Source organism: Novosphingobium sp. (genome assembly GCF_032093395.1).
In the GTDB taxonomy this organism is placed as follows: Bacteria; Pseudomonadota; Alphaproteobacteria; order Sphingomonadales; family Sphingomonadaceae; genus Novosphingobium.
The window spans coordinates 2,169-56,023 of the sequence record NZ_DAMDBA010000025.1 but is presented as its reverse complement, the minus strand read 5'-3'; the positions used below and the strand labels follow the sequence as shown (position 1 = coordinate 56,023).

Below are 53,855 nucleotides of genomic sequence, written 5' to 3'. Positions count from 1 at the left end.
GTCGATCCGATCCGCAACAAGGTGGTTCTCACCGCGGATGAGAAGATCCTCTGGAACGGCACTCAGGTTGATGGCCCGGGTCTCGCGAACCTGCTCAAGCAGTCGCTCAGCTACCCGGTCGAGCCGGAGCTGCAGTATCAGCCCGAGCCGAACGCCAGCTACGAACTCTCGGCCCAGGTGCTGCAGGTGATCAAGGCGGCGCAGGTCACGAAGTTCGGCTTCGTCGGCAACGAACAGTTCCGCGACTTCGGCAAGTAAGCCGAACACCGGAACCGGTCTCTCAAGGACCAATCAAGGGGCGGAGCGATCCGCCCCTTTTTTGTTGCCCCATCCGTTCGCTATTCGCCTTCCGGTTCGACCTGAGGGTCCACCCGCATCGCCATCGAGGCCAGGCTTTCCGCTTCCACCAGCAGGTCTTCGTCCGCGGAACCGGAGGGCAGAGACTCCCGACCGATCATCGAAATCGCCGGAACCGACAACGGGCTGATCCGATCGAGCAGGACATGGTCCACTTCGCGAGCGGCGCGGTCCAGCACGTCGGCCACGCGGGCAACATCGGTCATCCGCGCACGCGCATCGGCCCAGGCCGCCTCGATCAGCAAGTGGTCCGGCTCGTACTTGCGCAGCACATCATAGATGAGATCGGTGGAGAACGTGACCTGCCGTCCCGACTTGCGCTTGCCGGGCTGCTGCCTCTCCACCAGGCCGGAGATCACCGCGACCTCCCGGAAGGCGCGACGCAGAAGGTAGGACTGCTGCACCCAATCCACGAACTCGTGCGTCAGGATGTCGGGCGAAAGCAGCGCCGCCGGATCCTCCACCGCCTTCAGTCCCCAGACCACCAGCGAATAGTCGGTCGCCACGAAGCCGAGTGGCCCCAGGCCGCGATCTTCCATCCGGCGGGTGACCAGCATCCCCAGCGACTGGTTCGCCGGCCAGCCCTCGAACGTGTAGTACGTGGTATAGGCCCTGCCGTGATGCGGGAAGCTTTCCACCAGCAGCCGTCCGGGCGCGGGAAGGTGCGAACGCCAGTCCTGCACTTCCAGCCATTCGCGCACGTCGTCGGGGAACCGCGACCAGCCGGCGCGATCGAACAGCATGGATCGCACCCGATCGGCCAAATGGGTCGAGATCGGCATGCGCTGGCCCATGTAGCTCGGGATCGTCGCCGATCGCCTGGCGGCGCGCACGACCAGTTCCAGTTCGCGCATCGCCTCGACTTCCAGATCCATGCCGGCGAAGCGGAACGTGTCCCCCGGCTTCAGGCTGGCGCCGAAGCCTTCCTCGACTTTCCCCAGTGAGCGGCCATTGCGGAAGCGCACGTCGAGCATTTCGGCATCGAAGATGATCCCCGCATTCAGGCGGTGGCGAGCGGCATGTTCCGGGTGCGTCAGCCGCCAGGTGCCGTCCCGCTCGCGCACGATCCGCCGGAAGCGATCGTAGGAGCGCAAGGCGTAGCCCCCGGTTGCCACGAAATCAAGCACGCGGGCGAACACCGTTTCATCCACCCAGGCATAAGCCAGCGAGGACCGGACCTCCAAAAGCAGATCCTCCTCGCGGAACGGCTGCGAACAGGCCATCGCCATGACGTGCTGGGCCAGCACGTCCAGCCCGCCGGGGCGAAAGGGTTCGCCATCGCGCTGGCCTTCATGCACCGCCTCCTGCGCCGCGAAGGCTTCCAGGAACTCGAAGCGGTTCCCGGGCACCAGCAGGGCCTTGCTGGGCTGGTCGAGCCGATGGTTCGCCCGGCCGATCCTCTGGAGCAGGCGGGACGAGCCTTTCGGCGCCCCCATCTGCACGACCAGGTCGATGTCGCCCCAGTCCACGCCAAGATCGAGGCTGGCGGTACAGACGAGCGCGCGCAGCCGTCCCTCGGCCACGGCCCCTTCCACCTTGCGCCGTGCCTCCTTGGAAAGCGAGCCGTGGTGGATGCCGATCGGCAGGTTGTCCTCGTTGGCGTCCCAAAGCTCCTGGAAGATATATTCGGCAAGGAACCGCGTATTGGTGAAGATCAGCGTGGTGCGGTGGGCCCGCACTTGCTCGATCAGCTGGGGGATCGCCCAGGTCGCCGCATGGCCGCTCCAAGGGATGCGCTCTTCCTGCGGCAAAAGGATGGACACTTCCGGTTCCGCGCCCGCCTCGCCTTCCACGAGGGCGACCGAGTCGATCTCCCCCCAAGGCGCCAGCCAGCCGCGAAAGGCATCGGGATCGGCAAGCGTGGCGGACAAGCCGGCGCGCTGGAGCTGCGGCGAAAGAGCCTGGAGGCGCGACAATGCCAGGGCCAGCAGATCGCCGCGCTTGCCGGTGGCGAAGGCGTGAATCTCGTCGATCACGACGCGGCGCAGGCCGGCGAAAAGCTCCGGAGCCTCGGGATAACTGAGCAGGAGAGAAAGCGATTCCGGCGTCGTCAACAGCACATGCGGAGGCTTCGCGCGCTGGCGGGCCTTGCGGTCGGACGGTGTGTCGCCGCTGCGCGTTTCGATCCGGATCGGCAGGCCCATCTCCTCCACCGGCGTAAGGAGGTTGCGCTGAACATCGTGAGCCAGCGCCTTGAGCGGCGAGACGTAGAGCGTGTGCAAGCCCTCTGGAACAGGCCCGTCGCCAAGCCGCGAGGGGCAGAACCGGGCCAGTGTGGGCAGGAAACCCGCAAGGGTCTTCCCCGCGCCCGTATCCGCCACCAGCAGCGCATGGAGGCCGCGATCGGAGGCGGCCAGCATCTCGGCCTGGTGCCGTCGCACGCGCCAGTCGCGCCCGGCGAACCAGGCCTCGAGTTCCGGGGGGATGGCCGGGTCGGAATCTGGGCCGGCCATCGGGACGTCATTCATGAAGTCGATCTCGGCACCATATCGCTCGGGATGCTGCGACTGTTGAAGCACGGGTCCATCAAACAGGAAAGCCCGAGCAGGCAAACCGGTTGCGCCAATCTTCTTGCGTACTTGCCTGCCTTCGCGGATGTTCGTGCCGTTGCCTGGCACGCGAGGGACGATGCAGACCGATCTCGATCTCGGACATTTGGTCGCCCTCGGAGTCAGCCTGGCGCTGGGGTTGCTGGTCGGGCTGCAACGCGGCTGGGCCCGGCGCGAGCAGGCCGAGGGATCGCGCTTCGCAGGTATTCGCACATTTGCGCTGATGGGGCTTGCCGGCGGGCTCTCCGGCGTTCTCCTGGCCCCCGCGCCCGGTGCCGCAACCGTGCTGCTGGGGGCGGCCGGTGTGCTGGTGATCGTCGGCTACTGGCGCGATGCCCGGATCAACGACAGCGTCAGCGGCACCTCCGGAATGGTTGCGCTGGTGACCCTTGCCAGCGGCCTGCTGGTCGGGATGGGCGAGCGCCTGATCGGCACCGCCGTCGCCGTGGTCATGGTTCTGCTGCTGGCGATGCGCGAGCAGCTTCACGACTGGATCGACAGGCTGAGCCGCCGCGAGGTTCTCTCGATCGCGCGTTTCGCCTTGATCGCGCTGGTGATCCTGCCGCTGCTGCCCAATGAGGACTTCGGGCCGTTTGACGCGTGGAACCCCCGGAAACTCTGGCTGATCGTGGTGCTCGTCTCGGGCTTCTCCTTCGCCGGCTACTTCGCCACCCGGATCGTCGGCGCCGCGCGCGGAGTCATCGCCACCGCCGCGGCAGGCGCGCTGGTGTCCTCCACCGCCGTTACCGCCTCGCTCGCCAACCGCCTGAAGGAAAGCACGATCCCTGCGCCGGTGCTGGTCTCGGCCATCTCGGTTTCCTCAGTGGTCATGTTCCTGCGCGTCATGGTGCTTACGGGATTGCTGGCGCCGCCCGCGCTGCCGATGCTGGTGAAGCTGGTGGCGCCGGGCCTGGTCGTCAGCCTCGGCTTCGCGGCCTGGCATCTGCATCGCACGCGGCGAGTGGAAGTGGGGGACACCAGTCACGAAATGACGATTCGCAACCCCTTCGACATCGCACCGGCCTTGATGCTGACGGGCCTGGTCATGGTGCTTACGGTGGCCTCGCTCTGGGTGCTGGAGAATTTCGGCAATCGCGGCCTGGCGCTGGTGCTGGCGATTTCGGGAACGGTGGACGTCGATTCCGCGATCATCACCACGGGCGGCCTGGCGGGGCGGACGCTCGACCCCCGCACGGCCGGACTGGTGCTGGCAGTTCCGGTCGCCCTCAACACGCTGTTCAAGGCGGGAGTCGTCGCCAGCGTCGCGGGTCTGAAGAAGGGTCGCGATGGCGTGATACCGCTCGTCGCCAGCGCCCTGGCGGTCGGCCTCGCCTGGCTCGTGCTTCGTTAATGCCCCGCTTGCGGGCCGCGCCGCAGGCCTGAGGCCGCCAGTTGCTCGTCGATCTGCGCGATCAGGATCGCCAGCCCCTCGGCCGTCGCGCTCTCCGCCCGCGCCACCAGCACGTCCTGGGTATTGGATGCCCGGAGCAGCCACCATCCCTGCGGCGTGGTAACGCGAACCCCGTCGATGTCGATGAACTCGGCCCCGGCCGCCACCAATCGTTCGCGGACTTCCTCAACAGCGACGAACTTGCGGCTATCGCTCACCTGAAAGCGAAGTTCCGGGGTATTGAGCATCTCCGGCATCGCCTCGCGCAGCTGCGTGACCGACCGCCCCAGCCGCGCGCTCGCCGCGATGAGGCGGACGGCCGCATAGAGCCCGTCGTCGAAGCCGTAGAAATCATCCGCGAAGAAGACGTGGGCACTGGTTTCGCCGGCCAGGGGCGCTCCGGTTTCCAGCATCTTGGCTTTCATGTGCGAGTGCCCGCTCTTCCACATGAGCGGCTGCCCTCCATGCCGGGCGATCGTATCGAACAGCGCGCCCGATGCCTTGACGTCCCCGATCACGGTGGCGCCGGGCATGCGCGCCAGCAGGTCTTCGGCGAATATTCCCAGCAACTGATCGCCCCAGATCACCCGGCCAATGCCGTCGACCACGCCGATCCGATCTCCGTCGCCGTCGAAAGCCACGCCGAAGTCCAGATCCCTGTCGGCCACGAGAGCCTTGAGATGCGCCAGATTCGCTTCTTCGGTAGGATCCGGATGATGGTTGGGAAACGTGCCGTCGACTTGCGTGAACAGCAGATGGTGCTCGCCGGGCAATATTCCCGTCAGCCGCTCCACCGCGGGTCCGGCCGCGCCGTTGCCCGCATCCCAGCCCATGCGCAGGTCCGACAGCGCCTGAAAACCCAGGCCCGCAAGGCCTTGGGCGATCCTGGACACATAGGCATCGAGGACATCACGGCTCTCGACCCGGCCTCCGCCCCGGTCCCTATCACCTTGGTCCCAGTCACCTTCGGCCGCCATCTCGCCAAGCCGCACGATGTCCGGCCCGAAGAAGGGGCGGCCGCCCAGCACCATCTTGAAGCCGTTGTGATCGACGGGATTGTGGCTGCCGGTGATCTGGATAGCGCCGTCCACATCCCCGGCCGAAGCCTCGGCATAATAGAGCATCGGCGTCGGACCCAGCCCGATCCGCAGGACATCCGCGCCGCTGGCGGTCAGCCCTTCGACCAAGGCCGTCTCGAGCATGGGCGAACTGAGCCGCCCGTCATAGCCGACCGCGACCTTGCGCCCACCGGCACGACGCACGACGGTTGCGAAGCAGCGACCGAGCGCATGGGCGTCCTCCGGCCCGAGATCCCGCCCGACCACGCCGCGAATGTCGTATTCGCGCAGGATCGTGGGATCGAACCGATGGCCCATGATCAGCCCCGTGCGTCGCCCAGCCCGGAGAGAAGAAGATCGCGCGCGGCGTTCGCCTCGTGGACTTTCTCGTTCGTGCCGCCCCGGTCGGGATGGACCTTGGCGACGACGCGCCGATGGGCGTCGAGAATTTCGCGGCGATCCGCCTTCTCGTCCACGCCGAGCAAGGCCCGCGCCTGCGCGCTCGCGTGAAGCTCGGTAAAGGAAGGCCCCCGCAGCGGCTTGCCCTGCCCCGGACCTTGCCCCAGACTCTGCCAGGGCCAGCGTCCCTTGATCAGCCGCCAGGCGATGCAGGCGAGCGCGATGAGCCAGAGCAGCTTCATTCGTCGGCAGCGAGTTGCAAGTCGGGCTCGCGGTTGGCGGGTACCGGCAGGTTGAGCCCGGCCACGAGCTGGCGCAGTTCCTGCCGCGCCACGAGATGGCTGGTGCCCAGTTCGCCGAGATGCCCCTTGTCGAGCAGCGTCAGGCCCGAGGGGAACAGTTCGCGGAAGATGACGCGCTCGGACAATCCGTTGGAAATGCGGAAGCCCACGCGCTTGGACAGTTCGAGCAGCGCGCCTTCGAGGCGGCGCATGTTCTTCGCCTCGACGTGCTGGACGCGGTTGCGCACCACCACCCAGTCAAGCTCGCGGCGCCCTTCGTTGATGGTCTTGAGGCCGCGCTTCTTGCGGGTTTCCCACATGAGTTCGGCATAGAACGAAAGCTTCTTCACCTTGAAGGTCTCGCTCTCCACCTGACCGATCAGGTCGAAGTCGATGAAGCTGTCGTTCAGCGGGGTGACCAGCGTGTCGGCGGTCGCCGCGACGTGGCGGGCGAAAGCATCGTCACGGCCCGGCGTGTCGAAGATGAGGAAGTCGTAGCCCTCGGCGATGGCCTCGGCCAGCTCGTCCAGTTCGCCGATGTCCTCGCCGTCATAGACCGCGAAACGGGCGCCCGGCAGCGCAATCTCGCGGCGACGCTCGGTTTCGACGCGGTTTTCCAGATAACGGAACAGCGTGCGCTGGCGCGGATCGAGGTCGATCGCGGCCACCCTGGCGCCCTGATAGGCGAGTGCTATGGCCACATGGACGGCCGTCGTGGATTTGCCGGTGCCGCCTTTTTCGTTGGCGAAGACGATACGATGCGCTGTCACGGACCCTGTTCGCTTTCCCTGTTGCCCCCGGACACTAGTCCGGAAAGCGAAATCAAATCCTTAACCGCCGAAGCGGGTCAAACCCATTGCTCGCCCCATTGCTCAAACGGCCGCGGTGCGGCTAAGGGCAGGCGCGACCACCGGTCAAGTGCATCCTATCGGAGCAGTGACACCCAATGCAAATCCTTCACAGCCTTGATCCACTGCGCCGTGCCGTTGCCGACTTGCGGGCATCGGGAAAGATCGCCCTCGTACCGACCATGGGCGCGCTCCATGAAGGCCATCTGACACTCGTGCGCGAGGCTCGCAGGCAGGCCGATCATGTCGTCGTCTCGATCTTCGTGAACCCTCTCCAGTTCGGCGCCAACGAGGATCTCGACAAGTACCCGCGCCAGCTGGAACGCGACTGCGCGCTGCTGGAGGCCGAAGGCGTGGCGCTGGTCTGGGCGCCTACCGTGGAGGCGATGTACCCGCAGGGCTTCGCCACCAACATTTCCGTCTCGGGCGTCAGCGAAGGGCTTTGCGGCGCGTCGCGCCCCGGGCACTTCGACGGCGTCGCCACCGTGGTCTGCAAGCTGTTCCACCAGGTTCTGCCCGACGTCGCGCTGTTCGGGGAGAAGGACTGGCAGCAGCTCGCGGTGATCCGCCGCATGGCGCGCGACCTCGATCTCGTCCAGCCGCATGTCGATGCGGTGATCGGCGTGGCCACCGTGCGGGAGGAGGACGGGCTCGCGAAATCCTCGCGCAATGCCTACCTCTCGCAGGAACAGCGTGCCCAGGCGGTCGTCCTGCCAACGGCCATGAAGGACGCGATCTCCCGCATCGAGGCCGGCGAGCCCGTCTCCATCGCGCTTGCACGGCTGCAGGAAACATTGCTGGCCGGCGGATTTTCCGCCGTGGACTATGCGGAACTGCGCGACGCCCACAGCCTCGTCCAGCTGGAGGAACGCGGCGCGGTGCCCATGCGCCTGCTCGTCGCGGCCCGGATCGGCACCACCCGCCTGATCGACAACATGGCGGTCGCTGCCGACTGGTGATTTCTCGGAGGGGAAATCTCACAGCAATAGTCATTTGCACAGACAGGATTCCCGCTTAAGTTCGGCAGCGGGTTGGGAAGGCCGGGCATGGTCGTGCCATGCTGCCCGGTGCAACAGAGGGAAGTCGTCATGAAGAAGTTCGTATGTGCGCTCGCCGCGCTCGTAGCCGTGGCTGGAGCCCCCTCGGCATTCGCCGAAGACCGCTCGTCCGCCCGCAAGATCCAGGACAAGGGCGTCCAGCAGATCCCGGTCTGCCGCAAGAACCTGGGCACCGTTGCCATCGTCGAGCCGGAAACCCAGTGGTGGCGCGAATTGAGCCTGGGCAGCCCCGAGGCGATCCTGCGCGTCTTCGTGCAGAAGTCCGGCTGCTTCACCATGGTCAATCGCGGCCGCTCGCTCCAGAACAGCGCCATGGAACGCGCGCTGGCCGAACAGGGTGAGCTTCAGAAGGGCTCGAACATCGGCAAGGGCCAGATCAAGGCGGCCGACTACTTCATCCAGCCCGACATCGTTTCCACCAACAACAATTCGGGTGGCGGCGGCATCGGCGGCGTGCTTGGCGGTGTCGGCGGCCTGTTCGGCCGCGGCATCGGCGCGATCGCCGGCGGACTCAACATCAAGAAGGGCGAGGCGAACGTCACGCTCTCCATCGTCAATGCGCGCACCACGGTGGAAGAAGCGCTGACCGAGGGCTATGCCCGCAAGTCGGACGTCAGCTTCGGCGGCGCCGGCGGCGGCTTCTTCGGTGGCACCTTCGGCGGAGCCGGCGGCGGCGGATACCAGAACACGCAGATCGGCCAGATCATCGTGCTCGCCTATCTCGATGCCTATACCAAGCTGGTCACCCAGCTCGGCGGCATGCCCGAGAACGCTTCGGCGGCGGCTCCGCAGGCCACCAACGCCTCGGCCCGCTGATCGATCGCCAGTGCGGAAATCCGCTCGCCGGGCATAGTCCGGCGAGCGGTTTCGCAGTCACGAACTTTGCCATGAGCGGCCCCAAGACCCTCTATATCGAGGACGATGCCCGCGCCGCGTTCCAGGTCAGGGAACTGGCCGAACAGGCGGGCATCACGCTCGTCTGGGCGGGCAGCGGCCAGGATGGCCTGAGGCTGGCGGGGGTCGAGAATTTCGACGTCATCATCCTCGATCGCATGTTGCCCGACCTTGACGGGCTGACGATCCTGTCGCGCCTGCGCGAAAGCGGGATCGGCACGCCGGTGCTGATGCTCTCCGCGCTAGGACGTACCAGCGATCGCGCCGAAGGCCTCGATGCCGGGGCGGACGATTACCTCGCCAAGCCCTTCGAGGCGCCCGAACTGCTGGCCAGGTTGCGGGCCCTGCACCGTCGCGCGTCCGGGCGCGAGCACAGCGCGGTGATCCTCTATGGCGCCTTCGAGTGCCACGTGAAGGCGCGCACCGCCTTTCGCAACAACCGCCATCTTGCACTGAGCCCCAAGGAATTTGAGCTTTTCCGGTACTTCATGGAGAATGCCGGCGAAGTGCTCACCCGCGAAATGCTGCTGCGAGACGTCTGGAAGATGAACTTCGACCCGCAGACCAACGTGGTGGACGTCAATATCGGCCGATTGCGCCGCAAGCTGGAAGACGGCTTCGATGCCCCCGCGCTGGAAACGATCTGGGGATCGGGCTACCGCCTGCTGGACGGCCGCTAACCCGATGGCTCGCCTGGTCGATGTCCATAAGTCGATCTTCACCCAGATCGTGGCCTGGGCGATCCTGATCGCCGTGCTCATCACGTCCGGGCTCTGGCTGCTGACCGATACCACCATCCAGCGCACCAACCGCCTGGCGCTGGAACGCGCGGTGGACCTGGATCTCGCAGGGATGGTCGATATCTTCGCAAGCGGCGGCGCGGTAGAGCTGTCCAACCGCATCAACGACCGCCTCGCGCTCCAGCCGCGTGACGCCAACCCGGCGCACTACCTGCTCGCGGATGCCAAGGGCACGCCGCTCGCCGGTGATCTCCGCGTCTGGCCGGGCCTCCATGCCGGCGTTTCGGAAACGGGCGACGTCACTTTGCCCGACGGGCAACGCGCCCTTGCCCGCGCCACGCAACTCGGCCCCGACCTGCGGCTGATGGTCGCGCACGAATACCGCGATCTCGGCGTTTTACTGCGGCAGGTGGCGCTGGCCTTCCTGACGGGCGGCCTGCTTGCGGTGGGCGCGGTGGCGCTGGCAGGCTGGATTGCCGCCCGCCGCCTTGCCGGGCGCATCGAGCGCATCAATGCCGCATTCCGCCACCCGGACGACCGGGCTCTCGACCGCCTGGCAAAGGGCTCCAAGGACCGCGACGAGATCGACGAACTGATGCGCCATTCCGGCGATGCCCTTGCCCGCCTGCGCCGCCTTGCCAGTGCCCAGCGCGAGACCACCGACCAGGTGGCGCATGAGATGCGCACACCGCTCATGCACCTCGACAACCGGTTGCTCCGCGCGCTCGCGGCGCTGCCGAACAGCGGGCCGGAAGGCGAAACCGCCGCCCGCATCGCCGATGCCCGCCACGAGATCCGCGGCATCATCCGCATGCTGGAATCGCTGCTGGACATCGCCGCCAGCCAGGCGCGGCGCGGCGACCGCCACGGCCTCACCCCAGTAGACCTCAGCGCACTCGCCGAACGGCTCGGCGAACTCTACGCCGACAGCGCGGAGGAATCCGGCCACGCATTCGAACGCAGGATTGCGCCCGGCATAGTGCTGGAAGGCGAGGAAATGCAGCTTACCCGGCTGATCACCAACCTTCTGGACAACGCATTCAAATTCGTCCCCCCCGGCGGAACGGTCAGGCTGGAACTGCTCAAGGGACCTCGCCTCATCGTTCGCGACGATGGTCCCGGCGTGCCCGAGGAAGATCGCGAGCGGATTTTCGACAAGTTCAGCCGCGCCGGCAACCATGGCGGGCAAGGCGGCTCGGGGCTGGGTCTGGCCTTGTGCCGCGCGATCGCGGAACGCCATCACCTTGAAATCGTGCTGACACCCTCCGAAAAGGGAGCCTGTTTCACGATCGCCCCGGAGTCGAAATCATGATCGCGGCCAGAGCCGTTCTGACTGCTCAAAGCCTGATTGCCGTGGGAGCACTGTTTGTCGGTGCGATTCCGTCGGTGGCCACTGCAACCGGCGAAACCGGCCTCGACGAGCGGGTGGCGGCAGCACTCGCTACGGCACAGGAGGCCGAACAGGCTGCCGATCGGGCGGCCCTCGCGGCAGCGCTGCGCATCATCGAACGTGCCGGGGCGCATCCCCTGGACGGCTGGACCGGCGCCGATCCGGTTCCAGGCTGGCGCACGCTGGCTCCTCCGGCCGGTCCTCCTTTGCGCGGCAGCCCGCTCGGGCCGGGCTATCGATCGGGCCGGATCGGCGCGGGGCAAAGCGATTCGTTCCAGCAGGTGTTCCTGTCCGGACGCAAGGCCAGCATCGCGCTATCCAGTGTCGGGACCGAGCCGCTCAGTCTGCGGGTCGTGGATGCATCGCGCAAGCCGGTCTGCGTGGCCGACACCCAGCGACGCGCGTGCCGCTGGGTTCCGATCTTCACGCAGCGCTATCTGATCGAAGTCCGCAACGGCGGCCAGAGCCAGGCGAATTACTTCCTCGTCGTGGACTGATCGCGGCTGCTCGCTCAGGCCGAAGGAAGGGAATGCCACACTTCGCTCCGGCGAAAAATTGAACATGCGTTCAGTGCACGTCTTCTGATCATGCCTGATTCGGTCTAGCCCGGTGCGGAGACGCGCCACCGGATCGGATCAAGGCGCTAAAATCGGGAGAATGCGTGTGTCCTACAAGGTAGCCATCGTCACCGGCGCCGCCGCCGGCATCGGCGCGGCCTGTTCCAGGCGGTTGGCGAAGCAGGGCGTCGCGGTAGCCGTGCTCGACCTCGACGCCGAACGCTGCGCCGATACCGTGGCCGCCATCCGCGAGGCGGGCGGCACGGCCCTGGCCGTGGGTGCCGACGTTTCGGACCGCGCCTCCGTCAAGGCCGCCGTGGAACAGGTTCGCGAGACGCTGGGGCCGATCTCGATCCTGGTGAACAATGCCGGCGTCACCGACTTCACCCCGTTCGAGGAACTCACCGACGAACGCTGGGACTTCATCTATGCCGTCAACGTGCGCGGCCTGTTCGTCATGACGCAGGAATGCCTGCCGGACATGAAGGCGGCGGCCTGGGGCCGGATCGTCAACATCTCGTCGTCCAGCGCACAGACCGGCGCGGTAAACATGATCCCCTATTCGTCCTCGAAGGGCGCGGTGGTGACGATGACCCGCTCCATGGCACAGGAATTCGGGCCTTACGGCATCACCGTCAATAACATCCCACCCGGTTCCGTCATGGGCACGATCATGTCGGAGGCAAACCGCGATCGCTTCCAGATCCCCACCGAGGTGCTGCTTCAGTCCGTGCCCGTGCGGCGCCTGGGCGAGCCCGAAGACATCGCCAATGCCTGCGCCTGGCTATGCCATGAGGATTCGGGCTACGTCACCGGCCAGACCATCGGCGTGAATGGCGGGCGCGTGGTGACCTGACCTGACCGCCCGTCTTCGTTTCACAGCGCGGCCAAACATGAAGGGCCGGCGGTTCGCACCGCCGGCCCTTCGTTCCACATGGGGGGTGGTGGAACTTTATAGGCTAATTCAGGCCTCGACCTTCTTGCCTTCGGTCTCGTAGCGCTCGATCGCTTCCAGCACGATCTGGCGGGCTTCCTCGGCGCCGCCCCAGGTGCCGACGCGCACCCACTTTTCGGCTTCGAGATCCTTGTAGTGGGTGAAAAAGTGCTCGATCTGGCTGAACACGATCGGCGGCAGATCGCCCTTTTCCTGAACGTCGGAATAGTAGGGGAAGGTCTTGTCGTCCGGCACGCAGACAAGCTTCTCGTCGCCGCCGTGCTCGTCTTCCAGGTTCAGCACCGCGATCGGGCGAACGCGCACGACCGAGCCGGGCACGAACGGCGAGCGGGCGACGACCAGCGCGTCAAGCGGATCACCGTCAGGCGAAAGCGTGTGCGGCACGAAACCGTAATTCGCGGGGTAGCGCATCGGCGTGTGCAGAATGCGATCGACGAACAGCGCGCCGGAGTCCTTGTCGAACTCGTACTTCACGGGCTCGCCACCGACGGGAACCTCGATGATGACGTTCAGGCTCTCCGGCGGATTCTTGCCGACAGGAATCATGTCGATGCGCATGTTGGTCCTTCATTACTGGCACGGCTGAAGCGTGCCGGTTAGTCTTTGACCGCGGGGCTTAGCCTTGCGAGTTATGCATCGCAACTGCCTTATCGTGGTAGATACCTCCAGTTTGCGACACATACGCCGCTGCGATCGACGAAATTCCGCAATGCAAAGGAAAAAGCCCGGAAGCGGATCGAGATCCGGTTCCGGGCTATCCTTTTCCTCGGGGGCCTGTTGCCCCTACAGGAAAGGTTTGTCGGCCACTTACTTGGCGCGCGGCGCCAGCAGGCGATCCAGTCCGTTCACCTTGCCCGGCGTCGTGCTTTCCAGCCAGGGCCAGCGCAAACCACCGTGATAGTCGAGCGCCACCGTGCTGAAGGCATCGCCGCGCTTCACCAGCAGCGAAATCGGCGTCTTTGCCGTCTTTGCCGCCATGATGGCGTCCTTGATCGTTTCGCCGCTATAGGCCGTGCCGTTGACCGCCATCACCTTCACGCCGCTGACGAGCCCGGCATTGTAGCCGAGGCCATCGAACACGGCGCCCGTCACCATGCCTTCGTTGTCCAGCGTCACGCCCAGCGAATAGCTGAGGTCCAGCGACTTGCGCGATTCCGAAACGCCCTTTTCATAGCCGTTCTGCGTGTCCTTCCAGACCAGCTTGTACCCCGCCATCTCGACCCCCTTGGTGGGCGCGGGCTGATTGGTTTCGTAGATGCGGGTCTTGAGGAAATCGGCCCAGTCATAGGCATAGACGCCGTTCAGCGTCTTCACCACTTCGTCGAAATCGTAAGTCAGTTCGCCCCAGTCTCCATCGCGCACGCCGAAGAAGGCCTTGGCGAAATCGTCCAGGCCCTTCCTGCCGCCGGTGCCCTGACGGATGATCTGGTCCGCCTCAAGCCAGGTCAGCGCGCCTTCCACGTAATAGTCTTCGGTACGGGTGATCGAGGTATAAGGCAGCGGGCGGCGCATGTTGAGGATCGGCGCGTGGGTGGTGTCTTCCACCGAACGCCAGCCCCGTCCCGGCGTCGCTTCCGAATAACGCGCAACCGCGCCCGCCAGCGTGTCGAGGATGGTCTGCTTGGTCTGTACGCCCGAGCGGGCGGCCAGGATGTAGCCCCAGAACTGGGTCTGGCCCTCGTAGACCCAGAGCAGGGTGTTCTGCATCGGCTGCTGGTAGTCCGGCGTCCAGAGATCGGCCGGGCGGCGGTACTTGCCGTTCCAGCTATGGACGAATTCGTGCGGGATCACGTTGCGATCCCAGTCCATCTTGTCCCACTCGGTCCAGACCTTGGGCTCCATCTGGTTCTCGCTCGAGCGGTGGTGCTCCAGGCCGATGCCGCCCATGCGGTCGGTCAGCGCCAGCAGGAAGTCGTAATGGTCGAAGTGACGTGCGCCGAAGGTCAGCAGCGCTTCGGACACGAGGTTGCGGTAGACCTTCATGTTCTCGGGCTTGATGCCGAGCAGCTTGGCCTCGTCCGCCACCACGGCCATGCTCACGTCATGCCCGAGATCCCAGCGCTGGGCATACTTGCCCGCGAAGATCGGCTCGTCGACCAGGCGTTCGTAGTCGGTCGGCGTCCAGGTCACGGTGTCGCCCTGCTGCACCTTGCCGTCGAGCGAGGTATAGACGGTCCAGCCCGCCGGGAACTTGACGGTCGGCTTCACGGTCACGCCGCGCGTGTAGTAGCCGGAGGGATAGAGGCTCATCTTCTCCCACTGGAGGTTCAGCATTTCCTGCGTCATCGTGATGCGGCCTTCGCGGGCCTGCACCGGCGAGGTATGGATGAACTTCGCGGTGACGACCTGCGTTCCGGCCGGAAGGTCGAGATGGAAGGCGTTCACCGCCACGGTGTCGCGCTGCCACTTGATCTCCTTGCCGTCGGCAAAGAAGTGGATCTGCGCCAGTAGCGCCGCCGGGCCGGTGGGCGAGTGGTTGCCCGGCAGCCAGCTCGGCTGGACCAGGATCAGCTTGTCCGTACCGGCCGCGACCGGGAACTGCTGGGTGACGCGGTAGACGCCGTGGACGACATCGCTTGCGTCGATGTCGAGCGAGATGGTCCCAGGGTAAGCCTTGTCCTGCGCGGCCGGCAGCGGCGCGGGCAGCGCAGGCGCTGTCGGACGGCTTCGCTGCGCCGAATCCTGCGCAAGAGCAGGGGTGGAAACCGAAAGGAGGGCGAAGAGCGTGACGACCGCGTTACGATATTTCATGTCGCCAGTCTTTGCGACTGTTGCCCGATTTGGCAACCGTCCAATCCACTAAAGCGGTGCGGGCCACTTTCCCCGCCGCCGCAATCGGGCTAAGCGCGCGCGTCATGAGCACCACACCACAGGCTATTCGCGGAACCCAGGACATCTTCGGCACCGATGCCGAGGCTTTCGCCCATGTCGTCGAGACATTCGAGCGGGTCCGCAAGCTCTACCGTTTCCGCCGCGTGGAAATGCCGGTCTTCGAAAAGACCGAAGTGTTTTCGCGCTCCATCGGCGAGACCACCGATGTGGTCTCCAAGGAAATGTATTCCTTCGAGGATCGCGGCGGCGAATCGCTGACCCTGCGCCCCGAATTCACTGCCGGGCTCGCCCGCGCCTATCTCACCGATGGCTGGAAGCAGTTCGCCCCGCTCAAGGTGGCGACCCACGGCCCGCTGTTCCGCTATGAACGCCCCCAGAAGGGCCGCTACCGCCAGTTCCACCAGATCGACGCCGAGCTGATCGGCTCGCCCGAACCGCTGGCCGACGTGGAGCTGCTGGTCATGGCCGACCAACTGCTCAAGGAACTGGGCATTTCGGACGGCGTGACGCTCCAGCTCAACACGCTGGGCGATGTCGCCAGCCGCGATGCCTGGCGTGCGGCGCTGATCGAATATTTCCGGGGTCACAAGGCCGAGCTGTCCGAGGATTCGCAGGACCGCCTCGAACGCAACCCGCTGCGCATCCTCGATTCCAAGGACCTGCGCGACAAGGCCTTCGTGGCCGATGCGCCGATGATCGACACTTTCCTTTCGGCCGAAGCGCAAGATTTCTTCGCCGCCGTGACCGCAGGCCTCGATGCGGCAGGCGTCGCCTACGAACGCGCGCCCTCGCTGGTGCGCGGGCTCGACTATTATCGCCACACCGCCTTCGAATTCGTCACCACCCGACTCGGCGCGCAGGGCACGGTCCTGGGCGGCGGTCGCTATGACGGGTTGATGGAAAGCCTCGGCGGCCCTGCCACCCCGGCCGTGGGCTGGGCAGCGGGGATCGAGCGTCTGGCGATGCTGGTTGCCGATGCCGGGACACTTTCCGAAGCGCCGCTGACGGTGGTTCTGGCGGTCGAAGACGATGCTGCGCTGGGTTACGCTCAGAAAGTGATCACCGCGCTGCGTTTCCAGGGTCTCGACGCCGAAATGGTCGCCACCGGCAGCGCCCGCAAGCGCTTCGACAAGGCCGTGAAGATGGGCGCCAAGGTACTTGTGTCGTTCGGCGTCAAGGACGGTGAGCCTGCTGCAAACCTGCGCGCGGCCGAGCCGACCGCAGAATATCTCGCGGTCGAGCAGGTCCTCCAGTCGGTCAATCCGTGAGCATATCCGACACCCGTCTGGCGCAGATCGCCGCGCGTTTCTCGGAACTTGAGGCTCGCCTCGCTTCGGGCACACTGGAAGGGGACGCCTTCGTTACCGCCAGCCGCGACTATGCGGAGCTGGAGCCGGTGGCGCGCGTCGCCGCCGAGGTCGTATCGATGCGTGGCGAACTGGAATCGCTCCAGACGCTGGAAGACCCCGATCCCGACATGCGGGCCCTGGCCGAGGAGGAAGTGATCCGCCTCAAGGCAGAGCTGCCCGAGGCCGAGCGCCAGTTGGCCATCGCCATGCTGCCGCGCGACGCGGCGGACGTGCGTCCGGCCATGCTGGAAATTCGCGCCGGCACCGGCGGCGACGAAGCTGCCCTGTTCGCGGCCGACCTCTATCGCATGTACGAACGCTATGCCGCCGAACAGGGCTGGCGGGTCGAGATGATCAGCGTCAACGCCAACGATCTGGGCGGCTTCAAGGAAGTGGTGGCCAATGTCGCGGGCGCGGGCGTCTTCGCCAAGCTGAAGTTCGAAAGCGGCGTCCATCGCGTCCAGCGCGTGCCTGTGACCGAATCGGGCGGACGCATCCACACTTCGGCTGCGACCGTCGCGGTGCTGCCCGAACCCAGCGAAGTCGACGTGCAGATCGAGGACAAGGATCTCAAGATCGACATCTTCCGTGCATCGGGCGCGGGCGGCCAGCACGTCAACACCACCGATTCGGCGGTGCGCATCACCCACCTGCCCAGCAACCTGGTGGTGATCTGCCAGGACGAGCGCAGCCAGCACAAGAACAAGGCCAAGGCCATGCAGGTGCTGAGAGCGCGTCTCTATGAAAAGATGCGCGAAGAGGCCCACGGTGCCGAGGCCGAAGCGCGAAAGGCCATGGTCGGTTCGGGCGACCGCTCGGAACGCATCCGCACCTACAACTTCCCGCAAGGCCGCGTGACCGACCACCGCATCAACCTCACCCTGCACCGCCTCCCCGAAATTCTGGAAGGCCCGGGCCTTGCCGAAATGGTCGATGCCCTGCTTGCAGAGGACGAGGCCAAGCGCCTTGCCGCCATGGATGCCTGAGCCGACGGTCGGCGAAGCGATCCGCGCGGCAGCGGAACGCCTCGCCGCGAGCAGCGACACGGCCCGGCTCGATGCCGAAGTGTTGATGGCCCATGCCCTCGCCACGTCGCGGTCCACGATGCTGCTGGCCCGCATGCGCGATCCGGTACCGCAAGGGTTTTCAACACTTGTCGATCGTCGGGCCGGGCACGAACCGGTCGCCTATATCACCGGCTCCCAGGAATTCTTCGGCCTGCCTTTCACGGTCGGCCCCGATGTCCTCATCCCGCGCGGCGATTCCGAAGTTCTGGTAGAGGCTGCGCTTGCCGCCCGCCCCGATGCGCGAAAGGTGCTGGACTGCGGCACGGGTTCCGGCGCCCTGCTGCTGGCGGTTCTCGCCAACCTGCCCGAGGCGCGCGGCGTGGGAATAGACAGCTCACCCGGCGCCTTGGCCATCGCGACCGACAATGCCGCATCGCTGGGCCTGGCTGAACGCGCCCGCATGATCGCGGCCGACTGGCATCTCCCCGGCTGGACCGAATCGCTGGGCGGCCCCTTCGACTTGATACTCGCCAATCCGCCTTACGTGGAAACCACGGTGACGCTCGACCGGTCGGTGGCGGAATTCGAGCCTGCGAGCGCGCTCTATTCCGGACAACTGGGGCTGGACGATTACCGCGTGCTGGTGCCGCAATTGCCCGGCCTGCTTGCATCGAGGGGGATCGCGCTGGTCGAAATAGGACATGAACAGGCCGAGGCCGTCGCCGCGATCGGAGCTGAGTGTGGCCTTTTCAGCCGCCTGCACCGCGATCTGGGCAATCGTCCTCGCGTCCTGGAGTTTTCAACAGCTACATAAGTTTTCACTTGGAATTCTGGCCCGGAATGCCTAATGATCATGGCGAACCGGCACATGGATGGAATTTCCCATGTGGGCGGCTCGCCTCCAATCTTTGCAGATCGTCGCGGCTTGAAGCGCCTCGGCACGGCAAACGGTGGGGTTCACGGCACTCGGGGGCGATCCGTGATCATGTGACGTGTGGCAGATCGGCCCGACAGGAACAGGCCGATGCCCTGGGTTTTGAGGAATAATCCTTGAATAATAATCGTGGTAACAACCGTCGGCGTGGCCGCGGTAACAATCGCCAGCAGGGCGGTCAGCAGATCAACCGAATCGACAGCAGGGCTCGCGGCAATGCGCCGCAGTTGCTGGAGAAGTACAAGAAGCTGGCCCATGACGCGCACCTCAATGGTGATCGCGTTCAGGAGGAATACTACCTCCAGTTCGCGGACCATTATTTCCGCGTCCTTGCCGACCAGAAGCAGCGCCAGGACGAATCGCGCCAACCGCGCCGCGACGATCGCGGATCGGAATATGGCGACGATTTCGGATCGGACGATTACGGCGATTACGAATCTGCCCCCGTGCCGGAGCGCCAGGAGCGGCCGGAACGCCAGGAGCGGCCGGAACGCCAGGAGCGGACCGAACGCAGCCATGACCGTCAGGAACGCCAACCCCGTCGTGAAGATGGGCGACGTGAAGATTCGCGCCGTGAAGATGGCCGGCGCGAGGATAACCGCCGTGACGACAACCGACGTGACGACAGCCGCCGTGACGAAAGCCGGCGCGATGATCGCGCTCCCCGTGATCAGGCCGTCGAAGAAGAGGCGGTTGCCGCTCCCGGAAACGAGGCGGAAGCCACCGGCGCATCGACCGTCTACGAGCCGGCCGAAAATCCGTTCGTTCGTGACAATCGCGCCTCGCGCGGGCTGAAGCAGCGCAAGCCGCGTCGTCGCCAGGACGAGGAAGAAACGGCGGAAGCTGCCGGAAGCGATGCTCACGCTTCGGAGAGCGAGCCCAACGGCAATCTCGATCCGGCCACCCTTCCCCCTCCGATTTCGGCGGCACCCATCCGCAAGACCAGGGCTTCGACCGCGAAGACCGCAAAGGCGGTTGAACCGGCTGAAACCACGGCTCCCGAGCAGCCTGCGGACGACGCCGTGGCCGAAGAAAAGCCGCGCCGCCGCCGCACCACCCGCAAGGCAGCCCCTTCGGCTGACGAAGGCGGCGAAAGCCCCCTGGAAGCCGTCAACTCGTAAGAGCGGTCAGGCTCCCCCGGATTTTAGCGACCCGCGTCTCGCCGCAAGGCAAGGCGCGGGTCGTCTGCTGTCCGGAGCCCGCGACGCAACACCGCTGCCTCCGCTTTTTGCGAACTTCGCTTGCCTCCCACCACCTTACCCCTACATAGCGGCGCGACTGCATCCCTTTCGGCGCGAGGACCGGCCGTGAACCCCGTACTGGATATCCTCAAGCGCCGCCCGCGCCTTGCGACAGGCCTTGCCGCAATCCTGGCGGGTACGATCGCCGCCTGCGGCTTCCAGCCCCTCGCGCTCTGGCCGCTTACCCTGTTCGGCGTAGCGGTTCTGGTGGAGCTGGTCGCCCGTGCTCCCGGCGGGCGGTCCGCTTTCTTCGCAGGCTGGTGCTTCGGCCTTGGACACTTCACCCTTGGCGACAACTGGATCGCTACGGCATTCACCTACCAGGCCTCGATGCCGGGCTGGCTGGGCATGATCGCGGTGTTCCTGCTCTCGCTCTATCTCGCGATCTATCCCGGTCTTGCGGCCCTGGCTGCCTGGCTGGTCATGCGGCTTGACCCCAGGCATGAAGGACACCGCGAAGGATGGCCGGACGCCGGCGCCTTCCTGCTGCTGTCGCTCGCGTTCGCCGCAGCCTGGATCGTCAGCGAATGGCTGCGTTCCTGGGTCTTCACCGGCTTCGCCTGGAATCCGCTGGGCGTCACTCTGCTCGGCGGATACGAAAGCCGGGGGCTGGCTATGGCGGCGCCATGGGTCGGCACTTACGGACTCTCCGGGATCGCGACCTTGATCGCTTGTGTCCCCGCCCTGCTCTGGCGGCTTTCCCGCAACGCCGGGGGCGGCTTGCGCTGGGCATGGGCACTCCCGGGCATGGCACTGTTCGCCGGTCTGGTGGCACTCATGGCCCTGCCGGATCCCTGGGCGCAGCGCACCGAAGGCGCAGTCCGCTTCACCCTTGTCCAGCCAGACATCCGCCAGGAATTCATCGACGATCCGCGCCAGTACGAGGCCAACTTCGTCAAGCTCGCGCGCCTGTCGCTGCCCCGCTCGCCGGGAGAAACGCGCGTGGTGTTCTGGCCCGAATCGGGACTGGGCGACTACATCCGCGACGGCTACCCGCCATTCCTCTACCGCATGTACACTTATGCGGGCGATCCCGTGCTTGCGCGGGAGCGCATCGGCCGGGTCATCGGTCCCTATGCGGTGCTGATGACCGGCGCGGTCGATCTGGTCCTGAAGGATGGCGAAGGCATCGCCGCCCGCAATTCGGTGTCGATGATCGACGGCAACGGCAACCTGCTGTCCAGCTATTCGAAGGCGCACCTCGTGCCCTACGGCGAATATCTCGCCTTGCGCTGGCTGCTCGAACCGCTGGGCGCCACCCGACTGGTACCGGGCGCGATGGACTTCTGGCCCGGACCGGGACCGCGCACTTTCGACCTGGGCCGTTGGGGCAAGGTCGGCGTGCAGATCTGCTACGAGATCATCTTCAGCGGGCAGGTGACCGATCCGCGCGTCCGCCCGGACTATATCTTCAATCCGTCCAACGATGGCTGGTTCGGAAGCTGGGGGCCGCCGCAACACCTGGCGCAGGCGCGCCTGCGTGCGATCGAGGAAGGCCTGCCGGTCATGCGTTCCACCACCACCGGCATCAGCGCGGTGATCGATGCGGACGGGCTGGTGCGCGCCCATGTGCCCTGGCATCAGGCCGGAAGGCTCGACGGACGCATTCCGCCACCACATGAACCCACCCCTTTCGCAATCTTCGGAAACCTGCTGCCCCTTGCACTTGCCGGAGCTTTCTGGACGCTTGCACTTTCCGGTGTTGCGCTCCGCCGTCGTCGTCGTTAGACCATGACCCACATAAAGATTTCTTTATATGTGGTGTCACGATGCGAAATGACTACGTCTTCACCTCCGAGAGCGTCTCGGAAGGCCATCCCGACAAGGTTTCGGACCAGATTTCCGACGCCATCGTCGATCTCTTCCTCTCGAAGGATCCGGAAGCGCGCGTCGCCTGCGAGACCCTGACCACCACCCAGCGCGTCGTTCTTGCCGGCGAAGTGCGCGGCAAGGGCATGATCGACAAGGACGGTCACTGGGAAGACGGCGCGCAGGAGGAAATCCAGCACATCGTCCGTGAAACCGTGAAGCGCATCGGCTACGAACAGGCCGGCTTCCACTGGCAGGACCTGCTGTTCGAGAACCACCTGCACCCGCAGAGCGCGGACATCGCGCAGGGCGTGGACTCGGCGGGGAACAAGGACGAAGGCGCCGGCGACCAGGGCATTATGTTCGGTTTCGCCTGCGACGAAACGCCGGACCTCATGCCCGCCACGCTGGACTACAGCCACAAGATTCTCGAACGCCTCGCCGCCGACCGTCATTCCGGCGCGGCCCCGTTCCTGGAGCCCGACGCCAAGAGCCAGGTTACCCTGCGCTTCAAGGACGGCGTGCCCGTGGAAGCCACTGCCGTGGTCGTCTCCACCCAGCACAAACCCGGCTACCACGAAGGCGCGCAGGACGCGGAACTCAAGGCCTATGTGAAGAAGGCCGTGGGCGAGATCCTGCCCGCCGGCTTCGTCACCGAGAACACCAAGTTCCACATCAACCCCACCGGCAAGTTCGAAATCGGCGGCCCTGACGGCGATGCCGGCCTTACCGGCCGCAAGATCATCGTCGACACTTACGGCGGCGCAGCCCCGCACGGCGGCGGCGCGTTCTCGGGCAAGGATCCCACCAAGGTCGATCGGTCGGCGGCCTACGTCACGCGCTACCTCGCCAAGAACGTCGTCGCGGCGGGCCTCGCCAAGCGCTGCACGATCCAGATCGCCTATGCGATCGGCGTATCCGAGCCGCTTTCGCTCTACGTCGATACCCACGGCACCGGCACCGCCAGCGACGCGGATCTCGAAGTGGCGATCACCAAGGTCGCTGCCGACAAGCTCGGCGGCCTCACCCCGCGCGGCATCCGCACGGGTCTGGGCCTCAACAAGCCGATCTACGGCCCCAGCGCTGCCTACGGCCACTTTGGCCGCAAGCCCGAGGGCGATCTGTTCCCCTGGGAGCGCACCGATCTGGCCGATGCTCTGAAGGCCGCTCTGGCCTGATCCGGCGCACCGGAACATGCGAACGGGCCGGGTTTCCCTAGCGGAAGCCCGGCCCGATTTCGTTTGCACTCGACCGATCGGCCCTCTTTCACGACGGGGCGCGTCGACACGAGCGAAGCAGCCTCCTAAGGGCAGCCGGACATCATCGAGGCGGCATCATGGCTTACGACACGCTCATTTCGGTTTCGCAACTGCACGGCCTTCTCGCGGCCGGCACCGATGTCCTGATCCTCGATTGCGACTTCGAGCTTGGCGTTCCCGACAAGGGTCGGGAATCCTATCGCGCCGGGCACCTGCCCGGTGCCCGCTATGCCCATCTCGATGACGATCTTGCGGCGCCGTCCGACGGCACCAACGGGCGGCATCCGCTACCCGCCCGGGTGGCCTTCGCAGCCTGGCTGCGCACGCAGGGACTGAAGCGCGGACAGCAGGTGGTCGCCTGCGATTCCAGCGGGAGTGCCTGGGCGGCGCGGGCCTGGTGGATGTTGCGCTGGATGGGTCACGAAAATGCAGCCGTCCTCGATGGCGGCAAGCAGGCCTGGGTGGCGGCGGGGCTGCCGATGGAGACCGGCGATGCCGCCGTGGCCGTTCCGGGTGATTTCACGCCTGGCGAACCGCTGGTTCCCATTCCCGTTACGGCTCGGCAAGTGCTCGCCAACATCGGCACGGAAGAAATGCAGTTGCTCGACGCTCGTGATCCCTCGCGGTTCCGGGGCGAACCCAATCCGATCGACCCGGTCGCCGGTCATGTGCCCGGCGCCCGCAACCGCTTCTTCCGGGACAATCTTGCGGAGGACGGACGCTTCCGTTCGGCCCAGGAACTCGCGCGTGCATTCGCGCCGCTCCTGGCCGGAAAGCCAGCGCTGCTTTCCTGCGGTTCGGGCGTGACGGCCTGCCATAACGCCCTCGCCATGGCCGTCGCAGGACTGCCCCAGCCACGGCTCTATCCAGGTTCATGGAGCGAATGGATCGTCGATCCAGCCCGACCCGTCGCCACCGGGGGTTGAGCTGAACTGACTGGGCCGCGCAAGGCGCATTTCAGCCGGAAAACAATTGCCTGCTTGCCCCGCTCGACGAATTATGCGCTTGAAAGCGGAGCGCCGGAAGGCGGCCGGAGCAATCTGCCCGGTCCGTTGCCTTGCGGTTGGGGGCACCGATGAGGAAGCGGTTCTGGATCGGCCTGGCGGCCGGTCTTCTCTTGCAGAGCGCGGTCAGCGCTTCGCCCCGGCGCGCGGACGAGCCGGCGACCGGCGCGACCGGTCCATCGATCGCCGGCGAACTGCGCGCCCTCGCCGATTACGACACCTCGGGCGATCCGAATAAGGCGCTGCGCAGGATCGATGCCGCCCTCGCCTCCGCCGACAAGGCGGGAAATACCGACCCCATCGACATGCTGCTGGTCCGGGCGACACGCGGCGAGGCGCTGTTCTGGCTCGGTCGCTACGAGGAAGCGCTCGCCGTGTTTCGAGACTTCGACACGCGGATGACGGCCATGGGGCAACCTATGACGCCGCGCCATGCCGATATCGTCAACAACATCGGCTCCGCCCTCTCCAGCCTCGGCCGACTGGACGAAGCGCGGATCTACAAGCAGCGTGCGCTGTACCTGAGCGAGAGCCTGACCGGCAGGGACAGCGTCGAATATGCCGCGGCGCTCTATGGCCTTGCGCTGATCGATTACCGCCGGGGCCTTCCCCTGGAGGCTATCCCCAAAGTAGAGCAGGCCATTGCGATCGCCACGACGGCCAGCGGCCGTAGCGGACGGAACGCCGAGTACCCGACCCTGTTCGGCATCACGCTCAGCACCCTGCAGATCCAGGCAGGGGATGCCACCTCCGCCGCATCAGCGGCGCGGGCCGCGGCCGACTGGGCGGACGTTCATCTGGGCAAGACGCACCGCCTGACGCTGGCCGCGCTCAATGCCCTGGGTGCCGCGCTCAACGATGCCGGGCTCTACGGGCAGGCCACGCCGATCCTGCGCCGTGCGCTGGACATGCGGATGGCGAAAGCCGATCCCGATCCCCGCGACCTCGGCTATTCGCTCAACGCGCTGGCCTATTCCCTCGACCTCGCGGGCTTCTCGCAAGAGGCACTGGCCTTCTACGAGAGGTCGGCCGCCATCTTCGAGACGCTCCCCGCTTCGCAGCAACCCATGTCCGGGGCCAACGTGTTCGGCCAGATCGCCCGCATCGTCCGGGATGATGGGCAGACCGGGAAGGCGCTCGAACTGAACCGCAAGGCGCTGGCCATGGCGCGGCGCCTCGCATCCTCGTCCGAAGATCCCGAAGTGCTTCGCGCCGAGCTGAGCCTAGCCAAGATGCTGATTTCGCTGGAAGGATCGCCAGAGCACCTCGATGCCGCGCAGGCGCTGCTGGACCATGTCACCGCCGCATATTCCCGGCGCGCACTGGACACGAACCTCGATCGGGTGGCCGCCGAAACCCTGCGCGCGGCGATCGATACCCGCCGGGGCGACCCCGCCGGCGCCCTCGCCAGGGCCCGCCCCGGCATCGCCGCCTTGCGGGCCCGTCTCCTCGATCGCACCAGCGCCTCCACCGGCACCGTCCGCCTGCGCGACCAGGCTGCCGGCACCTTCGTGCTCGAAGCGAGGATCGCCATTGCCGCCGGGGACGGACAGGCGGCTTTCGACGCCTTGCAAATGGCCGGAATGGGCGACCTGCAAACGGCCTTCACCTCTCTTGCGGCGATCCATGACCGCTACGGACCGGAAGCGGATGCGGCGATCCGCGCCTACCTCTCCACCGCCGCAAGCCTGCGCGAGTTGCTCAAGCAGCGCGATCGGGAGATCGGCCAGGATGGCGACGACCGTGGCGATCGCGACACTGCCCAACGGATCGCCGACACCGAACGGGACTTGCAGGCGCTGGACGGACGGATCGGCGCGCTGGTGCCGGGCTATGCCGCGCTGACCGGCTTCGAGCCCGCGACGCTCGCGGCAGCGCAATCCCGGCTGGCGAAAGGCCAGGCCATGCTCCTTTACGGGCAGGATGCGCAAGGGCTGGTCGTCATGGCGATCACCCGCGACACCGTGACTTCCGCGACCACGCCGATCCCGGCGCTCCGCCTGGCCGCTCTCCAGCGCAAGCTGCGCGCCTCGATCGAGGAAGGCCTGCTGACGGACGGCACCTCGGCGTTCGACCGACAGTCGGCCTATCGGCTCTACACGCTCCTGTTTCCTGCCCCGATCGCAAAGGCGCTGCGCCACAGCCGTCAAGTGGCGATCCTTGCGCCCGGAATGCTTGCTTCCCTGCCCTTCGACGCGCTGGTAACCGCGCCGCCCACCGGTGACGACGCCGACCCGCTGGCGCTGCGGCGCACTGCCTGGCTGGTGCGCCGCCATGCCGTGAGCACGCTGGTGAGCGCCGCCTCGCCGTCGAGAGCCGGAAAGCGCGCAAGCCCGCCGAGGGGTTTCGTAGGCGTCGGCGCTCCGTTGCTGGCCGATGCCGCCGCGCTGGAGGGTGTGGAATTGCCCTTGCGGACGCTGCCGCAACTTCCGCAACTGCCGGGCGCCGAAGCCGAACTGCGCGCCATGGCCGATAGCTTCGCCGGCGATCGCCGCATCCTGGTCGGCGCGCAGGCAACCGAAGCGGCGGTGAAGGCTGCCCCGCTTGCAGACGCGGGCATCATCGCCTTCGCCACGCACGGCCTCGTCGGCGGCGCCTATCGAAACATCATGGAACCGGCCCTGGTGCTGACGCCGACGCCCGAGGGCAGCGGTGAGGACGGCCTGCTCACCGCCTCGGAGATCGCCCGGCTGAACCTCGACGCGGACTGGGTTATCCTGTCCGCCTGCAATACCGATGCCGGTGAGAGCGAAAACGCCCCGACTTATTCCGGCCTCGCCCGCGCCTTCGTCTCAGCGGGAGCGCGATCTTTGCTTCTGTCGCATTGGCCGGTGCGGGACGACGTCGCCGGCCGCCTCACCCTGCGCACCGTCGCCGGCGCGCAAGGGAGCACCAGCCGCGCGCAAGCCTTACGCCGCGCGCAGCTGGAGGTTCTGGCGGACGCGACACTGCCGGGAAGCGCCCATCCTGCGACATGGGCGCCCTTCGTCCTCGTCGGCGATTGAGAACGCCCCTCTCGAGAACGCCTGCTTACTTCGCCAGTTCGGCTTCGATGGCGTTCACCAGCAGCGGATCCTGCGGTGCCGTGCCGGGCGCGAAACGTCCCACCACTTCACCATCGCGCGACACCAGGAACTTCTCGAAGTTCCACAGCACCTCGGGATCGTCGTTCGGGGTCATGCCATAGCCCTTGAAGCGCTCTTTCATGCCATCGACATCGCCCTGCTTGGTGGGAATCGCTTCGGTCAGCGCGGCGTAGAGCGGCTGCTTGCCCTCGCCGGTGACATCGGCCTTGGTGAAGAGAGGAAAGGATACGCCATAGTTGACCTGGCAGAACTCGACGATCTCCTCGTCGGTGCCCGGTTCCTGCGCGCCGAAGTCGTTGGCGGGGAAGCCCAGCACTTCGAAACCCTGCGCCTTGTATTCGCCGTAGAGCTTCTCCAGTCCTTCGTACTGCGGGGTAAGGCCGCACTTGGACGCGACATTGACCACGAGCAGGACATTGCCGCCATGCGCGCCAAGGCTGTCTGCCTTGCCGTCGATGCGGTTCAGGGGAATTGCTGAGATGTCGGCCATGAAGAAAGTCTCCCGGGAAGTCTGAGGCCGGAACATGGCGCAAGGTCATGACCACCGCAAGACGACGCGGCATCCCGGCCGCAGGCTTCGCTCCGGCGAGCGATCAATCGGCGGCGCGGCGATAGTCCGCTATCACGTCGCCGCAGTCCGCCAGTTCCGCCTCGTGTCCTTCCTCGCGCCAGGTTTCCGCCAGGGCTTCCTCCTCCCACTGCCGCATTGCCGGATGCTCCAGCACCCGGTCCACCCAGGACTGGCATGTCCCGACATCAAGGCCATAGGTACGGATACGGAAGGCGACCGGCGCGAAGAACGCATCGATTGCCGTGAATCTATCGCCGGCGAGCCAGGGCCCGCCGAAACGCGAAAGGCCCTCCCCGAAGATTTCGCGCAGGCGGGCGATGTCACGCACCAGCGCCGGACGCATGCTGCGCGGGCGTACCCGCACGCCGACATTCATCGTGCAGTCCCCCCGCAGCGCGGAAAACCCGCCATGCATCTCGGCCACGGCACACTGGGCATAGGCACGCGCGGCTTCATCCTGCGGCCAGACGCCGGGATGGCGATCGGCCAGGTAAAGCGTGATGCCCAGCGAATCCCAGATCGTCCGCTCGCCATCGATCAAGGCCGGAACCTGCCCGGTGGGCGAAAAGTCGCGAAAGGCCTCGTAGTTCACGGGGGCCGCGAAAGGCTCGATCCGGTCGGTGAAATCGATACCAAGCGCCTTCATCAGCACCCAGGGCCTGAGCGACCAGCTGGAGTAGTTCCGGTTGGCGGTGATCAGCGTGTAAGCCACTCGGAACTCTCCGTTCAGTTGAAAACCCGCGTAAGGCGGAGTTCAAGTCACATAATGTGCCGTGGTCTTAGCGGCGACTTCCTCCGCCGTCACGCCCGGCGCCAGTTCGATCAGCTTGAACGGGCTCTGGTGGTCGGGGCGCTGGAACACGCAGAGGTCGGTGACGATCATGTCGACCACGTTCTTGCCGGTGAGCGGCAGGGTACAGGCCGGGATGAACTTGGGATCGCCGTTCTTGGCATTGTGCTCCATGACGACGATGATCTTCTTCACGCCCGCCACGAGATCCATCGCACCGCCCATGCCCTTGATCATCTTGCCGGGAATCATCCAGTTGGCGATATCGCCGTTCTCGGCGATCTCCATCGCGCCCAGCACGGCCAGGTCGATGTGGCCGCCGCGGATCATGCCGAAGCTGGTGGCGCTGTCGAAATAGGCAGACTGCGGCAGTTCGCTCACCGTCTGCTTGCCCGCGTTGATCAGGTCGGGGTCCACTTCGTCGGGATAAGGGAACGGGCCGATGCCCAGCATGCCGTTTTCCGACTGAAGCGTCACCGTGATGCCGGTGGGCACGTGATTGGCCACGAGAGTCGGAATTCCGATCCCCAGGTTCACGTAGAACCCGTCCCGAAGCTCCTTCGCCGCGCGCGCGGCCATTTCATCGCGAGTCCAGCTCATCGGACGGTCTCCCTTTCGCGCGTGGTGGTGAACTCGATCTTCTTTTCGTAGGGTGCCCCCAGCACCAGCCGCTGCACGAAGACGCCGGGCAGGTGAATACTGTCCGGATCGAGCGAGCCGGTCGGGACGATCTCTTCCACTTCCACTACGCAGACCTTGCCGCAGGTGGCGGCGGGCACGTTGAAGTTGCGCGCCGTCTTGCGGAACACGACGTTGCCGGTTTCGTCCGCCTTCCACGCCTTGACCAGGCTGAGGTCCGCGAAGATGCCTTCCTCAAGGATATACTCCTCGCCCCGGAACACTTTCACTTCCTTGCCCTCGGCCACCTGGGTGCCGACGCCGGTCTTGGTGTAGAAACCGGGAATACCGGCGCCCCCCGCCCGCATGCGTTCGGCCAGAGTGCCCTGCGGACAGAATTCCACTTCGAGTTCGCCCGAAAGAAACTGGCGTTCGAACTCCTTGTTCTCCCCCACGTAGGACGAGATCATCTTGGCGACCTGCCTGGTGCGCAGCAGCTTGCCGATACCTTCGTTGTCGATGCCGGCATTGTTGGAGGCGAAAGTCAGGTTCTTCACGCCCGAATCGCGCACTGCATCGAGCAACCGCTCGGGAATACCGCAAAGGCCGAATCCACCTGCCGCAACCAGCAGTCCGTCCTTCAACAACCCTTCCAACGCAGCATCGGCGCTGGGATAGATTTTGTTCATGCCATTCTCCCGTTTGGGGCAAAGCTAGACAGTCGATCTCATTACGAATAGCGATTGTTTTTTATCGGAACCGATAATCCGTCGTTATGAAACGTATCGCCCTCTTCCACCTGGAAACGCTGATGTGGATCGATCGGCTCGGCACGTTCGCAGGCGCAGCGCAAAGACTCAATACGACGCAGCCCGCTATTTCCGCCCGCGTGCGCGAGATCGAGGAGCAACTGGGAGTCCCGCTTTTCCAGCGCGATGGACGCCGCATGGTCCTGACCGCGCGGGGCCGCCGCCTCGTGCAGGAATGCGAACCGTTGCGGCAGGGCCTGGAGCGGGTGCTGCTCGATGCCAGCGACTTCGCCGGGGCGACCGGCACCGTGCGCATCGGCTCGGGAGAGATCGCCGCGGCCACCTGCCTGCCCGACTTCATCGGCGCCATCGAGCGCGAGCGACCCGGCGTGACGCTGGAGATCGAACTGGATCTCACGGCCAGGCTGCTCCAGCAGGTTCTCTCGGGCACGCGAGACATCGTTTTCCTTGCCGGGCCGGCAGCAAGCCCAGGCCTGCGCACGGCACCGATCGGCTCGGTGGAACTTGTCTGGGCGGCCAGCCCGCAGGTCGCCGGAGCGGGCGATTTCTCTCAAAGAGGCCACCTCCTGCCCATCTGGTCGCTGCCGGATCATTCTCCGCTCCACGCCGTCACCCTGGCCGCTCTGCAAGAACACGGCATCACGCCGCGCGCGCTCAACACCTGCAACAACGTACGCATGCTGATCGAGATCGTCGCACGCGGGCAAGGCGCCGCCGTCCTGCCGGAGACCATGGTGCGAACGGAACTGGCCCGCGGCCTGCTGGCGGAAGTCCTGCCTCGGCCGAGGCACAAGGTCCATTTCGAAGCTGCCATCCGTACGCGAGAGCAAGATCCCGTCATCCTCGACTTGTTCGAGCGCGCCTCGCGGCTCTCGATCGAATGTCGCTAGGGAAATGGCCGCGAACTTTGATCTTCGTCATGGCAATTCCATGACCTTGCGATAGGTTATCCGAGATCAACGGGAGAATTATCATGCGCTCGATACTCGTGAATGCCGACCGCAAGGCCGACAGCGAAGCCCGCATCGATGCCGCGCTTGAACTGGCCCGCCATCTCGACGCCCATGTCACCGTGCTCGTCGATACGCCGGTCTCGCGCTATATCGCCATGGACCCCATGGGCGGCAGCTACGTGATCTCCGAAGCGCTCGACAAGGCGCGGGGGGAGGATGACGCCGCCGCCGAGGCCATAGAGGCCCGCCTCACGCGCGGAGACATCGCCTTCGAGGTGATCCGCAGCGAACAGGATCCGGTTCCTGCCCTGGCCGGCGCCGCGCGGCTTTCGGACCTGGTGGTCGTCTCGCGTTCCAGCGGCATCGCCGGGCAACTGGCGATGGTGGCGCGGGCCCCGGTGCTTGCGCTGCCGGAAGGCCGCAAGCTCTCCCTGCCGATCCGCCGCGCCGTGATCGCCTGGGACGGCGGCGAGCAGGCGGCCAGCGCGCTCAAGGCAGCCATCCCCCTGCTGCAAAGCTGTCAGGTGGTGAAGCTGGTGACGGTAATCGAAAAGTCCGGCGGCTTTCCGGCAACCGACGCGCTGCGCTACCTTTCGCGCAACGGGGTCCATGCCGAATACGAAGAATACGAAAGGCGCGGGTCCACCGAGGAAACCCTGGCTCTGGCCGTGAACCAGACCCACGCGGAACTGCTGGTCATGGGCGCTTACGGAAAGAGCCGCCTCCGGGAGTTCCTGTTCGGGGGGGTCACCGCCCATTTCCTTTCGGACGCGAGCGCACCGGCGGTATTGTTTTCTCACTGAACCATAACGGATAAATCGACATGAGAGGCGCCGGTGCAGGACATCGGCGCCTTTTTTGCGTTTCGACTGACCCAGGATCCCGCCGAAAGGAATTCTGTCAGATACTCAGCATGTTGAGCAAATGGCGCACCGCAACAAGCAACCCTTGCAAGGCGAAACGTAAGGCAATCGCCCTGACGATTGCGTCAAGCTGGAGATGAAGCTTGGCTCATATTTCATAACATTGTTTTAGCTGGATTTTGTGGAGACTACCCGGTGTAGTTCCGTGCAACGCAATATTGCTTGCGCGTTTCGCAACCGTCAAATCGGCATTTCGCACTTGCACAAAAGCCGAGTCGGAGTCATACAGACAGTGCCTTTCAGGCATCCTCTCCCAAAACTTTCACGGCCCGGTTGGAAACTTCCGGGCCTTCTTTTTGCCTGTTGGAGAACGGCGTTCTCCAACAGTTCCATCGGAAACATCCGCAGTGGCCGTTGGTTGGTTTGAAATCCGGGGAGCCGATACCTAGTTCCAGTTCACGTCCCGGACGGCCCGCGCAAACTGGCGCCTGGCCGGAATCGGGAGGATGGAAAGGACCCCCATGGCGGACGCCACAACCCATGTCGACGAACGCACGGTGAAACTGCAGGTCGCGGCAGCCCGTCAGGAAGAAAGCGGACAGGGAATTGCCCGTCTTTCGCGCGCTTCTCTGTCCGAGATCGGCGCGATGGAAGGCGATGTGCTCGAAATCATCGGCAAGACCGCCACCGTCGCCCGCGCCGTGCTCGCCTATGACGAGGACGAAGGCCTTCAGGTCATCCGCCTCGACGGGCTCCAGCGCGGCAATGCCGAAGTGGGCTCCGGCGACCACGTCACCGTGCGCAAGGCCGAATCGCGCCCGGCGCAGCGCGTGGTGTTCGCACCCGCGCAGAAGGACATGCGCCTGCAAGGCCCCTCGGCCGCTCTCAAGCGCAACTTCTTCCAGCGCCCGATGGTGCAGGGCGATCTCGTCGCCACCACCGGCCAGCAGCAGGTCGCGGACATTCCTCCGCAGCTGCGTCGCATGTTCAATGCACCGGCTTATGCGCTGACGCAGATCCGCCTCAACGTCGTCTCCACCACCCCGCGCGGCATCGTCCACATCGACGAAAACACCGAAGTGGAACTGCGCGAAGTCTTCGAGGAAGCGCATGATGCGCGCGGCGACGTAAACTACGACGACGTCGGTGGCATGAGCGACACCATTCGCCAGCTGCGCGAGATGGTGGAACTGCCGCTGCGCTATCCCGAACTGTTCACCCGCCTCGGCGTCGCCCCGCCCAAGGGCGTGCTGCTGCACGGCCCGCCAGGCACCGGCAAGACGCGCCTGGCACAGGCGGTCGCCAACGAGAGCGAGGCCAACTTCTTCACCATCAACGGGCCCGAGATCATGGGCTCCGGCTATGGCGAGAGCGAGAAGGCCCTGCGCGAAGTCTTCGAGGAAGCCACCAAGGCCGCGCCCGCGATCGTCTTCATCGACGAGATCGATTCGATCGCCCCCAAGCGCAGCCAGGTCCACGGCGAGGCGGAAAAGCGCCTGGTCGCCCAGTTGCTCACCCTGATGGACGGCATCGACAGCCGCGCCCATGTCGTGGTGATTGCCGCCACCAACCGGCCCGACGCCATCGACGAGGCACTGCGCCGCCCCGGCCGCTTCGACCGCGAGATCGTCATCGGCGTGCCGGACGAGGCCGGTCGCCGCGAGATCCTGGGCATCCACACGCGCGGCATGCCGCTGAGCGAGCGGGTGGACCTCGGCGAACTCGCGCGCACCACCCATGGCTTCGTCGGCGCCGACCTCGCTGCCCTCGCCCGCGAGGCAGCGATCGAGGCGGTGCGCCGCATCATGCCCAAGCTCGACCTTGAGGCCCGCACCATCCCCGCCGAAGTGCTCGACCATCTCCAGGTCTACCGCGAGGACTTCGTGGCCGCGCTCAAGCGCGTCCAGCCTTCGGCCATGCGCGAGGTCATGGTGCAGGTGCCGAACATCGGCTGGGCCGACATCGGCGGCCTCGACAATGCGCAGCTCAAGCTGAAGGAAGGCGTGGAACTGCCGCTGAAGAACCCGGAAGCCTTCCACAAGCTGGGCATCCGCCCGGCCAAGGGCTTCCTGCTCTACGGCCCGCCCGGCACCGGCAAGACCCTGCTGGCCAAGGCCGTCGCCAAGGAGGCCGAGGCGAACTTCATCTCGATAAAGTCCTCCGACCTCCTGTCCAAGTGGTACGGCGAGAGCGAGCAGCAGATCGCCCGCCTCTTCGCCCGCGCCCGTCAGGTCGCGCCTTGCGTGATCTTCATCGACGAGATCGACAGCCTCGTGCCCGCGCGCGGCATGGGCGGCGGTGGCGGCGAGCCGCAAGTGACGGGCCGCGTGGTCAACACGATCCTTGCCGAGATGGACGGGATGGAAGAACTGCAGTCGGTCGTGCTGATCGGCGCAACCAACCGCCCTGCCCTCGTCGATCCCGCGCTGCTGCGTCCCGGCCGCTTCGACGAACTGGTCTATGTCGGCACACCCGACGAGGCCGGGCGCGAGCATATTCTCGGCATCCATACCAGCAAGATGCCGCTGGCCGGCGACGTTTCCCTGCGCGACGTGGCCGCACGGACCGAGCGCTTCACCGGCGCAGACCTGGAAGACGTGGTGCGCCGCGCGGGCCTCATCGCGATCCGCAAGCGCGGCGCCGAAGTGGAGCAGGTCCGGCGGGAGGACTTCGAGGATGCCCTCGAAGACAGCCGCGCCACCGTGACCGAGGAGATGGAAGCCGAATACGAGCGTATGAAGGGCGAGTTGAAGAAGCGGGCGATGGAAGTGATTCCGATCGGCTTCATCGCCCCCGGCATGGTCGAGTCCCGCCGCGAGAAGAAGCACGGGGATTGAATTACGTCGTCCCGGGCTTGACCCGGGACCGCTGGCAAATCTTGAGGCGCTACCTCGCGAGCAAGGCGCGGCCAGGCCAGCGGTCCCGGATCAAGTCCGGGACGACGATAATCTGTTAGGCACACCAATCGACGATAATCTGCACGGCACGGTAATCCTTGCGAACCGTCCTGCCTTGCGGCACCTCCCGCGCATGACCTCTCCGCTCCGCACCGTGCTCGTCGCCGCCATCGCCCTCATCGCGGCGGTTCCCGCCGCGCAGGCGAAGGACGTGCCGGTCTGCTCCTACCGCATCGACAATGCCTACCCCCACGATACCGGCGCCTTTACCGAGGGCCTGCTGTTCGACCGGGGCGTGCTCTACGAAAGCACCGGCCGCGAAGGCGATTCCCGCATCGTCGTGCGCAAGTTGGAAACGCTGGAGCCGATACATGAGGCGCAAGTCGACCCTGCCGTCTTCGGCGAAGGGCTGGTCGACTGGAAAGACCAGCTCATCAGCCTCACCTGGCGTGACGGCATCGGCTATCGCTGGGACCGCGCGACGCTGAAGCTGCTGGGCACGTTCCGCTATGAGGGCGAAGGCTGGGCCATGACCCGCCACGGCGAGACGATCTACCAGAGCGACGGTTCCGCCACGCTGCGCCTGCGCGATCCGGCGACGATGCGCCAGACCGGCAGCCTTGCCGTGACGGCCGAAGGCAAGCCGGTGCCCAGTCTCAACGAGCTGGAATGGATAGGCGGCGAGATCTGGGCCAATGTCTGGATGACCGACCGCATCGCCCGGATCGATCCGAAGACCGGCAAAGTCACGTCCTGGCTGGACCTGACCGGCCTGCGCGAACAGGCGGGCGGGCGCGGCGTGGACGCCGTGCTGAACGGCATTGCCTGGGATGCACCGGCAAACCGCATTTTCGTGACCGGCAAGAACTGGAACCAGATCTTCCAGATCGTCCCGGACTGCACGAAACGCTTCTGACTTGCGCATCACTTGCCCGGGCGGGCCGCTTGCGGTAGAAAGCGGCCAACAAGCCAAGGAATGGATCGATGAACGACTGAGCACATAGCCCGTTTTTCCCAAACGCTATCTGCCGGTGTTCCCATGACATTCCTGACTCTCGACCGCGTGGCCTGCTCGGCCCCAGACGGTTCCCCGCTTTTCTCCGACCTCACCTTCTCGCTCAGCCGCGAGACGCTCGGCCTTGTCGGTCGCAACGGCGCGGGCAAGAGCACCCTGCTGCGCGCGATCGCCGGGGAAGCGCCGATTCTGGAAGGCACGATCACGCGACAGGGCCGCGTCGGCCTGCTGCACCAGCTTCCGCCCGACGACCGCGTCAGCGTGGCCGAAGCGCTAGGCCTCGCCGCCCAGTTCGCCCGCCTCGATCGCATCACCCAGGGCCGGTTCGACGACGACGATTTCGAGCTGGCCGACTGGACCCTGCCCGAACGCCTCGAAAAGGCCGCCGCGCTGGCCGGTTTTGCCGATCTCGATCCCCAGCGGCCGCTCTCCGGCTTCAGTGGCGGGCAGCGCACCCGGCTGATGCTGACCGGCCTCCTCATGGGCGAGCCGGACGTGCTCCTGCTGGACGAGCCCACCAACAATCTCGATGAGGCGGGCCGCAAGGTGGTGGCGGACCTGCTCGACGGCTGGCACGGCGGCGCCCTTGTCGCCAGCCACGATCGCGAACTGCTGCGCCGTGCCAATCGTATCGTCGAACTGACCGGCACGGGCGTCCACATGGTCGGCGGCGGCTGGGATGCTTTCGACGAGCAACGCAGCCGGGAGCGCGCCCGCGCCGCCGAAGTGCTGGAACGGAGCGAAGACGCCCTGCGCCGTTCACGTCGCGAACGTCAGGAAGAGACCGAAAAACAGGCCCGGCGCGACAGCAGGGGCCGTCAGGATGCCGCCCGGGGCGGCGCACCGAAGATCCTGCTCGGCGCCCGCAGGCAGCGCGCCGAGGAAACCGGCGGACGCCAGGGCAAGCTGGGCGACGAGCGCGTGGGACGCGCGCAACAGGACCTCGAAACGGCGCGCCGCGACGTGGAAGTGCTCGCCCCGATTCATATCGAGCTGCCGGCCAGCGGCCTGCCCTCCGGCCATGTCCTGATCGAGGCCCGCGGCATTACCTGCATGCGCGGCGGAAGGCACTTGCTCGGTCCACTCGATCTGGTGATCCGCGGCCCCCGGAGAATCGCCGTCACCGGCGCCAACGGTTCGGGCAAGACCAGCCTGATCCGCATTCTCGCCGGGCTGGACCAGCCGGACCAGGGCGAGATTAGCGCCGCGAGATCACGCAGCGCGCTGCTGGACCAGCACGTCTCGCTCCTCGGCGACAGCGGCACCGTGCTGGATGCCTACTTGCGCCTCAATCCAGGGACCGACCGCCACGCCGCCCATGCCGCGCTGGCCCGCTTCGGCTTTCGCAATGCCTGGGCGGAGCGCGCGGTAGGCGGTCTTTCCGGCGGCGAGCGGATGCGTCTGGCGCTGGCCTGCCTTTTCACCCGGCGCGAGGTGCCCTGGCTGCTGATCCTCGACGAACCGACCAACCACCTCGATCTCGCCTCTGTGGAAATGCTGGAAGAGGCCCTGCACGGCTATGACGGCGCAGTGGTCTGCGTCAGCCACGATGCGGCCTTTCGCGAGGCGCTGGGCCTGGAAGAGACCATCGCGCTAGGGTAAGTTCAATTGGCCCCGCTTGACTTGGCTATGCGCGCGTCCAGGTTGACCGATCCCGCGACCAGTTCCGCAAGCCCCGCGCTCGCGCCCAGTTCGACCGGCGCCACCGGCAAGGTCCGCCGCCGGACGAGAGCCTCGGGCTGGTTGCGGCGGATCCAGTCCATCATGCTCTCGCGCAGCTCGCAGCGCAGGTCGAACAGCGTCGGGCCATCGCGGGCGCTCATCAGCAGGCGGACCTCGATGGCCTCGTCCTTGCAATCGGTCACCTGAAGCACTTGCGCCCGCTTGTCCCAGAGACGGTGGGCGGTGATCTGGCGCGTATATTCCTCGCGGATCGGGCCGATGTCGGTGCCCTGGTCGAGATAGAGGAACACCGTGCCGAGCAGCTGCGATGTCGTCTTGGTCCAGTTCTGGAAGGTGTCCTCCAGAAACCGGTTGGACGGCACGACAAGGCGGCGCTCGTCCCACAGCCGCACGACGACGTAAGTGGTGCGGATATCCTCGATCCGGCCCCACTCGCCGTCGAGGATGATGACGTCGTCGATCGAAATCGGCTCGGTCATGGCCATCTGGAAGCCCGCGATCAGCGCCTTGAGCGCCGGCTGCGCCGCCGCGCCCACTGCCAGCGCGGCAAGTCCGGCCGAAGCCATCAGGGTCACGCCGATCTCGCGCACGCCGGGTATCGAAGCCAGCATGCCGGAAACGGTGAGGAACACGATCAGGAACGTGCCGATGCGGCTGAAGATCGAAAGCCGGGTGCGGCGACGGCGTGCGTTGCGATTGTTCTCCACGGAGATGTCGGCCCGCATGATCATCGCTTCCACGAAAGCACGCAGGATCGCAACGGCAACCCAACCCGTCAGTAGTGGCATCACGAAAGGCGCGAAGCGCTCCCACACCGCCTCCAATGCCGGGGTTTCACGCGCCGCCAGAACCACACCCATGGCGAGAAAGGCCCAGCGCGTCGGGCGATTGAGACGATTGACGACGATGTCGTCCGCTTCGCTCGCGCTGCGATGCGCGATCCGGTGGAGAATGCGGAATAACAGGGCGTGGACGATGAACGCCAGAGCGAGGCCGATCAGCGCGGCGATCAGCGCCATCAACGGACGTTCCGCCCAGTCCGGCAGGCCGCCGAGCAGGCTTTCGATGAAATCGATCATGGGGCTGAAACTATGCTGCATCGCAGCAGTTTCAGCGATCTGCTCGCTTCATCGGGCTTTCGGGGCAGGTCGGGGAAGAAAGGCCGGAGGAGATAGCTGGAGAAGAAGCCCGAAAAGAAAGCCCGTCGTCCCGGACTTGATCCGGGACCGCTGGCAATTCTTGAGGCGCGACATTGCAGGAACGCGCCTTGCCGCTAGTTGGATGATGCGAGGCCAGCGGTCCCGGATCAAGTCCGGGACGACGTTGTGCAAAATTTCTTGACGTGCCTCAGTGGGCCGCCCCCCAGCTTAGGCCGGAACCGATCTCCACGCCCAGCGGAACGTCCAGTTTCACCGAGGGCTCGGCCGCCCCCGCCATGACATTGCGGATCACGTCCGACGCCGCCGCAACGTCACCCTCGGGCAGCTCGAACACGAGTTCGTCGTGCACCTGGAGCAGCATGCGCACATGGCCCAGGCCCGCCGCCTCCAGAGCCGGCATCATGCGCACCATGGCGCGCTTGATGATATCGGCGCTGGTGCCCTGGATCGGGGCGTTGATGGCGGCGCGCTCGCTACCTTGGCGTTCGGCGCCGTTCTTCGAGGTGATGCGCGGGAACCAGGTCTTGCGGCCGAACAGCGTTTCCGAATAGCCGCGCTCGCGCACTTGCTCCAGCGTGTGGACGATGTAGCGCTGGATGCCCGGGAAGCGCTCGAAATAGCGGTCGATCATCGCCTGCGCCTCGTCCGCCTCGGTGCCGAGACGGCCTGCGAGGCCCCAGCGAGAGATGCCGTAGAGGATGGCGAAGTTGATGGTCTTGGCCCGCCCGCGCGTGTCGCGGTCCACGGTGCCGAACATTTCCATCGCCGTGCGCGAGTGGATGTCCTCGCCCTGGGCAAAGGCTTCCTTCAGGCTGGGCACATCGGCCATGTGCGCGGCAAGGCGCAGTTCGATCTGCGAATAGTCGACCGCAAGCAGGACATTGCCCGGCTCGGCCACGAAACAGTCGCGGATCTGGCGCCCGATCTCGGTGCGGATCGGGATGTTCTGGAGGTTCGGATCGGTGGAGGAAAGACGCCCGGTCTGCGCGCCGACCAGGCTGTAGCTGGTGTGGACGCGCCCGGTTTGCGGATTGATCGCCGCCTGCAAGGCCTCGGTATAGGTCGAGCGCAGTTTCGAAAGCTGGCGCCATTCCAGCACCTGGGTAGCCACTTCGGCGCCCTCGCTCGCCAGCTTTTCCAGCACCGACTGGTCGGTGGAATACTGCCCGCTCTTGCCCTTCTTGCCGCCCTTGTAGCCGAGCTTTTCGAACAGGATATCGCCAAGCTGCTTGGGGCTGCCGATGGTGAATTCCTGGCCGACCTTGCCGTGGATCTCGCTCTCCAGCTTGCCGATGGCCTCAGCGAACTGGCTGGAGAGACCGGCGAGCTTCTCGCGATCCACCTTGATGCCATGGCGCTCCATCTGGGCCACCACCGGGATCAGCGGCCGGTCGACACGCTCGTAGATCCGCGTGCCGCCCTCGTCCGAGAGGCGCGGCTTGAGCAGCGAATGCAGCCGCCAGGTCACGTCCGCGTCCTCGGCCGCATAAGGCGTGGCGCGGTCGAGCGGCACTTCGCCGAAAGGAATCGCCTTCTTGCCGGTGCCGCAGACGTCCTTGAAGGCCATGGTCTTGTGCGAGAGATGGCGTTCGGAAAGCTCGTCCATGCCGTGGCCGCCGCCGATGCCCTCGATCTGGCGGCCCGCGTCGAGGCAGAAGCTGACGATCATCGTATCGTCCACCGGCGCGACCAGGATGTCATGCCGGGCCAGGACGTTGAGGTCGTACTTGATGTTCTGGCCGACCTTGAGCACCGCATCGCTTTCCAGCAGCGGCTTGAGCAGCGCCAGTGCCGTCTGCAGCGGCACTTGCTGCGGCTTTTCCGCGAACATATCGCTGCCGCCGTGGCCGAGCGGGATGTAGCAGGCATCGTTCGGCCCAAGCGCAAGGCTGATACCGGCAAGGTCCGCCTTCATCGCATCGAGCATCGAGGTTTCGGTGTCGATGGCAAGGACATGCGCGGCCAGCCCGCGTGCCACCCAGCGCTCCAGAGCCTCGACCGTCTGCACGCATTCGTAGGCGGCATAGTCCACCGCCGGCCATTCGGGCAGCGGCTGGCGCGAAGCGCCTTCGGTCGCACTGCCGGCGGCAGTGACCGGCTTGGCCGGATTGAGCTGGGTCGGACGGTCCGGGCTGCCGCGCCCCCCGTCCAGACGCTTGAGCAGGCTGGTAAAACCGTGCTTGCCCAGGAAGTCGGCCAGCGGCTCGGGCGGGATCGCATCCAGCTTGAATTCGTCCAGCGCCATCGGCAGCGTGCAGTCTTCCTTGAGCGTGACCAGCACCTTGGACAGGCGCGCCTGGTCGGCCTGCTCGATCAGGCGCTCTTGCAGCTTGGACTTTTTCATCGACGGTGCCGCTGCCAGCGCCGCCTCAAGGTCGCCGTAGTCCTGGATCAGCTTGGTTGCGGTCTTGGGGCCGACGCCGAACACGCCCGGCACGTTGTCCACCGAGTCCCCCATCAGCGCCAGCACGTCGCCCACCTTTTCGGGCGGGACGCCGAACTTCTCGACCACTTCGGGAATGTCGATGCGCTGGTTCTTCATCGTGTCCAGCATGTCGATACAGCCGCCACCGATCGCACACTTGCCCACGAGCTGCATCAGATCCTTGTCCGAGGAAACGATGGTCACGTCCCAGCCCTGTCGCGTCGCCTCGCGGGCGTAGGAGGCGATGAGATCGTCCGCCTCGAAGCCCACTTCCTCGATGCAGGGCAGCGAGAAGGCGCGGGTGGCGTCGCGAATCAGCGGGAACTGCGGGACCAGATCCTCGGGCGGGGGCGGGCGGTTGGCCTTGTAGTCGTCGTAGATGTCGTTGCGGAACGAGTGGCTGCCCGCATCGAGGATAACCGCGAGGTGCGTCGGGCCATCGGCCTTGTTCAGGTCGTCCGCCAGCTTCCACAGCATCGTCGTGTAGCCGTAGACCGCGCCGACCGGCGTCCCTTCCGGGTTCGTCAGGGGCGGCAGGCGGTGATAGGCGCGGAAGATATAGGCCGAACCATCGACGAGGTAGAGATGCTGCTTGGAATCCATGGCCTGATCCCTAGCAGCGCGGGCACCGGCCGTCAGCAGCCCAGTGACACGCGGCCGGTGAAATCGGCCGATGAGAGCGAGCGGGAACCAATTCGCTCCACGGTCGTTTGCCCGCGACTGCTTGAAACGCATTCGCGACCGGCCTAGTTTCCCGCTCAAGGGGCGAAGCCGCTCATATCTGCGGATGGGCTCACGGGGGTTTGTCTTTTTAGCAAACGCTTTTTAGCAAAACGAGGGAATACCGAGAACATGCGCAAGATCGTTATCGCCGCCACTGCCGCCGTCGCAGCCCTGTCGCTCGCCGCCTGCTCGGAAAAGACGCAGGATGCCGCTTCGGACACCGCCACCTCGGCCGCCGGCGATATGTCGGAAGCCGCTGAAGACGTGGGCGATGCCGTCAGCGATCTCGGCAACAAGGCCTCGAACGTCGCCAACGATGCCGCCGATGGCGTGAAGGACGCTGCCGCCGACGCCGCCAAGAAGGCCGAGAAGACCACCGACGACATCGCCGCCGACGCCGAGAAGGCCGCCGCCGACGTCACCGATGCCGAGAGCACCCCGCACACCAACGATCAGCACTGATCGGCCGCGAAGCCCGATCACCAGAAAAAGGCGCTCCGGACTGCTCCGGAGCGCCTTTTTTCATGCCGGTAAGGCCGCTTCAACGCGAAGCGGCCAGGCCTCAGCGCGCAGCGGTGCGGTAGGCCAGGCCCTCGGCCAGGTAACCGTTGTAGATCGTGCGGGCGATGCTGGCGATCCGGGCCTCGCGGTTGGGGCGGGTGCCCTGCCCGGTGACGTAGATCGCCACGGCATAGGCGTTGCCGTCCGGCCCTTCGATGATGCCGATATCGCTGGATGTGTTGTTGAGCGACCCGGTCTTGTGCGAAACGGTGACCTCGGCGGGAAGCCCCGCGCGGATGCGCCGCTTGCCCGTGACGGTGCGGCTCATCGCCCCCAGCAGCACGTCACGCCCCTGCTTGCTCATCCATTTGCCCTGGTAGATTCCCGCGAGCAGTTCCACCACCGCGATCGGCGTGGCGCTGTCCCGCTTGTCGACGACCTTGGCCGGATCGATGGCGCCGTCATCGCGCACCAGGGTGGCGATGTCGCGATCGATATGCCACTCCTCGATGCCGGTGCGGCGCACCCAGGCGTTCACCGCCGAAGGGCCGCCTACCACCTTGAGCAAGGCATCGGTGGCGTAGTTGTTGGATCGGGTGATCATGATCTCGATCAGCTGGCGCGCGCTCATGTAAGTGCCGGCGCGCACCGGCGCGATCGAGCTGGAGAACGGCGCGGAAGGCACCGGCACCATCAGCGGGAATTCGCTGGAAAGCGTCCACTTGCCCTTGTCCACACCGTCCAGGAAAGTCGCGGCGATGGCGATCTTGCTGGTGCTGGCCATGGGGAAGCGCTGGTTGCCGAGAACGTCCACCATGCGGCCGGTGGACAAGTCCATGGCGGCCACGCCGATGCGGCCGTGCGAGGCTTCCGCCACAGCGGCAAGCTGCTTGCCGAAATCGCTGGAATAGGTGCGCGGCTGCCGTTGCTCGGTGCCGAACACCGAATCGAACGAATCCTGCACGTCGCCGATGGCGGCGGCTTGCGCGCGAAACTGGGCTTGGGCCTGGGCCTGAGCGGGCGCGGACGCCAGCAGGCCGAGAGTCATGCTCCCGGTGGCCAAGGTTGCAACCTTGAGGAAGCGCCTGGTGCCCATGCGGCACCGCGCGACGAGTTTGTCTGCCCCGATCATGCAGATCCCACCCTGTGCTTTAACATGTTCCCGTAGAGTTAACGCGAACGAGGCAAAGCGCCAGCCTTGCGCGATGAATTGCATGTTCCATGCGGGCAATTGCTTGGAATCGAACAATCCTTTCGCGCAGATGAACGAATTGGTCTTCGCGAAGAAAACGAAAAGGGCCGGAAGGATCGCTCCTTCCGGCCCCAATTCGCGTCGGTGACGGGAGTGGCTTAGAAGCCGCCCATTCCGCCCATGCCGCCCATGTCGGGCATTGCCGGCATGGAAGCCTTGTCTTCCGGCTTGTCGCTGATCGCCGCTTCGGTGGTGATCAGCAGGCCGGCGACCGAAGCCGCATCCTGAAGCGCGGTGCGCACGACCTTGGTCGGGTCGATGACGCCGGCGGCCTTCAGGTTCTCGTAGACGTCGGTGGCGGCGTTGAAGCCGATGCCTTCGTCCGACTGGTCGAGCAGCTTGCCCGCGATGACGGCGCCGTCGCTGCCGGCGTTCTCGGCGATCTGCTTGACCGGGGCGGTGATCGCCTTGCGGATGATGTCGATGCCGCGGGTCTGGTCTTCGTTGGCGCCGGTCAGGCCTTCGAGAGCGCGCGTCGCGAAGAGCAGCGCGGTGCCGCCGCCGGGGACGATGCCTTCTTCAACGGCAGCGCGGGTCGCGTGGAGAGCGTCGTCGACGCGGTCCTTGCGCTCCTTCACTTCGACTTCGGTCGCACCGCCGACCTTGATGACGGCAACGCCGCCAGCAAGCTTGGCCAGACGCTCCTGGAGCTTTTCGCGGTCGTAGTCCGAGGTGGTGACTTCGATCTGCGAACGGATCTGGTCGACGCGGCCCTTGATGTCTTCATGCGAACCGGCGCCGTCGACGATGACGGTGTTGTCCTTGTCGATGGTGACCTTCTTGGCTTCGCCAAGCATGCCGAGCGTGACGCTCTCGAGCTTGATGCCCAGGTCTTCCGAGATCATCTCGCCGGCGGTCAGCGTGGCGATGTCGCCCAGCATGGCCTTACGACGATCGCCGAAGCCCGGAGCCTTGACGGCTGCGATCTTCAGGCCGCCACGCAGCTTGTTGACGACGAGCGTGGCCAGGGCCTCGCCCTCGATGTCTTCGGCGATGATGAGGAGCGGACGACCCGACTGCACCACGGCTTCCAGGATCGGAAGCAGCGCCTGGAGCGACGAGAGCTTCTTTTCGTGGATGAGGATGTACGGGTTTTCGAGTTCGACCGTCATCTTCTCGGGGTTGGTGACGAAGTAGGGCGACAGGTAGCCGCGGTCGAACTGCATGCCTTCGACGACGTCGAGTTCGAATTCGAGACCCTTGGCCTCTTCGACGGTGATGACGCCTTCCTTGCCGACCTTTTCCATGGCTTCGGCGATCTTCTCGCCGACTTCGGTGTCACCGTTGGCGGAGATGATGCCGACCTGGGCGATTTCCGACGAACCGGCGACCGGGGTCGAGCGGGTCTTGAGGTTCTCGACGACCTTGAGGACGGCGAGATCGATGCCGCGCTTGAGATCCATCGGGTTGATGCCGGCGGCAACCGACTTCATGCCTTCGCGAACGATCGCCTGGGCGAGAACGGTCGCGGTGGTGGTGCCGTCACCGGCCTTGTCGTTGGCCTTCGAGGCCACTTCGCGCAGCATCTGCGCGCCCATGTTCTCGAACTTGTCCTTGAGTTCGATTTCCTTGGCGACCGAAACGCCGTCCTTGGTGATGCGGGGAGCGCCGAAGCTCTTCTCGATCACGACGTTGCGGCCCTTGGGGCCCAGGGTCACCTTGACGGCATTGGCGAGGGTATCGACGCCGGCGAGAATGCGTTCACGCGCGTCGCGGCCGAACTTTACGTCCTTGGCTGCCATTTTGAATTCCTTTGTTCGTCATCCCGGACCTGGTCCGGGATCGCGGGCGGGTCAGCGCCCAAGATATGTCGTGCAGGAACACCGCGATCCCGGATCAGGTCCGGGATCTTCGCAATCGGCTCAGCCGATCACTCCGAGGATGTCCGATTCCTTCATGATCAGCAGGTCTTCACCGCCGACCTTGACCTCGGTGCCCGACCACTTGCCGAACAGCACGCGGTCGCCAACCTTGACGTCGAGGGGGGTGATGGTGCCGTTTTCGGCGCGGGCGCCGGTACCGACGGCGACGATTTCGCCTTCAGCCGGCTTTTCCTTGGCGCTGTCGGGGATGATGATGCCACCGGCCGTCTTTTCTTCGGCCTCGACGCGGCGCACGAGAACACGGTCGTGCAGCGGGCGAAAAGTCATGGGGATCTCCCTTATCCTACGAACTAAAAGGGCAAGAAACTGGAATTGGCACTCACACTCGAAGAGTGCCAACGGCCGTGGATATGGTTCGGCCCCGTAGCGGCGTCAAGCGTCGGCCCGGCAAAAATTTCTCACCCGGTATGGATGCAAGATGAGACGAGAGCGTTACACCCGGTCGAGGTGGAACTCTTCGCGCCAGTGCCAGCGGGCGATGAGCATGAATGCCGCCACCGTCAACCCCACGGCAAGGCCGATCCATACGCCCACACCTTCCAGCGGCGTGAACAGGCCCAGTACCGCCGAAGTCGCAAAGCCTGCGGCCCAGTATCCGAACAGGGCAATCGCCATCGGCACACGCGTATCCTGTATGCCGCGCAGCGCCCCTGCGGCCACGGCCTGAAGCCCGTCGGTCAGCTGGAATATCGCCGCCACGAACAGGAAGTGGAGCGCAAAGCCGACGAGGACGGCGTTCTGGGGCGCCTCCACATCGACATAGGCCGACAGAATCAGACGCGGGGCCAGGAGCATCGTCGAGGCGGAGAGGACCATGAAGATCATCGCCACGGTGATCGCCGCCCAGCCCGCCTGGCCGACGCCCAAGCGGTTGCCCGCGCCATAATGATAGCCGACGCGGATCGTCGCCGCCTGCCCCACGCCGAACGGCACCTGGAACGCGAAGGCCGCGATCTGAAGGGCCACGGTATGAGCGGCAAGCTGTGCTTCGCCGATCCGCCCCATGAGGAAGGCGGCACCGCTGAACAGGCCGCCCTCCGCGATCAGCGTCGCGGCGATCGGCAGGCCGAGCGCAAGGATCTGGCGCAGGCGCTGCCATTCGGGACGCCAGATGCGTCCGAACACCTGGTAACGCCGCAGTCTGCGATCGCCGCGGATGGCGATGACATAGGCCAGCACCATGACGCAGGCCGTCGTGATGCTGGCTATCGCCGAGCCCATCAGACCCAGTTCGGGAAAACCGAAGTGCCCGAACACCAGCACGTAGTTGCCTAAAGCATTCACGCCGATCGCAAGCGCGGTGATGAGAGTCGCGAAGAACGGCCTTCCAAGCGCGGAAACGAATGTGCGAAGCACGTTGGCGATCGTCATCGGCAGCACGGCGATCGAAACGATCTTGAGGAAATGCGCAGCCAGCCCCGCAACTTCAGGCTCCTGCCCGGTAACGTCCATCAGCCATTCGCCGAACTGCGAGATCGCAATGGCGCCCAGGCTGAACATCACCGCCACCCAGAGCGCCATGCGCGCGGAGCGGCGCACTTCGCGCACCGAAGTGGAGCGGCGGCCGATCTCGGCGGCGATCAGCGGGGCGACTGCGCCGGTGACGCCGTTGATGCCCATCATCATCAGGGCGACGATGGCGATGGCCAGGCTCGATGCGGCCAGAGCCTGCTGGCCGAGACGCGCCACGAAGATCACGTCGGTCGCAAAGACCGCCATCTGGAGAAGATTGGCGAGCGCGAGCGGCCCGGCAAGTCGCAGGGTGGCGCCGAGTTCGGCCCGGAAAGTCGAGGAAAGGTGCTGTGTCGCCATTTTCGCAGTCATTATCGGCAGGGTCGATAGGGGACGGGACCGAGTAGCGAAAGGAAATTCAGGGCCTGTTCCTCGGGATTTGCGCGATGTCATGGTCTTCCCATCGGACGGGCGGTGGAATAGGGCACCGCCAGCACCGGAGAAACCATGACGACTTCACGCCTGATTATCGCGTCTCCCCTGCTCCTGCTTGCCGCTTGCGGCGGGTCGCAGGACAATTCCGAAACACCTGACGATGCCGGTACGGCCGCCCCGACGGCATCCGCGAACTCAGCCGCGGCGAGTGCCAGACTCGCGAACGCCCCGCCCGGCTTCGCGACCTGCCGGTCCTGCCATTCGGTGGAGCCTGGCCGGAACGGCATCGGCCCCTCGCTGTTCGGGATCGTCGGCACCCGGGCCGGAGAAGTGCCCGGCTTCAATTTCAGCCCCGCCCTCAAGGCCTCGGGCGTGACCTGGGACCGCCAGTCGCTCGACACCTGGCTGCAAGGCCCCATGAAGATGGTTCCCGGCACCAAGATGGTGATCGGCGTACCCGATCCCCAGCGGCGCAAGGACGTGATCGACTACCTCGAAACCCTGAAGTGACGGCCGGTCGGGGATCCGCGCCCTAAACGCCGGGCCCTGCATAGCGCATCGCCACGTCGCATCGCTCATAACGCGCGCCATATTGAGCCATGATCCCGGCATCGTGGCGGAAGCCCAGCTTCTCATAGAGATGGATCGCCGCCTCGCAGTGCTTGTTGGTCAGCAGGTAAAGCGGATCGGCGCCCATTTCCCGCGCCCGCCCGATCATCGCGGCGAGCAGGAACTCCCCCGCCTTGAGGCCGCGCGCCGATTGTCGCACCCCCATCTTCGTCAGTTCGAAAGAACGCTCGCCCGTCTTCTGAAGCGCGCAGGCGCCGACCACGCCCAGCCCCTGTGCTTCCACGAATAGGATGGTGCCGCCCGGCTCGATGATGCGGCGGCGCGGATTTTCGAGGACGTCGCGGTCGGTGGGCTCCAGCTGGAACATCGCCTCGATCCACTCGGCATTGATGTCATGGAAGTCCTGGGCAAGGTCATCGCTGAATTCGCGGATGGTCAGGACCGGAGGCTGGAGTCTTTCGTAACGGGCCACCATCGACGATTCGTCCAGCGCGGTTTCGACACGCTCGAGAAGCGCCAGCAGCGCCGCCGTCTCGCCTCCGCACATTTCGTCCACGGCAAGGCCGACGCCAGGCCAGACCTGCATTCTTGCCCGGTTCATGGCCGCCTGTCCGGCCGGAGTCAGTGAGACGAGGCGCTGGCGGAGATCGCTGCCCTGCTCCGTCTTCACCAGTTCGAGCGCGGCCAGCTGGCCGATCGCCCTTGTCACCCCTGGCTGACTGGATCCGACCGCTTCTGCAAGCTGGCCCACCGTCATCGCGCCTGCTTCCAGCGCGGTCAGCAGCGGCATCTGGCCAGGCTGCGCGGAAACGCCGGCCGCCTGGATGATCTGCGCCGCATCGCCCTGAAGACGCTCGGCCAGTCGCTTGAGTCGGCTGCCGAGATAGACACCGCCGAGGCGCGCGATCACATCAGTCACTTCATAAACTCCATACCACGTTATATATCGCGTTATGGATATTCGTTTCGCGCGTCAACAGGACAAAGAGAAAGGGCGGCCCCGAGGAGCCGCCCTTCCTTGTCTGCTCGGAAGAACCGAGAAGATCGATAATCGGCGCGGGCCAGGGCCCGCAGCGGACTACTTGAGCTCGACGGTGCCGCCGGCTTCTTCGATCTTCTTCTTGATTTCTTCGGCTTCAGCCTTCGAAGCGCCTTCCTTGACGGCCTTCGGAGCGCCTTCGACGAGAGCCTTGGCTTCAGCCAGGCCCAGACCGGTGATGGCGCGGACTTCCTTGATGACGTTGATCTTCTTGCCACCGTCGCCGGTGAGGATCACGTCGAATTCGGTCTTTTCTTCGACGGCAGCGGCTTCACCGGCCGGGGCAGCAGCCACGGCAACGGCAGCAGCGGCGGAAACGCCCCATGCTTCTTCGAGAGCCTTGGCGAGGTCAGCGGCCTCGAGGACGGTCAGCTGCGACAGTTCTTCAACAAGCTTGGCGATATCGGCCATGATAATAACTCCTGATCTGTGGTCCACCGTGAGCCTCATGCCCAGCGGCGGAATAAATCGTTAGAAAAGCGTTGCTTAAGCTCGAACTCAAGCAGCCTTGTCGGCGTAGGCAGCGAAGACGCGCGCCAGCTTGGCCGCCGGAGCGGTCTGAAGCTGGGCGATCTTGGTCGCCGGAGCCTGAACGAGGCCGATGAGCTTGGCGCGCAGTTCGTCGAGCGAGGGCATCGAGGCGAGAGCCTTGACACCCGTTGCATCCAGAACCTGCGAACCCATCGCGCCGCCGACGATCTCGATCTTGTCGGTCGTCTTGGCGAAGTCCACGACAGCCTTTGCAGCAGCGACGGGGTCCACCGAAGTGGCGATGGCCGTCGGGCCGGTCAGGAAGTCGTCGATACCGGCATAGTCGGTATCCACGATGGCAAGCTTGGCAAGACTGTTCTTCGCAACCTTGTAGGTCGCACCCGCGTCACGGATCTTGCCGCGCAGGGCAGTGGACTGAGCCACCGACATGCCGAGGTTGCGGGTGATGACCACCACGCCGACCTCATTGAAGACCGCGTTGAGCTGGGCGACCGAATCGGCTTTCTGCGAACGATCCATGCCTTACTCCTTCACATGTGACCGCTTGGGACTTGCGCCCCGCACGGCCGGCTACGTTTGTCCGAAGCGCTGATGCACTTCGGGCGAGTCCGTTGGCGAAGGGGAAGGAGTTTTTCGTGCCGAAACACGAACCTGGCACCACGCTTCGAAAAAGGAGCGAAGGACCGGAAAATTTCCTGTTCCCCGTCTAGGCTGGAAATTAAGCCCCCCGCAAATGGGAAGCACCAACTGTCTCGGACGGATGAACCATGGGCCGAGACCCATGTGGTTCGGCCGCGCCTTTGGCTGAAAGCGCGGCCGGAGTCAAGCAGGAGGTGTAGTCAACCTTGCCCGGGATCGTATCCCAGCAGGTCGCCCGGCTGGCAGTCCAGTTCCCGGCAGATCGCCTCCAGCGTCGAAAAGCGGATCGCCTTGGCCTTGCCGGTCTTGAGGATCGAGAGATTGGCGAGCGTGATGCCGATGCGCTCCGCCAGTTCGGTCAGCGTCATGCGGCGGGCATGGAGCAGGTCGTCCAGCTTCACCACGATGCCCGCGCCTTCGGTGCCGTCTTCCCCCATTACACGGTCCCTTCCAGTTCGGCGCGCATTTCGGCGCCCTTGCGGAAGACCCGGGCGAGGATGAAGAGAATCAGCATCAGCAGGAGCCCGTTGCCGGAAATGCCGCCCATCGTTTCCAACTTGGTGTGACCTTCGCCGATCCGGTTGACCCACGCCCCGAGGCCCGACAACGGCAAGCCCAGCAGCTGCACGACCAGCGTCAGCCACGCCATCTGCGTCAGCCGCACGGCATTGTCCGGCACGAAGGGATCCCCTTCCCCCACGGTGCCGACGATATGCTTCAGCAGCTGGAAGATGCGGAACAGAACACCGCAGAGGATCGCGGCCACCGCCAGGATCGCGCTGACCACCCAGAAGAACTGCGGCAGCACCAGCGGCATGTCCCTGGCCATCTCCACCGATATGTCGTTTCGGAAGACGAGCAGCAGCGGAACCGCGACGATACAGGCGGCGATGGCGATGACCATGCTGGCCATCAGGAACCAGAGCAGCCCCCTCGCCACGGCGAGCAGCGGGTCGCGGGTGATCGATTGCATGGTGGAAGTCATGATGCCAGCCCTTCCCGTGTTTACATCAGTGCCGGCGCGGCGGGTGCCGCGATGACGATCCGGGCGCCCTGATCAGAGAGCCCGTAAGACGACGCCGCGGCACCGTCGGCGGCCTGCGCCGGCACCGAAATCGTCGGCAGCCAGCAGGCAGCTACGAACGCCGCCGAAAGAAGGATCGCGAATGGGCGGGAGACCGCCGGGTTATGCGAGAAGACCATTGTTCGTTCTCCGATAAGCTCGATATCGAAAATCAATAATCCCTGATTCGCTTATCGTCAATCAATAATATTGAAAAACGATATATCGCACATTGTTTAACGAGATCGAGACCAAGGCGGCAGGCATCCGGCGACTGCCTCCTTGACGGCCGGGGTAGCGGCGGGTTCGTTTGACAGCACGGCAGGCGGCTCCTATATGCGCCACTCGCTCGATCGCTTCGAGCAAGGCCGGTCCATGCGCGGGGACTGGCCCGGGAAGGAAGCGATACGGGTTTCATCTGACGCGAAAGGCTGCTGGCCGCAACGGTAGAACCCTAGGGTTTCCGCGCGTGCCGGGCGGCCTTTTCGCGTTTCGGATGCCTGTTGCAAGACAGGATAGACGTCACTCGCGACGACGAATTTTTATGGGCCGGTTCATGCGAATCGGTCATCAGAAGCGAAGAGGCAAAGACCAGCTCATGGCCACCAAGCCCGCAAGCGTCCGATCCGCCAAGAAGCGGATCCGCAAGATCTTCGGCGACATCCACGAAGTCGTCCAGATGCCCAACCTGATCGAGGTCCAGCGCGAGAGCTACGAACAGTTCCTGCGCTCGAACCCGGCCACGGGCTATGTCTCGGGCCTGGAAAAGACCCTGCGCTCGGTCTTCCCGATCCGCGACTTCGCCGGCACCAGCGAGCTGGACTTCGTCCACTACGAGCTGGAAGAGCCGAAGTACGACGTGACCGAGTGCCGCCAGCGCGGCATCACCTATGCGGCCCCGATGAAGGTCACGTTGCGCCTGATCGTGTTCGAAGTGGACGCCGAGACCGAAACCCGCTCGGTCCTCGATATCAAGGAGCAGGACGTCTACATGGGCGACATGCCGCTCATGACCGAGAACGGCACCTTCTTCATCAACGGCACCGAGCGCGTGATCGTGTCGCAGATGCACCGTTCGCCGGGCGTCCTGTTCGACCATGACCGCGGCAAGACGCACTCGTCGGGCAAGTTCCTCTTCGCCGCCCGCGTGATTCCGTATCGCGGTTCCTGGCTCGACTTCGAGTTCGACGCCAAGGACATCGTCAACGTCCGTATCGACCGCAAGCGCAAGCTGCCGGTGACCTCGCTGCTCTACGGCCTCGGCCTGGATAGCGAGCAGATCCTCGACTACTTCTACGAAACCGTGACCTGGAAGCGCGGCTCGGGCGGCTGGCAGCTGCCCTACCAGTCCGAAGCATGGCGCGGCGCCAAGCCGGCGTTCGACATCGTCGACGCCAAGTCCGGCGAAGTCGTATTCCCGGCCGGCACCAAGATCAGCCCCCGCGCCGCCAACAAGGCGCAGAAGGACGGTCTTGAAGAGCTGCTGATCCCGACCGAGGAAATCTTCGGCCGCTACTCGGCCAAGGATCTGATCGACGAATCGACCGGCCGCATCTACATTGAGGCCGGCGACGAAGTCTCGCCCGAGAACCTCGAAGCGCTCGATCGCGCGGGCATCGACCAGATCGACCTGCTCGACATCGACGACATCAACACCGGTCCCTGGATCCGGAACACGATGAAGGCCGACAAGGCCGACAATCGCGACATGGGTCTGGAAGCGATCTACAAGGTCATGCGTCCGGGCGAACCGCCGACGAAGGAAACCGCCGAAGCCCTCTTCGCCGGCCTGTTCTTCGACGCCGACCGCTACGACCTCTCGGCCGTGGGCCGCGTCAAGCTGAACATGCGTCTCGGCCTCGACGTCGAGGATACCGTCACCACCCTGCGCACCGACGACATTCTCGCGGTCGTGAAGGAACTGGTCGGCCTCAAGGACGGCAAGGGCGAAATCGACGACATCGACAACCTCGGCAACCGCCGCGTGCGTTCGGTGGGCGAGCTGCTCGAAAACCAGTACCGCGTCGGCCTGCTCCGCATGGAGCGCGCCGTGAAGGAGCGCATGTCGTCGGTCGACGTGTCGACGGTCATGCCGAACGACCTCATCAACGCCAAGCCCGCCGTGGCCGCCGTTCGCGAGTTCTTCGGTTCCTCGCAGCTCTCGCAGTTCATGGACCAGACCAACCCGCTCTCGGAAGTCACCCACAAGCGCCGCGTCTCGGCGCTCGGGCCGGGCGGTCTTACCCGTGAGCGTGCCGGCTTCGAAGTCCGCGACGTTCACCCGACCCACTACGGCCGCATCTGCCCGATTGAAACGCCGGAAGGCCCGAACATCGGTCTGATCAACTCGCTGTCGACCTTCGCCCGCGTCAACAAGTACGGCTTCATCGAAACGCCGTACCGCCGCGTCGTGGACGGTCACGTGTCGAAGGACGTCGTCTATCTCTCCGCCATGGAAGAGCAGAAGCACACCGTCGCGCAGGCGTCGGCCGGGCTGAACACCGACGGTTCGTTCGTCGAGGAACTCGTCTCGGCTCGCCAGAACGGCGAATTCGTGATGAGCCCCCGCGACCAGATCACGCTGATGGACGTTTCGCCCAAGCAGCTCGTCTCGGTGGCCGCCTCGCTCATTCCGTTCCTGGAAAACGACGACGCCAACCGCGCACTCATGGGCTCGAACATGCAGCGTCAGGCCGTGCCGCTCGTGAAGGCGGACGCTCCGTTCGTCGGCACCGGCATGGAAGAGACCGTTGCGCGTGACTCGGGCGCCGCGATCTCGGCGCTGCGCGCGGGTATCGTCGACCAGGTGGACGCCACCCGTATCGTCATCCGCGCCTCGGGCGATATCGAACCCGGCAAGTCCGGCGTCGACATCTACCGCCTGCAGAAGTTCGAGCGTTCGAACCAGTCGACCTGCATCAACCAGCGTCCGCTGGTGAAGGTGGGCGAAGTGATCCAGGCCGGCGACACCATCGCCGACGGTCCCTCCACCGAGCTTGGTGAACTGGCTCTGGGCCGCAACGTGCTCGTCGCGTTCATGCCCTGGAACGGCTACAACTACGAA

Annotated in this window: 46 protein-coding genes; 24 read left to right on the top strand and 22 right to left on the bottom strand. The window is 65.4% G+C overall.

The genetic code is table 11. The features are described 5' to 3' along the window. Window positions 1-258: ExbD/TolR family protein (locus tag RT424_RS10900; RefSeq protein WP_409521473.1), on the top strand; the 258-nt coding region annotated here is incomplete at its 5' end. Between the two features lie 80 nt (window positions 259-338). On the opposite strand, the gene RT424_RS10895 is transcribed toward RT424_RS10900, so the two are convergent. Beyond that, window positions 339-2,810 carry a ligase-associated DNA damage response DEXH box helicase gene (locus RT424_RS10895; RefSeq protein WP_313437625.1) on the bottom strand — a complete coding sequence of 824 codons (2,472 nt, stop codon included), beginning with the start codon at window positions 2,808-2,810 and terminating at the stop codon, window positions 339-341. Between the two features lie 148 nt (window positions 2,811-2,958). Between RT424_RS10895 and RT424_RS10890 the strand changes: the two genes are divergently transcribed. Then, window positions 2,959-4,257, top strand: coding sequence for an MgtC/SapB family protein (locus RT424_RS10890; RefSeq protein ID WP_409521472.1), 1,299 nt, complete (start codon window positions 2,959-2,961; stop codon window positions 4,255-4,257). On the opposite strand, the gene pgmG is transcribed toward RT424_RS10890, so the two are convergent. Genes pgmG through RT424_RS10875 form a run of 3 tightly spaced genes read right to left on the bottom strand, consistent with a single transcriptional unit; the run spans window position 4,254 to window position 6,804 of the window. Further along, window positions 4,254-5,672, bottom strand: coding sequence for a phosphoglucomutase/phosphomannomutase PgmG (gene pgmG, locus RT424_RS10885; RefSeq protein WP_313437620.1), 1,419 nt, complete (start codon window positions 5,670-5,672; stop codon window positions 4,254-4,256). The two genes, RT424_RS10890 and pgmG, sit on opposite strands and share 4 nt — an antisense overlap. A 2-nt stretch (window positions 5,673-5,674) precedes the next feature. Then, a complete protein-coding gene (locus RT424_RS10880; RefSeq protein WP_313437617.1) occupies window positions 5,675-5,995 on the bottom strand; it encodes a molecular chaperone DnaJ in 321 nt (106 codons plus the stop codon). After that, a complete protein-coding gene (locus RT424_RS10875; RefSeq protein WP_313437614.1) occupies window positions 5,992-6,804 on the bottom strand; it encodes a division plane positioning ATPase MipZ in 813 nt (270 codons plus the stop codon). Before RT424_RS10875 ends, RT424_RS10880 begins: the two co-directional genes overlap by 4 nt. 176 nt (window positions 6,805-6,980) lie before the next feature. Between RT424_RS10875 and panC the strand changes: the two genes are divergently transcribed. The 6 genes from panC to RT424_RS10845 all read left to right on the top strand — a co-directional run bounded on the left by panC (window position 6,981) and on the right by RT424_RS10845 (window position 12,377). Next, the gene (panC, locus tag RT424_RS10870) at window positions 6,981-7,841 is read left to right on the top strand and encodes a pantoate--beta-alanine ligase (RefSeq protein ID WP_313437612.1); all 861 of its coding nucleotides are present in this window, start codon (window positions 6,981-6,983) and stop codon (window positions 7,839-7,841) included. A 129-nt stretch (window positions 7,842-7,970) separates the two neighbouring features. After that, the gene (locus RT424_RS10865; RefSeq protein WP_313437609.1) at window positions 7,971-8,756 is read left to right on the top strand and encodes a CsgG/HfaB family protein; all 786 of its coding nucleotides are present in this window, start codon (window positions 7,971-7,973) and stop codon (window positions 8,754-8,756) included. 71 nt (window positions 8,757-8,827) lie between these two features. Then, complete coding sequence (locus RT424_RS10860) at window positions 8,828-9,514, top strand: response regulator transcription factor (protein WP_313437606.1); 687 nt, start codon at window positions 8,828-8,830, stop codon at window positions 9,512-9,514. A gap of 4 nt (window positions 9,515-9,518) precedes the next feature. Next, complete coding sequence (locus RT424_RS10855; RefSeq protein ID WP_313437604.1) at window positions 9,519-10,886, top strand: HAMP domain-containing sensor histidine kinase; 1,368 nt, start codon at window positions 9,519-9,521, stop codon at window positions 10,884-10,886. Beyond that, window positions 10,883-11,461 (top strand): hypothetical protein, encoded by a 579-nt coding sequence (locus tag RT424_RS10850; protein WP_313437601.1) that lies wholly within the window; start codon window positions 10,883-10,885, stop codon window positions 11,459-11,461. The genes RT424_RS10855 and RT424_RS10850 overlap by 4 nt, the downstream gene beginning before the upstream one ends. 166 nt (window positions 11,462-11,627) lie before the next feature. Further along, on the top strand, window positions 11,628-12,377 hold the full coding sequence (locus RT424_RS10845) for a glucose 1-dehydrogenase (RefSeq protein ID WP_313437598.1): 750 nt from the start codon (window positions 11,628-11,630) through the stop codon (window positions 12,375-12,377). A 108-nt stretch (window positions 12,378-12,485) separates the two neighbouring features. On the opposite strand, the gene ppa is transcribed toward RT424_RS10845, so the two are convergent. Both ppa and RT424_RS10835 read right to left on the bottom strand, forming a co-directional pair. Then, complete coding sequence (gene ppa, locus RT424_RS10840; protein ID WP_086492677.1) at window positions 12,486-13,034, bottom strand: inorganic diphosphatase; 549 nt, start codon at window positions 13,032-13,034, stop codon at window positions 12,486-12,488. Between the two features lie 249 nt (window positions 13,035-13,283). Continuing rightward, window positions 13,284-15,227: a peptidase M61 gene (locus tag RT424_RS10835; protein ID WP_313437592.1), complete on the bottom strand. Its 1,944-nt coding sequence runs from the start codon at window positions 15,225-15,227 to the stop codon at window positions 13,284-13,286. 104 nt (window positions 15,228-15,331) lie between these two features. Between RT424_RS10835 and hisS the strand changes: the two genes are divergently transcribed. The 8 genes from hisS (at window position 15,332) to RT424_RS10795 (ending at window position 26,916) form a co-directional block, all read left to right on the top strand. Continuing rightward, a complete protein-coding gene (gene hisS / locus RT424_RS10830; RefSeq protein ID WP_313437589.1) occupies window positions 15,332-16,576 on the top strand; it encodes a histidine--tRNA ligase in 1,245 nt (414 codons plus the stop codon). Further along, window positions 16,573-17,643 carry a peptide chain release factor 1 gene (gene prfA, locus RT424_RS10825; protein WP_313437586.1) on the top strand — a complete coding sequence of 357 codons (1,071 nt, stop codon included), beginning with the start codon at window positions 16,573-16,575 and terminating at the stop codon, window positions 17,641-17,643. The genes hisS and prfA overlap by 4 nt, the downstream gene beginning before the upstream one ends. Then, the gene (gene prmC / locus RT424_RS10820) at window positions 17,636-18,478 is read left to right on the top strand and encodes a peptide chain release factor N(5)-glutamine methyltransferase (RefSeq protein ID WP_313437584.1); all 843 of its coding nucleotides are present in this window, start codon (window positions 17,636-17,638) and stop codon (window positions 18,476-18,478) included. Before prfA ends, prmC begins: the two co-directional genes overlap by 8 nt. Before the next feature lie 236 nt (window positions 18,479-18,714). Beyond that, on the top strand, window positions 18,715-19,719 hold the full coding sequence (locus RT424_RS10815; RefSeq protein ID WP_313437582.1) for a DUF4167 domain-containing protein: 1,005 nt from the start codon (window positions 18,715-18,717) through the stop codon (window positions 19,717-19,719). A gap of 186 nt (window positions 19,720-19,905) precedes the next feature. Continuing rightward, window positions 19,906-21,567 carry an apolipoprotein N-acyltransferase gene (gene lnt, locus RT424_RS10810; protein WP_313437579.1) on the top strand — a complete coding sequence of 554 codons (1,662 nt, stop codon included), beginning with the start codon at window positions 19,906-19,908 and terminating at the stop codon, window positions 21,565-21,567. A gap of 41 nt (window positions 21,568-21,608) precedes the next feature. Next, window positions 21,609-22,826, top strand: a complete 1,218-nt coding sequence (metK, locus tag RT424_RS10805) for a methionine adenosyltransferase (protein WP_313437576.1) — start codon at window positions 21,609-21,611, stop codon at window positions 22,824-22,826. Between the two features lie 158 nt (window positions 22,827-22,984). Further along, the gene (locus RT424_RS10800) at window positions 22,985-23,833 is read left to right on the top strand and encodes a sulfurtransferase (protein ID WP_313437573.1); all 849 of its coding nucleotides are present in this window, start codon (window positions 22,985-22,987) and stop codon (window positions 23,831-23,833) included. A 149-nt stretch (window positions 23,834-23,982) separates the two neighbouring features. Next, complete coding sequence (locus RT424_RS10795) at window positions 23,983-26,916, top strand: CHAT domain-containing protein (RefSeq protein WP_313437570.1); 2,934 nt, start codon at window positions 23,983-23,985, stop codon at window positions 26,914-26,916. A 25-nt stretch (window positions 26,917-26,941) separates the two neighbouring features. On the opposite strand, the gene RT424_RS10790 is transcribed toward RT424_RS10795, so the two are convergent. The 4 genes from RT424_RS10790 to RT424_RS10775 form a co-directional block, all read right to left on the bottom strand. Beyond that, entirely contained in the window at window positions 26,942-27,487 is a 546-nt protein-coding gene (locus tag RT424_RS10790) for a glutathione peroxidase (RefSeq protein WP_313437567.1), read from the bottom strand. A 103-nt stretch (window positions 27,488-27,590) separates the two neighbouring features. Then, on the bottom strand, window positions 27,591-28,280 hold the full coding sequence (locus RT424_RS10785) for a glutathione S-transferase family protein (protein ID WP_313437565.1): 690 nt from the start codon (window positions 28,278-28,280) through the stop codon (window positions 27,591-27,593). A gap of 42 nt (window positions 28,281-28,322) precedes the next feature. Then, the gene (locus tag RT424_RS10780) at window positions 28,323-28,958 is read right to left on the bottom strand and encodes a CoA transferase subunit B (RefSeq protein ID WP_313437562.1); all 636 of its coding nucleotides are present in this window, start codon (window positions 28,956-28,958) and stop codon (window positions 28,323-28,325) included. Beyond that, window positions 28,955-29,665 carry a CoA transferase subunit A gene (locus RT424_RS10775; protein WP_313437560.1) on the bottom strand — a complete coding sequence of 237 codons (711 nt, stop codon included), beginning with the start codon at window positions 29,663-29,665 and terminating at the stop codon, window positions 28,955-28,957. The genes RT424_RS10780 and RT424_RS10775 overlap by 4 nt, the downstream gene beginning before the upstream one ends. An 86-nt stretch (window positions 29,666-29,751) precedes the next feature. Here RT424_RS10775 and RT424_RS10770 point away from each other — a divergent pair, with 86 nt between their 5' ends. From RT424_RS10770 to RT424_RS10750, 5 genes are all read left to right on the top strand, one after another. Then, complete coding sequence (locus RT424_RS10770; protein WP_313437557.1) at window positions 29,752-30,636, top strand: LysR family transcriptional regulator; 885 nt, start codon at window positions 29,752-29,754, stop codon at window positions 30,634-30,636. 83 nt (window positions 30,637-30,719) lie between these two features. Further along, complete coding sequence (locus tag RT424_RS10765) at window positions 30,720-31,502, top strand: universal stress protein (protein WP_313437554.1); 783 nt, start codon at window positions 30,720-30,722, stop codon at window positions 31,500-31,502. Between the two features lie 581 nt (window positions 31,503-32,083). Continuing rightward, window positions 32,084-34,399: a CDC48 family AAA ATPase gene (locus RT424_RS10760; RefSeq protein ID WP_313437551.1), complete on the top strand. Its 2,316-nt coding sequence runs from the start codon at window positions 32,084-32,086 to the stop codon at window positions 34,397-34,399. Between the two features lie 193 nt (window positions 34,400-34,592). Beyond that, window positions 34,593-35,375: a glutaminyl-peptide cyclotransferase gene (locus RT424_RS10755; protein WP_313437548.1), complete on the top strand. Its 783-nt coding sequence runs from the start codon at window positions 34,593-34,595 to the stop codon at window positions 35,373-35,375. Between the two features lie 123 nt (window positions 35,376-35,498). Then, complete coding sequence (locus RT424_RS10750; RefSeq protein WP_313437547.1) at window positions 35,499-37,076, top strand: ABC-F family ATP-binding cassette domain-containing protein; 1,578 nt, start codon at window positions 35,499-35,501, stop codon at window positions 37,074-37,076. A gap of 2 nt (window positions 37,077-37,078) precedes the next feature. Here RT424_RS10750 and RT424_RS10745 read toward each other — a convergent pair whose 3' ends face one another. Together RT424_RS10745 and polA are read right to left on the bottom strand one after the other, a co-directional pair. Then, on the bottom strand, window positions 37,079-38,236 hold the full coding sequence (locus RT424_RS10745; protein ID WP_313437544.1) for a mechanosensitive ion channel family protein: 1,158 nt from the start codon (window positions 38,234-38,236) through the stop codon (window positions 37,079-37,081). A gap of 268 nt (window positions 38,237-38,504) precedes the next feature. Next, window positions 38,505-41,345 (bottom strand): DNA polymerase I, encoded by a 2,841-nt coding sequence (gene polA, locus RT424_RS10740; RefSeq protein ID WP_313437541.1) that lies wholly within the window; start codon window positions 41,343-41,345, stop codon window positions 38,505-38,507. A gap of 249 nt (window positions 41,346-41,594) precedes the next feature. On the opposite strand from polA, the gene RT424_RS10735 reads away from it, so the two are divergent. Beyond that, entirely contained in the window at window positions 41,595-41,927 is a 333-nt protein-coding gene (locus RT424_RS10735; RefSeq protein ID WP_313437539.1) for a hypothetical protein, read from the top strand. A gap of 100 nt (window positions 41,928-42,027) precedes the next feature. Here the strand turns inward: RT424_RS10735 and RT424_RS10730 are convergent, their stop codons facing one another. From RT424_RS10730 to RT424_RS10715, 4 genes are all read right to left on the bottom strand, one after another. Beyond that, the gene (locus tag RT424_RS10730; protein WP_313437536.1) at window positions 42,028-43,098 is read right to left on the bottom strand and encodes a serine hydrolase; all 1,071 of its coding nucleotides are present in this window, start codon (window positions 43,096-43,098) and stop codon (window positions 42,028-42,030) included. Window positions 43,099-43,316: 218 nt separating this feature from the next. Continuing rightward, entirely contained in the window at window positions 43,317-44,960 is a 1,644-nt protein-coding gene (groL, locus tag RT424_RS10725) for a chaperonin GroEL (protein WP_313437534.1), read from the bottom strand. Between the two features lie 120 nt (window positions 44,961-45,080). Next, window positions 45,081-45,368 (bottom strand): co-chaperone GroES, encoded by a 288-nt coding sequence (gene groES, locus RT424_RS10720; RefSeq protein WP_086492655.1) that lies wholly within the window; start codon window positions 45,366-45,368, stop codon window positions 45,081-45,083. Between the two features lie 165 nt (window positions 45,369-45,533). Continuing rightward, entirely contained in the window at window positions 45,534-46,913 is a 1,380-nt protein-coding gene (locus tag RT424_RS10715; protein WP_313437530.1) for an MATE family efflux transporter, read from the bottom strand. 147 nt (window positions 46,914-47,060) lie between these two features. Here RT424_RS10715 and RT424_RS10710 point away from each other — a divergent pair, with 147 nt between their 5' ends. Continuing rightward, entirely contained in the window at window positions 47,061-47,498 is a 438-nt protein-coding gene (locus tag RT424_RS10710) for a c-type cytochrome (protein ID WP_313437527.1), read from the top strand. A 22-nt stretch (window positions 47,499-47,520) separates the two neighbouring features. On the opposite strand, the gene RT424_RS10705 is transcribed toward RT424_RS10710, so the two are convergent. From RT424_RS10705 to RT424_RS10680, 6 genes are all read right to left on the bottom strand, one after another. Further along, window positions 47,521-48,477 carry a bifunctional helix-turn-helix transcriptional regulator/GNAT family N-acetyltransferase gene (locus tag RT424_RS10705; protein WP_313437524.1) on the bottom strand — a complete coding sequence of 319 codons (957 nt, stop codon included), beginning with the start codon at window positions 48,475-48,477 and terminating at the stop codon, window positions 47,521-47,523. A gap of 159 nt (window positions 48,478-48,636) precedes the next feature. Next, on the bottom strand, window positions 48,637-49,008 hold the full coding sequence (gene rplL / locus RT424_RS10700; RefSeq protein ID WP_021232876.1) for a 50S ribosomal protein L7/L12: 372 nt from the start codon (window positions 49,006-49,008) through the stop codon (window positions 48,637-48,639). A gap of 87 nt (window positions 49,009-49,095) precedes the next feature. Further along, on the bottom strand, window positions 49,096-49,608 hold the full coding sequence (rplJ, locus tag RT424_RS10695; protein ID WP_313437521.1) for a 50S ribosomal protein L10: 513 nt from the start codon (window positions 49,606-49,608) through the stop codon (window positions 49,096-49,098). A gap of 320 nt (window positions 49,609-49,928) precedes the next feature. Then, window positions 49,929-50,165, bottom strand: a complete 237-nt coding sequence (locus RT424_RS10690) for a helix-turn-helix transcriptional regulator (protein WP_313437518.1) — start codon at window positions 50,163-50,165, stop codon at window positions 49,929-49,931. Next, window positions 50,165-50,713 carry a DUF2975 domain-containing protein gene (locus RT424_RS10685; RefSeq protein ID WP_313437515.1) on the bottom strand — a complete coding sequence of 183 codons (549 nt, stop codon included), beginning with the start codon at window positions 50,711-50,713 and terminating at the stop codon, window positions 50,165-50,167. Before RT424_RS10685 ends, RT424_RS10690 begins: the two co-directional genes overlap by 1 nt. 20 nt (window positions 50,714-50,733) lie before the next feature. Further along, on the bottom strand, window positions 50,734-50,967 hold the full coding sequence (locus tag RT424_RS10680; RefSeq protein ID WP_313437512.1) for a hypothetical protein: 234 nt from the start codon (window positions 50,965-50,967) through the stop codon (window positions 50,734-50,736). A gap of 422 nt (window positions 50,968-51,389) precedes the next feature. Between RT424_RS10680 and rpoB the strand changes: the two genes are divergently transcribed. Next, the coding region (gene rpoB / locus RT424_RS10675) for a DNA-directed RNA polymerase subunit beta (protein ID WP_313437509.1) at window positions 51,390-53,855 on the top strand (2,466 nt) is incomplete at its 3' end.

Excerpts from the sequence above, each read along its gene's own strand:
- RT424_RS10730 (WP_313437536.1), bottom strand. The coding sequence starts at position 43,098 with ATGATCGGGGCAGACAAACTCGTCGCGCGGTGCCGCATGGGCACCAGG.
- RT424_RS10765 (WP_313437554.1), top strand. The coding sequence starts at position 30,720 with ATGCGCTCGATACTCGTGAATGCCGACCGCAAGGCCGACAGCGAAGCC.
- RT424_RS10685 (WP_313437515.1), bottom strand. The coding sequence starts at position 50,713 with ATGACTTCCACCATGCAATCGATCACCCGCGACCCGCTGCTCGCCGTG.
- RT424_RS10860 (WP_313437606.1), top strand. The coding sequence starts at position 8,828 with ATGAGCGGCCCCAAGACCCTCTATATCGAGGACGATGCCCGCGCCGCG.
- RT424_RS10750 (WP_313437547.1), top strand. The coding sequence starts at position 35,499 with ATGACATTCCTGACTCTCGACCGCGTGGCCTGCTCGGCCCCAGACGGT.
- RT424_RS10895 (WP_313437625.1), bottom strand. The coding sequence starts at position 2,810 with ATGGCCGGCCCAGATTCCGACCCGGCCATCCCCCCGGAACTCGAGGCC.
- panC (WP_313437612.1), top strand. The coding sequence starts at position 6,981 with ATGCAAATCCTTCACAGCCTTGATCCACTGCGCCGTGCCGTTGCCGAC.
- RT424_RS10760 (WP_313437551.1), top strand. The coding sequence starts at position 32,084 with ATGGCGGACGCCACAACCCATGTCGACGAACGCACGGTGAAACTGCAG.
- rplJ (WP_313437521.1), bottom strand. The coding sequence starts at position 49,608 with ATGGATCGTTCGCAGAAAGCCGATTCGGTCGCCCAGCTCAACGCGGTC.
- RT424_RS10880 (WP_313437617.1), bottom strand. The coding sequence starts at position 5,995 with ATGAAGCTGCTCTGGCTCATCGCGCTCGCCTGCATCGCCTGGCGGCTG.
- hisS (WP_313437589.1), top strand. The coding sequence starts at position 15,332 with ATGAGCACCACACCACAGGCTATTCGCGGAACCCAGGACATCTTCGGC.
- RT424_RS10775 (WP_313437560.1), bottom strand. The coding sequence starts at position 29,665 with ATGAACAAAATCTATCCCAGCGCCGATGCTGCGTTGGAAGGGTTGTTG.
- RT424_RS10755 (WP_313437548.1), top strand. The coding sequence starts at position 34,593 with ATGACCTCTCCGCTCCGCACCGTGCTCGTCGCCGCCATCGCCCTCATC.
- RT424_RS10690 (WP_313437518.1), bottom strand. The coding sequence starts at position 50,165 with ATGGGGGAAGACGGCACCGAAGGCGCGGGCATCGTGGTGAAGCTGGAC.
- RT424_RS10795 (WP_313437570.1), top strand. The coding sequence starts at position 23,983 with ATGAGGAAGCGGTTCTGGATCGGCCTGGCGGCCGGTCTTCTCTTGCAG.
- RT424_RS10780 (WP_313437562.1), bottom strand. The coding sequence starts at position 28,958 with ATGAGCTGGACTCGCGATGAAATGGCCGCGCGCGCGGCGAAGGAGCTT.
- polA (WP_313437541.1), bottom strand. The coding sequence starts at position 41,345 with ATGGATTCCAAGCAGCATCTCTACCTCGTCGATGGTTCGGCCTATATC.
- groES (WP_086492655.1), bottom strand. The coding sequence starts at position 45,368 with ATGACTTTTCGCCCGCTGCACGACCGTGTTCTCGTGCGCCGCGTCGAG.
- metK (WP_313437576.1), top strand. The coding sequence starts at position 21,609 with ATGCGAAATGACTACGTCTTCACCTCCGAGAGCGTCTCGGAAGGCCAT.
- groL (WP_313437534.1), bottom strand. The coding sequence starts at position 44,960 with ATGGCAGCCAAGGACGTAAAGTTCGGCCGCGACGCGCGTGAACGCATT.
- RT424_RS10790 (WP_313437567.1), bottom strand. The coding sequence starts at position 27,487 with ATGGCCGACATCTCAGCAATTCCCCTGAACCGCATCGACGGCAAGGCA.
- RT424_RS10745 (WP_313437544.1), bottom strand. The coding sequence starts at position 38,236 with ATGATCGATTTCATCGAAAGCCTGCTCGGCGGCCTGCCGGACTGGGCG.
- rplL (WP_021232876.1), bottom strand. The coding sequence starts at position 49,008 with ATGGCCGATATCGCCAAGCTTGTTGAAGAACTGTCGCAGCTGACCGTC.
- RT424_RS10835 (WP_313437592.1), bottom strand. The coding sequence starts at position 15,227 with ATGAAATATCGTAACGCGGTCGTCACGCTCTTCGCCCTCCTTTCGGTT.
- RT424_RS10855 (WP_313437604.1), top strand. The coding sequence starts at position 9,519 with ATGGCTCGCCTGGTCGATGTCCATAAGTCGATCTTCACCCAGATCGTG.
- prmC (WP_313437584.1), top strand. The coding sequence starts at position 17,636 with ATGCCTGAGCCGACGGTCGGCGAAGCGATCCGCGCGGCAGCGGAACGC.
- ppa (WP_086492677.1), bottom strand. The coding sequence starts at position 13,034 with ATGCGCATCGACATGATTCCTGTCGGCAAGAATCCGCCGGAGAGCCTG.
- RT424_RS10735 (WP_313437539.1), top strand. The coding sequence starts at position 41,595 with ATGCGCAAGATCGTTATCGCCGCCACTGCCGCCGTCGCAGCCCTGTCG.
- RT424_RS10770 (WP_313437557.1), top strand. The coding sequence starts at position 29,752 with ATGAAACGTATCGCCCTCTTCCACCTGGAAACGCTGATGTGGATCGAT.
- RT424_RS10800 (WP_313437573.1), top strand. The coding sequence starts at position 22,985 with ATGGCTTACGACACGCTCATTTCGGTTTCGCAACTGCACGGCCTTCTC.
- RT424_RS10865 (WP_313437609.1), top strand. The coding sequence starts at position 7,971 with ATGAAGAAGTTCGTATGTGCGCTCGCCGCGCTCGTAGCCGTGGCTGGA.
- pgmG (WP_313437620.1), bottom strand. The coding sequence starts at position 5,672 with ATGGGCCATCGGTTCGATCCCACGATCCTGCGCGAATACGACATTCGC.
- RT424_RS10710 (WP_313437527.1), top strand. The coding sequence starts at position 47,061 with ATGACGACTTCACGCCTGATTATCGCGTCTCCCCTGCTCCTGCTTGCC.
- RT424_RS10715 (WP_313437530.1), bottom strand. The coding sequence starts at position 46,913 with ATGGCGACACAGCACCTTTCCTCGACTTTCCGGGCCGAACTCGGCGCC.
- RT424_RS10850 (WP_313437601.1), top strand. The coding sequence starts at position 10,883 with ATGATCGCGGCCAGAGCCGTTCTGACTGCTCAAAGCCTGATTGCCGTG.